Origin of the sequence: Lunatimonas lonarensis, from assembly GCF_000390185.1 — a bacterium.
GTDB classification, from domain to species: domain Bacteria; phylum Bacteroidota; class Bacteroidia; order Cytophagales; family Cyclobacteriaceae; genus Lunatimonas; species Lunatimonas lonarensis.
Window position 1 is genome coordinate 56,311 of the sequence record NZ_AQHR01000059.1, and the last position, 57,671, is coordinate 113,981.

Sequence of the window (57,671 nt, forward strand, 5' to 3'; positions counted from 1 at the left end):
ATATTTCTTTTCGTAAAGATTTTGCGTGAAGTCTAGCTTCAATTTGCGGAGTTTACTGTTGATAGATTCATCGTACTGCCGATCGCCAATCTTCAGCACGAATCCACCAATCAGTTTGCTATCCACTTTCTCCAAAAGCTCTACATTGGTCTTGCCGGATACCTCCTTTACAATCTGCTCAAATTGCTTCCTAAGCGCTGCATCCAACGGAAAAGTTGTGATGACCTCAGCGGTTTGAATGCCCTGCTGTATGTTGTACTGACGGTGAAACTCCTCCGCCATGGCGGGAATGAAGGGCTCCCTTCCTTTTTGGGAAACCAACCGGACAAAAGTTAGCGTCAGTTCAGATGCAGCCCCGCTAAGTATTTTCTCCAAAACGGCCAACTTCTTTTCGGATCCTATAACCGGACTTTTAAGCATTGCTGCGAATTCACTATTACTCACAGCCAGCTGGGACAGCCCGACCATATCCTGATGTACTTGGTCCAGTATGCCTTTTTCCACCGCCAACTCCAGCAATGATTTGGCATAACGGGAAGCCACTCTAAATTCGGACATGCCTTAATTCAGTTTAATTTCCTTTACAAATTCCTGCACCAATCGCTTCTGCTCTGGCTCGCCCGTAAGGTTTTGCCGGATAATCTTTTCTGCGACTAGAAGGGAAAGCTCGGCAACTTGGATTTTCACATCCGTCAAGGCGGCCTCTTTTTCTGTTTGTATCTGTGCTTTGGCCTCGGCTATCATTCTAGCCTCTACCTTTGAAGCAGCCTCATTTGCCTCCTCCATGATCTTTGCCGCATATTCATTGGCAGACTTGAGGATTTGATCTCGTTCGATTCTTGCCTCCTGGAGGATTTTCTCATTTTCTGCCACTAGGCTGGCCATTTCTTTTTTGGCCTGCTCCGCCGCCAAAAGTGCCGTCTCGATGGTTCCCTCCCTTTCTTCCAGAGCAGAGAGAATCGGCTTCCACGCATATTTGGCTAGGATGATAAATAGGATGGCAAAACCGATCGTTTGCCATAAAATCAAACCTAAATCAGGACTAATCAGATCCATAATGCTATATTTCTTCTTGTTTGTTCAATGCATAAAGAGGGACTGGCCTAGCGCCAGTCCCCAATTTTTTAGAAAGTAAGGTTACCGTTCAATGCAATCAGTAGACATACTACCACTGCAAATAGGGAAACCACCTCAATAAGAGCTGCAATGATCAGCATAGCTGTCTGGATCTTTCCAGCAGCCTCCGGCTGACGTGCAATTCCTTCCATGGCTTGTCCACCGATACGACCGATACCAAGACCTGCGCCTATCGCTACAATTCCGGCACCAATACCCGCACCCATGAGTGCAAAACCGGCAGTCAATAATAATGAAGTTAACATACGTGTGATTTATTTATAAATAATTGAACAAAGAAATTCCAAATCAATGGTGGTCATCGTGGCCGTGGTCCGCTACCGCAGCACCTATGTACATCGCTGAAAACAGGGTAAACACGTAGGCCTGTATCGTGGCCACAAGCAATTCGATGATATTGATAAACACCACCATCAGGGTACTTGCTACACCTACTGCATAGGATTCGAAGACAAAGATCAATCCGATAAAGCTCAGGATTACAATGTGACCCGCCGTAATGGCCACAAAGAGTCGGACGGTAAGGGCAAAGGGCTTGGTAAACAAACCGATGATCTCTACCGGAACGATGATCAACAAAAGCGGCAATGGTACGCCAGGAGTTGCGACGACGTGCTTCCAATAGGCTTTATTGCCATTAATATTAGTTACCAGAAAGGTAATGATTGCCAAGGTTACCGTTACAGCGATATTTCCAGTCAGGTTTGCCGCACCGGGAAGCAAGCCTAGTAGATTGCCTATCCAGATAAAGAAAAACAGGGTAAGCAGATATGGTGTAAACTTCTTGTATTTTGGCCCTATGTTCGGAATCGCAATTTCATCCCGAACAAAAATAACGATGGGCTCAACAAAAGAGGCAATGCCTTTCGGGGCTGCGTTTGGGTTCTTTTTATAATGTTTTGATGCAGATAGCAACAAATAAAACGCAACTAGCAAAACCAAAAACAGCATCGCTACGTTCTTAGTGATTGAAAGATCGATAAAAGACCTACTTTCGTCTACCGCTCTTAATTTGTCGTGCTCATCAATATAATACCCGTTGAACTCAACCCCAAACCGGTGGGTCTCAGGATCCAAAAAGTTAGACGAAGAATAAAACTCAAAACCTCTGTCGGAGGAATAGATGATGACGGGAAGCGGAAGCGTCAGGTGAGTGTGACCAATGGTAGCGAAGTGCCATTCGTGGGAGTCTTTGATGTGATGCATGATGAATCCAGTCTTATCTTCATCACCACCGGAAGCCGCTACGACATTCGCCGAAAACGCCAGAAAAAGTACTGACATTAAGGCAGTTAAGCTTACAAATTTGCGAACCATCAACGTCTAATATTTTGCCTATTTCAAATGAAGGCGCAAGTTAGTTATTAAGCTATAGATATCAAACAATAAGTACAACAAATAAATTGCAAAGAAATTAATCACAAACCAAAGGATATTTTCATCTCCGCCCCATAAAAGGACAAAAACAAACAGCAGACTCAAAATAAGTCTCAGAACTGTGCTACCTAAAATAATAGACACAGAATTAAATTTGTCGTTTTTCAGCAAAGTGATTGAAAGCATGCCCGTTAGAAGGGTGAGAAGTGAAAAAAATACCATCAGGGCCGCGATTTTTTGATGAACATACGGTTGTCCAAGCAATTGCCCTAGGAGTACCAAAATACCCACCAAACAAAGAGTATACAGTGCCCATTGTTTCGCGTGTCTCTTCTGCAGATCTGCCACCATGGTAATTAGGATTTGGGTAGACTTTTGAACAACTGATAGAAGGCAATAATTGTCCCCAATAGAGATCCAGACAACAACCATGTAGGAAAATTGGAGGAACTCCGTGCATCGAGTAGATAGCCAAAATAGCCGCCAAGGCCAATAAGTGTGATCATTTGAAAGGCCAAGCCTATAAACCGTGTAAAGGTGGGAGTAGGATCCTGTGGTTTTGGGCTCATGGTAATGGGTTTTATTAATCGGCCTGATTACCCATATTACATTTACCGTTCAGTTCGGCCCCGTTTTCTATGATGAGCTTTTTGGTGTAGATGTCACCCAGTATCACGGCAGTTTTCTTCAGAAAAAGTGCGCCACTGCAACGAATCTCACCTTTTACATGCCCAGCTATTTCAATTTCCTTGGCAGATAGGTTACCGTGTACTTCCGCCGAGTCCCCAACGATTATCTTATTTTGCGACTCCAAGGAACCCTCTACCGTGCCTTCCACCCGAATATTGCCGGGGGTGGCTATATTTCCGACGATAACCGTCCCGGCAGCCACCAGATTGCTGGAGGTAACCATTTCGGTAGTTCTTAGCTTTTCTTCCTTATTGCTTGCCATATCAGTCGAACGTAATGAATTCCTGGGGGTTTAGGGGATTCCCTTTGTACCAAAGTTCCAAATGAAGGTGCTGTCCTGTTGTCAGTTCTCCGGTATTTCCGATGATGGCCACAATCTCCCCCCCCCGCACGGCGTCACCAACGGACTTCAATATTACTGAATTATGTTTGTAAATAGAAATCAGCTCGTTCGAATGCTGTATGCCCACTACGTAGCCGGTTTCCAAGGTCCAAGCGGCAAAAATCACGGTTCCCTCTGCGATTGCTTTGATCGGTTCGTTTTCGGCCGCAACGATGTCAACGCCAAAGTGATTCCTGGATGGCATATAGCCGCTTACTACTACGCCTTTCAAAGGTGGAAAGAAATAAGTATCCGCAAAGGCACTGTTGCTGATGCGGCCAAAGCTATTTTCATCCAGCGGCATAGATTCAAACTCGCTTATGACGCTTAGCGTCGCATCGCTGTATTTATAGAGATCAATTTCTCCCCGATTAACTTCGAGCTGCGCCGGTTCCTGCTCCAAGGCCAAATCATCTGGAAACTCATCACCGGAGATGATTTTCTGAATGTTCTTGACATACCGGTCCTTAGCCTGTACCTCAAGGATCAGCGAATCTACAACCTCCGACAACTCGAATATCTTTGCTGTATTTTCGGATTCAATGTAGGCCGGATCAAACCACCTTGCCAATAATGACTTGGAAAGAAGAAGTGAAATCCCAAAAGAAGTTATAAGGAGAAGAAACAACAATAAAGCGATCCGTATCTTCGTAATACTGATAGACGTGATGACAGAAAAATCCTCCTCTCTTCGGATTACGAAGAGAAATTTCGTCTCTATCCAATCGTTTAGTTTCTGTTTAAGGCTCAACTTGCGTCTGTTTGAATCAACTTACCGGTGCAAAAATAGGATATTAATGGAAGTGTTTACATATTTATTTTTATTGAGGTAATTTGCAGTCAGTTAATTGGGGCCAGAACCCTCCTTCAGCGCGTGAGATTTAAAATTCAACATATAGCTTTGCTTGGTACTGTTTTGCTGGCAACCGCATGTACCTCCCAAAAAAACACGTTTGTCAACCGTTTGTATCACAATACAACGGCAAAATACAACGCTTATTTCCTGGCACTGGAAAAAATAAGGGAAGTCGAAGAGAACATCATCGCGGAATACGAGGAGGATTACTCGCAGCCATTACCTGTTTTTTACCCAATAGACAGCGCGGTGATCGAAGCCAACAACGAGAGGCTCCAACAGGCCCGAGACCTAGCCTCCAAAGCCATAGATTGGCACCGCATCAGTAAGTGGGTTGACCCTTCCTACTATCTTCTTGGTAAGATCGATTACTATCAGGGCAAATTTGATGAAGCGCAAAATACATTCAAATACCTTAACGTAAACAGCTCCCAAGACGAGGTGCGGCATCTTTCTTTGATTGGGCTACTTCGGTCATTCATCGATTTACGAAAGTTTGATGACGCCGTATACGTGATGGATTATTTGTCCAAGGAAAGTGCAGTTAGCAGTGAGAACCGCTTCCTGCTGTACCAGACCCTGGCCTACTACTACGAATCAAAAGGTGAAGTGGACATGGTCGCCCCGGCGTTGTTCCGGGCCTTGGAGTATGCTGAGGAAAGAAAAGAAATATCGCGGATCCATTTCATTCTCGGGCAACTCTACCAACAGGCCGGACTGGACGCTTTTGCTTATGAATACTACCAAAAATCCATCAGTGGCAGTCCTAGCTACGAGCGAACCTTCTTTGCTTCACTCTACTCCCAGCAGGTGGCGGAACTTAGCAAAAGCAAAGACTTAAGAAGGGTCAGGGGATATTACGATGACCTGTATAAAGACCGAAAGAACATCGAGTTTCGCGACGTGATTCTGTATGAAAAAGCCATTTTTGAGCATCGGCAGGACGAGAAGGAGGAAAGCATCCGACTTCTGACACTCGCCGCGAAAGAACCCACGGACAACCGACGTCAAAAAGGCTATATTTATGAAAAGTTGGCCGATATTTATTTAAAGGATTTCAACGATTTTCTGACCACCAAATACTACCTGGACAGTGCGCTGAAGCAGTTTAGGGAAGGAGACCGAAACTACCAGGCACTGGCAGCAAGAAAAGAGGTCTTCGATCAGTATGCCCTCAATTTTGAACTCATCCAAAAAAACGACAGCCTGATTTCACTTAGTAGGTTAACTTTCGAGGAACAGGAAGCCTATGTAGACGAGTTTTTGAGAAAGGAGGAAGAGCGTTTGCTCAGAGAGGCCGAAATACAACGAAACAAAAAGACGCCCAGTATTTTTGATAACCTGCTCGCTTCGGCCGGTGGGGGATCGGGTACTTCCTTCTATTGGAACAATCCCACAGCTATGTCCCAGGGCGCACTCGAATTCAATAGAGTCTGGGGAGGGAGACCGCTTACGGATAACTGGCGACGGAGTTCTCGTGGTTTTCAGGAAACCTCCAATGCAGAAATGCCCGAAGACCTGGGAGAAGGCGAAAACGAAAGCGAAAATCAATCAATCTCCTCCGCACAAGCTGCTTTGAACCTGCCAGATCGGGAGAGCTTGTTGGCCACCATTCCCAAAGACAAGGCAGCCGTAGATAGATTGATCGACGAAATGGAGGATGCCTATTTCAACTTGGGCAAGCTACTATTCTTTGACCTGAAAGAAGCCGAGCGATCCATTTTCTATTTGGAAATGTTGGTAAGGGATTATCCAATGACGGTCAAAAAACCGGAGGCTTATTACACCCTTTACTTAGCAAAACGTGAACTTGGCCAGAATTATACTTTATACGCTGATCTACTGAATGCGGAATTTCCGGAGTCCCAATATACCAAATCCGTAAATAATCCAGAGTCGGTATCGGGTACACAGGCGAACTTTGAATCTTCCCAAAACTATGCCGCAGCTTATAAACTATACCAGAAAAACCAATACGCCGCTTCAAAAGACCTCCTTAGATCAACTCTTGAGAATTACCCATTGACAAAAAATACCGATCGGCTATTGATGTTGGATATCATGAATACAGGTAAAATGGGCGAGATGGAAGAGTACCGAACCAAACTGGAAAATTACCTACTTAACGCCTCTGATCCTGCTTTAATAAATTTGGCAAGAAAAATGCTGGATGGAATTGGTGGTGGCAATACGATGGACGACTCTTTGGCAGAGGCAGGCCAGCAAATAGAAGAGGAGGCAGTACGGGCGGAAAACGAACCAAATGCCGAGCCTGAAGGACCTCTCGAAGAGCAAATTTATAAAGAAAACAAATCCCAGACCCATGTATTCATTCTGGCGATGGAACCACGCGTGGCGAATGAGTCCAAAAATCTAACCGCTGATTTGGAAAAATTTCACACATCCAACTTCCCCAATGACCGCCTGCGAACAGGAACGATTGCGTTGGACAGGGAAAACACCATTGTAATCATCAGTCCCTTTTCCAACGCCGAAAAAGCACTCCTTTACAGAACTCAATTTTTAAATTCTTTTAACACGGAAAACCTCCCGGAGGATTCAAAAATCAGTAGTTTTGTCATTTCGATAGAAAATTTCCAACAACTGAATCGACGCAAAGACCTCGACGAATACCGGGCTTTCTTCCGGAAGTCTTACAACGAATAAAATGGCAAATCAAAAGCGTACTACCTCAGGGTTCAATATCCAAAAGGCCATCAAATACCTCTGGCTGGCTTTTGCTGCGGGCATTATCGGTTTCGTCTTGTTCATATTGGCCGTCAATTCGAATTTCCTAGGCCTTTTTGGCAGCATGCCAGATTTCAAGTCACTGGAAAATCCCGAAAGTGAATTGGCTTCGGAATTATATTCGGTAGATGGCGTATTGCTGGGTAAGTATTTTAGGGAAAACCGAAGCCCGGTCACCTACAACGAACTCAGCCGAAACCTAATCAATGCGCTGATTGCCACGGAAGATGTGCGTTTTGATAAGCACTCCGGGATTGACGCACGTGGAATGATCCGGGTTTTGTTCAAGAGCCTGATCTTACAACAGAAAGGTGCAGGCGGGGGTAGTACCCTTAGCCAACAAACCGCAAAAAACCTGTTCAAAACCCGTACAAAAGACATGCAGGGTGCCCTTAGCCGCATACCGGGGTTAAACATGCTCATTATAAAGTGTAAGGAGTGGATCGTGGCCACCCAACTGGAAAGATCCTATACTAAGGATGAAATCCTCACCATGTACCTGAACACCTCCGATTTTGGTAGCAATGCCTATGGTATCAAAACAGCTGCGAAGACTTTCTTCAACAAGGAACCAAACGACTTGGCTGTACAGGAAGCTGCTACCTTGGTCGGACTCTTCAAGGCACCCACGTATTATAGCCCAGTTTTTAACCCAGAAAACAGTCTGCGCAGAAGAAACACCGTACTTATCCAAATGGAAAAGTATAATTTCCTGACAAAAGCCGAACGGGACTCCATAAGTAAACTTCCCATTGAGCTCGAGTACAGAGTAGAAAACCACAACGAGGGACTGGCTACGTATTTCCGCGAAGTGGTAAAGGCAGATCTTCTTCGATGGTCACGGGAAAATTTGAAACCAGACGGCTCATCGTATGACTTGTTTGGAGATGGTTTGCGGATCTTTACGACCGTAGACAGCAGATTGCAGCGGTACGCAGAACAAGCAGTGGCTGCCCATATGCAGGATCTACAAAAAAAGTTCGAGCAGGAAGTGGGCAACCGCGAACCATGGATTGACAACCGTGGTAGACCGATACCGAATTTCATCGAAAATGCAGTAAAGCGCACAGAAGCCTATCGCCTGTTAAAATTGCGATACGGAGATAAGGAAGACTCCATACAAATCAAACTAAACGAGCCCAAGCGCATGCGCGTGTTCTCCTGGACCGAAGGGGAAATAGATACGCTCATGAGCACTATGGACTCACTTCGCCATTATAAGAAGTTTTTACAGACCGGATTTGTGACCATGGATCCCCATACAGGTCACATAAAGTCTTGGGTAGGAGGTATAAACCACAAGCACTTCAAGTATGACCATGTAAAGCAGGGGAAGCGACAGCCTGGCTCGACCTTCAAACCATTTGTATATGCCGCGGCGATCGAAAACGGGTATGGCCCCTGTTACTCCGTAATAGACCAACCTGTAGAGGTAAGCATTCCAAACCAACCGATCTGGCGTCCAGACAATGCGGATGGAAAATTCACTTATGAACGCATGACCATCCGAAAGGCCATGGCACAGTCGGTGAACTCCATCACTGCCTATATGATGAAAAAACTGAGCCCCCGGGTCGTGGTAGAAACCGCCCATCGAATAGGGATTACCAGTGACTTGGATGAGGTTCCGGCGTTGGCGCTTGGAACAAGTGACGTATCCATATTGGAGATGGTAGGTGCCTTCGGGACCTTCGCCAACCGAGGCGAACACATTACGCCTATCTATATAGATCGGATAGAAGATAAAAACGGAAACGTACTCCATCAGTTTATTCCCAAAAAGCGCCCGGCCATGAGCGAAGAGCACGCTTATTTGATGTTGTACATGCTCCGAGGTGGTACTGAGGAAGAAGGGGGAACCAGCCAAGGGGTCCCTTGGACATTACGCGACCAGGGAAATGAAATCGGCGGAAAAACCGGAACGACCCAAAATGCATCCGACGGCTGGTACATGGCCGTAACAAAGGATCTAGTAAGCGGCGTCTGGGTGGGAGGCGATGACCGAGCCATCCACTTTAGAAGCTGGATAAGTGGACAAGGATCGCGTACCGCAAGGCCTATTTGGACGAACTTCATGGCAAAAGTATATGAAGACACCTCCCTAGGAATAACAAAGGGGCCTTTCCCTATTCCGGATAGACCCTTAAGCATGGAGATTGACTGTTCCCGTTATGACCTGAATCGACCAGACTTCGATGATTTCCAATTTGATAGCCAAACAACCGATTTTTAACCACGGGGGAATCCCAGGGCTTGCCCGTTACTATTGGTAACAAACCTCCCGGTATGGACACACCTGCTTATCGTCCAGACGAATACAATCAGCTACCTGATCAGCCTGGCGTATACCGCTATTACAATGAATCGGGGGAACTGATTTATGTCGGCAAAGCAAAAAGCTTGAAGAAACGGGTAGCCAGCTACTTTGGTAGCAATGCCGGCATCAATCAGAAAACACGGCGGATGGTAAAGGAAATCCGACGCATCGAATTTACCCTGGTGAACTCCGAGTTCGATGCCCTGCTGCTGGAAAACAACCTGATCAAGAAGGCCCAGCCCAAGTACAATATCCTCCTCAAGGACGATAAAACCTATCCCTACCTCCTCCTTACAAAGGAAAACTTCCCACGTATCTACCCAACCCGAAAAGTAATCCCTTCCAGAGGAACCTATTTTGGTCCCTTTGCCAGTGTAAAAGCGATGAACAACGTGTTGGATCTAATCAGATCCCTGTTCACAATCCGGACGTGTAAACTGGATCTCTCACCGTATAAAATTTACGAGCAGAAATACAAGGTCTGTTTGGAATACCATATTGGAAACTGCCTTGGCCCCTGCGAAGGCCTTCAATCCGAGCCGGATTACCAGAAAGACATCGAACAGGCCAAGTATATTCTTAAAGGAAATCTGGGCATTGCGAAAACTTACTTTAAAGATCGGATGCAGGAAGCTGCCCAGAACCTCGCGTTTGAACTAGCCCAGCGTTACAAGGATAAACTGGACTTATTGGAAAAATACCAGGCAAAATCATTGGTAATAAGTCAAAGCATCGGAAGTCTGGATGTCTTTACGATCGTAGTAGATGAAAAGGTCGCGTTTGTAAACTACCTAAAAATCAAAGAGGGAGCCCTAATTCTCTCAAAGACAGTCGAACTAAGAAAACGCCTAGATGAGGAGGAATCTGTATTGTTGTTGACCGCAATTATTCGTCTCCGGGATCAATTCCAGAGCGATGCAAAAGAAATTTTGGTAAACGTCCCAATAGAGGACGAGCTGACTGATTTTCAGGTAATCGTACCCAAGATCGGAGACAAGCGAAAACTGATAGATCTATCCCTAAAAAATGCATTATACTACAAAAAGGAAAAGGCATTGCTTGCGGGAGAGGTCAGTGACAAAAAATCCCGTGTCCTGCGACAGCTCCAGAGTGATTTGTCCCTGCCTGAATTACCCGATCACATCGAATGCTTTGACAACTCAAACATTCAAGGTGCCCATCCCGTTGCGAGCATGGTCTGCTTTTTAAATGGCAAGCCTGCAAACAAAGAATACCGTCACTATCACATCAAAACCGTAGAAGGGCCTAATGATTTTGCCAGTATGGAAGAGGTGGTTGGAAGAAGGTATCAACGCATACAAGAAGAGGGGAAGCCCCTGCCAAAATTAATCGTGATAGATGGCGGAAAAGGTCAGCTATCCTCTGCCGTTTCCGCATTAAAGACCCAGGGAATCTATGGAAAGGTACCCATTATTGGCATCGCCAAACGGCTCGAAGAAATCTATCTTCCTGAAGATTCCTACCCTATCTACATTGACAAAAAATCAGAATCGTTACGCCTACTCCAACGAATCCGAGATGAAGCCCACCGTTTTGCTATTACTTTCCACCGAAATGTGCGCAGCAAACAAGCGTTTGGAACCCAACTCACAGACATACCTGGTATTGGAAAAAACACTGCGGAAAAATTGCTCAGCCACTTCAAATCTGTAAAAAAGATTAAGGCTGCTACAAAAGAAGAGCTGGAAGCTATCATTGGAAAAGACAAAACCCAAAAACTGCTTTATCAACTTAACCAGTAGCTTTATCAAAGGAAACAACATTCCTCTCGAAAGCATCGAATAAAAAAAGCGGCAGCTGAATGAACAGCTATCGCTTTTTTTAAAGACACTACTTTTACTTAGCTTGGAAATACTACCACTCCCAAAGGTCATTTTCCCATTCCAACAATTTATACTCGAACTCAAGCGATTTTAGATAGGCCAACATCCGTGCGTTTGGATCGCTGTTATCCACCATATCCGCAATCAAGGCATTATCGGGGTTGGTATATTTCCTAATGACCGAACGAAATAAACGAAGATCGAAAGCTTGGTTGTAGGGAATGTTCTTGGACGGATTTTGGAAATTTATCCACTTAGCTTCCGGATGATCCTTAAAGTGCTCGTAAAAGTCTTTGTACCTAAAATATCCGATGGTACGTTCACCTGCGTTACTATTGGTCTCCGAGGGCATTGTAAGGATAATGTACTTAATGTCAAACTTTGTTTCCGAACGGTTTCTGTCAAAAAGAAAGTCCTCCTTGAAGTCTACGTAATACAAATCTCTAACGAAGATACTATCACCTATCTCATTGATCCAAAAATTCTTCTGGAAATCGGTAATCGACATCTGCCTGGTAAAATCTTCATCTGCAAAGGGGGTGAGCTCGTTATCTTCTACCGCTTTTAGGATGTTCCGCATTATCCCTCCCAATTTAAGTCCTCCTGTACCGTAAAAAGGTAGGTTAAACTTCTCGCGTAGATCGATACGCCGCCAGATAGCTATCTGATACAGCTTGTCGTCCTCGCGAATAGGAAGGACGGAAAAGATGGTATCCATCTTCATCCCCGAATCACCCCATACGGAGGGATTTTGGGAGGTAGGGGATTGTGCCTGTACCGGCTCGCCGATCAGGAGGAGCACTAAACCCATCCCAACCATCATAAGTCCCTTAAATACTTTCATAATACTCCTTTTATGGCTTTATCCTACCAATTTAACGAATCGATTATCGCTATCGTATATTGATGGTGTAAACCTCGTTTAATTGACTACGTATTTTATTACCTTGGAAGTTGGTTCTGGTAACCTCGTTCACGATTACGATCAATTTGTCACCTGCTTGGGCTTCTGCCAACAAGCTTGTTGTAGACACATTCTCACCGGAGATCCGCACGCTTGCCCGAGGTACATCGTTTCTTACCAATCTAACCTCTCCTGCCGACACCTCAAAATTGGCATCCCTGGCCATAGTCTGGGCAAAGGTCGGTTCAGGAATCGCACGAACTTTAAGCTGCCGGGGGCCTGGAAATGGAAAGGTATTTTGAAGATCAATCGCATTATCGCCATTAAACAGCCTGACAGTAGGAGCAGGAACTGGACGTATATCGTACTCAAGCGAACCGATACGGTTTCCGCTACTCGCTACGGTTATATTTACCTTTCCACTAGAAGCTGGTATAATCGTCACATCGGCAGGTCTTGAACCCTTGATCGCCTGTCCACCAGTAACCGTAAACTCAGGCGCATAGGCATTGCCCAACGCCGGAACATCAATATTGAGCTCATTGGCACACTCTGCATATAGTTGACGAACCACCACCGAGGACACCTGAATGACCGGCTGCGCAACGAAATACTGATAATCTACAGTGAGTACGCTATCCACGCCACCTATCGGAACTACAATCTCACCCCGTAATGTACGCGCTGCTAGCCCCCTGTCATCGTAACTGCTGGCCGGCGCTACAGGAAATTCGATTTTACCAAGACCCTCCTGTACGGGAATCTCTCGGCCATCAGCTGTCATCCGTAACTGAACTCCGGAGGAAGAAGACGCTATAAACATGTCAGCCTCAAAGCGAGTACCAGCTGCTACGATATTGGAATTGGCAGCCACCTTTGCCACTAGCTTATCTGCTTCAAAGATAAACGAGCCTAATGAATTGGTCAGCAAAGCAAGTGCCTCGCTCTCTATATTCAATACTTCGTTTTGATGCTGACTAATTATTGCAATAACCGCACCAACCGGAGATTTCACGAAGTTTAGATTTACGTAATCTTTATATTTTACATCCACATCATTCTTGAAAATGTCGATGTCCTTGGCATCATTTGCGATCTTATCGAAGGTTACATCCAACCCTACACTAGCCAGAATAGCACTCACCTCAGCAGGAAATTCGTTCAGTTTATCCTGCATTTCATACCCAACCCTATTGTTATTGAATATGTTACCTGGTATATCAACGTTTTTTAACGCAGCAGTCTTAAAGTTACCCTCTGCATTCTTTGCGTTTGATTCATCAATAAGTCTATTCTTAATTTCCTCCAAGTAGGTAAAAACCTCTCGGCTTAGCGTTCGGATCTGCTGCGCAGCCTCTACCTTTGGAACGTCTTTCTCGTTGTTTCCCTGCTGTTCAACGGTCGTACGAATAATATTGATCGCAAAATCATTTTTTTGATTGAAATTCTTGGATGTTCGTTCCAAGCCGTCGTTCAAAAGAATGAATTTTTGCAGAATCTGGTTACTAACTTGTAAGGCCAAAAGAGCGGTAAGGACTAGGTACATCATACCTATCATCCGCTGTCTTGGTGTTTCTTTTCCACCTGCCATATATTTGTTGTTTTTACCCTAAAACCAAATGTAACTTACCTAAGGGGCTGTCATTAGCCTTTCATCGCCGACAGCATTCCTCCATAGATTTTGTTTAGTGAGTTTACATTTGCATTTAGTTTTGCCAACTCTGTTTTGAACGCCTGGGTTTCTTTTCCTGCTTCATTTAGGCCTTCCATTGCAGCAGTGATATTGGAATAAAACTTGTTGATTACCTTCACATGATTCTGTGAATCCTGAAGCTCCATCTCATAGATGTTGTTCAGCGCACTGAGATTCTTCGTTACGCTAATAATCTGATCCCTGTACTGCTTAGCATCTTGACTTGCAGCAGACATTTCTGAAAGCGCGGACGCAGTCTTCTCATAGGAATCGTTGATTGAGATCAACGTTTGGCTTGCCTTCCGTACATTTTGTGCATAATCGTTTGTGGCGACGGTTGCATCGGCAAGCGTACCCATTTTCTCTGCGGAAGTTGCCAAGTGCTGAATGCCCTTACCCAAGCTCTCTATGAGTTCTGGGCCTATCTTGGCATTCTCCAGCATTTGATCCAATTTTTGGGTAGAATTATCAGTCGCCTTAACGGATTTTTTTACCGGCGTAGCACCAACATTCGCATCATCTGCGAGCTCTGGATAGACCCTCGTCCAATCGACCTCCTCTGATTTTGGCTCAAAGGCGGAAAGAAAAAAGATAACGGCCTCAGTGGAAAGTCCCACGCCGATCATAAGTGAAGCGAAGGGCCAGTCCAAAATCTTAAACATGGCACCCAAGATCACAATAGAAGCTCCAATGCCATAAATCTTTGGCATGATGATTCCATAAAACTTATACGATAATGTGTTTTTGTTTACTGCTGACATAATCTGATTGATAAAAAAGGGCGATTGTTTGGTTACTAAACGTAAATAGTTGCTAAGATTATCTTCTACTTCTTCTGTTTGTCTTCATGCTCATGGAACCGGACCTGCCGATGTAGGTCATCGCTGTTCGGAACCCAATGTGGGCCGTTTTCATGTCTTGGTATTCATAGCTACGAGCACTCGTCTCCAAGTAATGCGCCACGTCTTTCCAAGATCCTCCACGAACCACTTTTCTTGGCTCGTTCTCGTCAAAAAATGTGGGGTTCATGTCCCATACCATGGAACTTGCCGCTGGATTGTAGGCATCCTCTACCCATTCGGCGACATTGCCTGCCATGTTATATAGACCAAAACCATTTGGAGCAAAGGCATCTACTGGAGCGGTGTAGGCAAAGCCATCATCAATGTAGTTACCACGTCCAGGTTTAAAGTTGGCCATTAGGCACCCTCGTCGGTTTTTAAGATAGGGGCCGCCCCATGGGTACTTGGCAATATCCTTACCCCCTTTTGCCGCGTATTCCCATTCGGCTTCAAATGGAAGCCTAAAGCGAGGCATATCAAATTCCGATCGGTCATTTGCGTTCATATGGTATGACTTCCACTCGCAAAATTTCTTGGCCTGATCCCAGCTGACCCCAACGACCGGATAGTCGTCAAACGCTGGGTGGTCAAAGTAGTACTGCATCAAGGGATCTCCATAGTGATGCGTAAAACTCTTCGTCCAAACGGTGGTATCTGGGATTAGCTCTTCAATGTTGAATTGCGGCGGGTCGGCCTGTGTGGTAGGGGTGCCTAGTGCCAAATCTCCCATGCGAACTGCTTCCAAAAACTGCCGGTATTTGTTGTTCGACACCTCGTACTTATCCATAAAAAACTCGGAGATGGTCACCTGTTTGTTCATGGACGACATACTTAGGGAAATATCTTCATCCGCCTGGCCCATCCAGAATGTACCCGCTTTTACGGGTACCATCTGGTGGGGCAGTGCTTGCTGCCAACCGGACCGCTTTGGCACCCCGGTCACTTCCCCCCGTCGGTTTAACTTCTCACTGGCTGCACCTTTACTGCCAAATAGCCCACAGCCTTGGAGAAGTGTCGCGATCACTAGCCCAACGGCAAGAGCAAAATAACGCGAGTCCATTTTTCTTAACATAAATGACATTAAATTAATTACATTCAATTCCAACCAATTACAGAATGAAAGAAATCGAAATTTAGTAGAAATTGTCAGAAAAGCACTACTTCATGCTATTTTTTGTAGTACTGATATTTTAGAACCTAAATCTCGGTGTTCTCTGTATCACTCTTTCCAATTCTTTTTTTGCCTGAGGAATATTGTAGCTCAGCATAAATTCATGTGTCGTGGGAGACTTGGCCTCAAGCCCTCCCACCACCAAATCAAAGGCATAGCCCAAGCGAAGTGAATTGTCCTTCAAAAGGCTGTATCCCATGAGGATAGATGCAGATTCATCGCCCCTGTAAGCAAGGCCTGCACTCATCCGCTTGTTGTACGTGCCTATAACGCTTACATCGTACGAAAAATTATTCAACGATATGGATTTAAGCAATATACTTGGCTCAACACTGAAAAGGGCAAAAGTGTTTATTCGGTAGCCAACTACCACATAGTGATGGTTTTCCAACTTATTTTCAAATCCCTCCCCCAGGTCAAAACTGGGCTCGTTGAAATGCCGAATACTGGCCCCCGCATAAAAATTTGACCGATCATAAATCAATCCAAACGAAATGCTATTATTTATTTGATTCTCCTTCCCATCCGAGCCGATGATCGGGTCTGGGTTTACCGCCTCTAAGCTGCCATAATCAATTGTACTGGAGAAAAAACCACCCGATGCACCGAGGCTCAACCGCCCTCTTCCCATCCGTAAATGATAGGCAAGTGCCAAGTTCACCTCCTGGTTATTGAAGGCACCAATATTATCGTTGACGACCGTAAGGCCCACACCCAAATTGGTTTTTTCAAAGGCACTGGAAACGGTGATAAGCTGAGTGGTTGGTGCTCCTCCGGCTCCTGTTGCCGTACTGTAGGATAGCCACTGACTTCGATGAAGGGCCGTTATGGAGTGTCCTGCTTCCTTGCCTGCATTTGCCGGATTGAAAAATAACCCGTTGTACATGTACTGTGTAAACTGTGCGTCTTGCTGCCCTTGTACCGCTAGGGGAGTGAGGATACAAATAACAACAATAATCCACTTTACGGGTACATTCAGGCAAACTCCGTGTATCATGTGTGAATCACATTTTGATTTCGAAAATCTATTGTACACATTTTAACTCAATTTACCTTACAAATGATTAAAAGATGTTACAATTTATTTGCCTTTTTTATGTAAAGCTCCAAAGCACCGGTCATACTAGGCGCGTTTGGTAGCGGGGCTTCGATATCCAAAATAAGGTTCTGCTCCCGCACGGCATTCGCGGTCGTTGGCCCAAAAGCGGCAATCCGCGTATTATTTTGCTCAAAATCAGGAAAATTCTGAAATAACGATTTTATCCCGGAGGGGCTAAAAAACGCGAGAATGTCATATTTGATATCCTTCAAATCGGACAAATCAGCGGGGACGGTATGGTATATGATTGCCTCCGTGAAATTGATGTTATTCTTGGTCAAGAAGTCGGGGATATCCTCCTTTCGGATATCGGAGCAGGGAAAAAGGTACTTCTCTCCCTTATGTTTCTTGAAGTAATCAAACAGATCTGAGGCTGTTTTACTGCCCACAAAAAGTTTCCTTTTTCGAATCACAATGTATTTCTGTAGGTAATGGGCGGTCTGCTCAGAGATACAGAAATATTTCATGTCTGCCGGCATTTCGATCTTCTGTTCTTGGCAGAGACTAAAAAAATGATCGATCGCGTTTCGGCTGGTAAAGATGATCGCCGTATGTTTGAGAATGTCGATCTTTTGCTTTCTGAATTCCCTCAGCGGCACCGGCTCTACCTGAATAAAGGGACGAAAATCGATTTTGATCTTGTATTTCTCGGCCAACTGAAAGTAAGGAGACCTTTCATCGGAAGGTTTTGGCTGTGAAACGAGTATGCTTCTGACGCGCTGGAGTCTGTCTTTTACGGCCTTGGTCATTTTACTTGTCCTTTTATTTAATAGGTTTACCCGATGAGTAATCTTGAAATTACCAAAAAGGGGATTAATTCCGAGGTGCAAATGTACGAAAATAAATGATAATTCTTAAACGATAGTCTTTTCCGCATGAGGGTCGCCAACAGCGCGAGAGACAGCAAATAGTACCCTGTGAAGGCCTTATTGAAAAACACCGCCAAATCCCCCATGGACGAATAGCCGTTGGCCAATACCACCAACATCACGAGCAAGATCAGCACCAAACTAATAGAAAGTACACGCAGAATGAACAGGAAGTGGGGAATCTCAAATCGGGAAATCCCAAAAATAAAGACATTCATGCGAAGCCAAATAAACTTTAAAAAAGAAGCAAACATCAAAATCAGGGTGCCTGCTATCCACAAAAAGTAATAGTGGTTCAGGTCATTGGACAACTGAATACCAAGAGGGGCGATGTCCAAATGCTTTGATATCGTCAAAAACAATAGCATCAGCAACATATTTAACATCAACAGGTAGTAAAGTAGCGCGTTGTTGAATAATTTGGTAAATGAACCTCCCTCTGTAAAATCCTCCGAAGACACCAAGTAACGGGGATTGAGAAACATGGGCAATACCAATGGATTGATGACCTTAAACAGGGCCGCTAAGAGTAAAAGTAACAGCAAGGCCGAGTAAAAAAACTCCTCAAATACATCCCGGTTTCGGGTCGAATAGGAATCCAATAGAAGAAGCTGGGACGCTGTTACTCCACGATCACTGACGATAGGACCCATCTTCTGAACGGAAACATCCTTTTTTTGAATTCCTTTTCGGTAAATGGTTAGCACCATTTCGCCCGCCTCCATCGACAGAGCTTGCTGCGCATCCTTTAACGGCAACATCAGCGTAGTATCCCGGCTTGTTTGAAACCAGAGGATGGTATCAAGGAAAAGGCTGGATCCCTGTGGTAGATGAACCATCAACGTGCTCAGAGGGAAACTGCCCAGATCCACGGCTACTTGAACCCCAACAGACGCGGAATAAAATTCACTTGGCGGTAGGTAAGAAATCCGGGAGTCGTAATTTTCCAATACTTGCGAATGGCAGTTGGAAGCAACCATGAAGATGTACAGGAAGAAAAAAACAAAGAGGGCTGTTGTTGTTCTGTTCATTTAAAATCTTCCGGTATAGCCAAAATGTACCCGTGAATAATTAAAGCCAAGGGGTTGGTCTGCTGATTTTCCGAGGGCATAGACAAACTGAAAGATCCCTCCACGGGTCTGCATGCTGAACCCTCCTCCAAATGCATAGGGAAAATCCCTCTGTCGCTCATTTAAGCCGCTCTCCATCACCGCAGCGTCTGCAAAAATCAAGAAATACGAACTAGTATCAAAATAAAATCTCGGTTCTAAATTCATGAACGCATATCGGGAAGCAAAAAAATGGTTTTCGTTAAAGCCTCGGATACTTTTAAGCCCGCCAACCCTAAAAAGATCATTTAGGAGCAGGTTGGGGTTTTCCATAAGACCTCCGCGAAAGCGAATGAGGTTACCAAAGGCCGGTCCCCAAAGCTGATAGAGGCTGTAGCCGGCTTCCGCATAGTACTGGATAGATCGCCCCAACATGTTGTGGTAGAGTTCGGGAGGCAAACCCGTATTTTGAAGGATCCGTTTATTGCCAATTCCGATTTCCAAATCTGCCCGGCTGCCCCGTTTGGGGAAAAAAGCATCATCCAATGCCTTATATTCCAAATCGACACCATAGTTGGTAAAGCGAAAATCCGCAGCCGGTGGCAATCGGGTGGCATCCCGTAAATGGAACGTGGAAAGAAGGTCTCCTGCCTGTCTCCTGCTGAAAAAACGCATATACAACACCGGATTTATGCGATAGCCAAGTTCTATCCTAAAGTCTCGGTTTAAAAAGGTTGTATCTTCTTTTAGCAGAAAAAAAGAAGCGTTTACATCTATACCCGTCCCAAATACCAACGGCTCAGAGGCATTTAGCCGGAGGTTTTGGGAGAATTGGCTTAGCCGCTGCCAGTTGATCTGATAGTTTCTTCCCTTACCGGAGACATTGTAGAGCAAGACGTCAAACTGGCCGGTAACCAGCAGCCGGTTTCCTTCGATTTCGTTTGGAAGAACCCCAATGATTCCGTCCACGCTGTTAATGCGCCGGTCATTGATGGGCAAATAGAGTGTAGCTTCCTCGTTCTGAAAACTCAAACTGGGTTCGCCTACCACCTGAAGGTAGGGTATCGTACGTAGGGATCGAAGCGAACGGTCTACTTGCCGCTGGGAGAAAGGTTCTCCAGGTTGGATACGCAGACTTCTAGCCAAAAATAAGGGACGTGTTTTGCTGTCTCCCGTGACCTTAAGTGTGTCAAAACGAATGAACGGGCCGGCATCGTAGTGAATGGCTGCTGCGAGCTTCCCTTCCAATTGGCTGATACTGTCCAATTTCACGGAGGCAAAGGGGAATCCAGAGCGCTGTGAGTGGTCTAGAATTTTCTCAAAAAGCCGAACGAGCTGGTCATAGTTGATGGGCTTCTGTTCGAAAGCCCGCGAATCATATCCCGCGCGAAAAAGTATTGATTCAGGCAAATCCCCCCGACGTAGCTCCATCCACTCAAACCGTTGCGAGGTTTGGATTTCCACTGTTTGACGGTGGGCAGATGAAAGATTAGACGAAGTTACCCGTGCCAAAAGGAACCCTTCACTCCGCAGTCGCTGCAATTGCTCCTGCACATATTGGTGTCTTGCAAGGGAGTCGGGTAGATAGACCGTTTCTTTGGAGACTTTTTCCCCGGTAATCTGAATGGATAAGGTGTCATTTGATACCGCGCTGGCGGCGGCTATTTGCACGAAGACGCCAGCCCAAATAAGCAACCATATCCGAGCTACTACCAAACGCCTCTAACCTTCATTTCCAATGTGTAAACCGCATCCATGGCCGTGATAAAAAGCGTCTTGCGATCTCCAGCCCCAAAACAGACATTGGAAGTCCAACCTGCATCGATGGGAATATGACCGATTTTTGTACCCCTGTTATTAAAGATGGTAACGCCATCCCCGGTCAAATACACATTTCCACGGTGGTCGATCGTCATCCCGTCGGAACCCATTTCGACAAACAATTGCCGATTGGTCAGGTATCCGTCTTCTTCGATGTCATAGACATAGGTTTTCTTCGCCCCTATATCGGCTACATACAGCTTCTTTCCATCCGGTGTTCCGACCAACCCGTTCGGTTTCACAAGGTTTTCATCCACACGAAACAACTGTACTCCATCCGGGCTGAGATAATAAAGGTGTTCACCATCTTGCTGCATGGCTGGATCCCGCTCCCAATAATCCCTTTTGTACAATGGGTCGGTAAAATAAATCCCTCCCCTTGGGTTGATCCATAGGTCGTTGGGACCATTGAGCTTTTTGCCTCTAAACGCCTCCACCAAGACCTGCTGATTTCCATCCCTATCAATCGACCAAAGCTCATTGTCCATATCCGCGCAGGCCAACAACTCTCCCTTCAGGTTAAAATACAGTCCGTTGGATCGGCCCGCATCTTCCATGAACGTACTCACTTCCCCTGTTGTAAAAGTCCATTTGTGGATTCTATTGTTGGGCTGATCGGTAAAGTACACATTGCCGGGTCTATCAACAGCTGGCCCCTCCGTGAATTTGAAGCCGTCTGCTACCTTTTTTACCTGTGCATTTTTTGCCACCAGGTTCCCTTTTACTTCCATTTGGGCATAGGCTACTCCGGTAAACAAAACTGAAAAAACGGTTATCCAATAGCGCATGTTAAATTTCTTTGGTTTCATACTTTCTTCCATCATAATTGCATCGCCTATCTTAGTGCACAGACGCACCACTGCCTCCATTCCGGGGCAGCTAGCTAAAGAAATATACTATAGCCCCGAAATTACTAATTTTTTTAAATCGGCAGGTTCTAAGTTCCGATTTATACCGAAACTCTTTCTAATTTGGGCGGTAAATCCTTCGCTATGGGACACTGTTCCCTATTCACTCAAAAATGTCAGGCGTCTACGTTCATATTCCCTTTTGCAAGCAGGCATGCCATTATTGCGATTTCCACTTCAGTACCCAAACGGCCTACCGAGATACGATGTTGCTGTCGATAGGTCAGGAATTGGTGCAACGACGGAATTATTTGCCAGAAGGCACCCAAGTTGAGACCATTTATTTTGGTGGAGGCACGCCGTCGATTCTTGCTGCCTCGGAAATAGAATACCTATTGGATCTGATCAGCATCCACTTTCCGTTGGCACTGAAGGAGGTTACGTTGGAGGCTAATCCGGATGACCTCTCTCTGGAAAAACTGGCTGCCTACAAAAAGATAGGGATAGACCGTCTGAGTATTGGAATACAGAGTTTTCAAGAACCGATTTTGCGCTTTTATAACCGTGCCCACACAGCAAGTGATTCCCTGAGAGTTTTGGACCTGGCAAGAAGCGCCGGGTTTTCGAAACTATCTATCGACTTGATGTATGGTTTCCCGGCTGATAATCATACGTACTGGCAAAAGGATTTGGAAATGGCCTTGACGTTGGATCCAGGCCATATAAGCAGCTACTGCCTGACCATAGAGCGGAAGACAGCGCTGGGACAATGGAAGACTTCAGGGAAGTTTAAGGAAGCCACCGAAGACTTCGTTGCGGATGAGTTTAACCTACTGTTGGATGCCATGACTGGAGCAGGATACATCCAATACGAAATATCCAATTTTGGCAAGCCAGGCCATTTTGCCCTTCACAATACAAACTACTGGAGGGGCGTTCCCTATCTTGGCATCGGACCAAGTGCGCACTCATTTGATGGGCAGCACCGGGGAAGTAATGTTGCGAATAATGCGCGGTATATGAAAGGAATTACATCCAGCACACCGGTTTTTCAAGTTGACATCCTTAGTCCCGAGGATAGGGCAAACGAATACCTACTGACCGCGCTGAGAACCATCTGGGGGGTAGACCTACCCTTCTTTCGCAGCACTTTCGGCTGGGATCTACTCATTGATAAAGAGCACGAAATCAGGTTTTTAAAGGATAATGGTTGGCTGATCCATGCAGACGATTCCCTGACACTCAGTAGGTCTGGGAAGATTTTGGCGGACAGTATCTCTGCAAAGCTCTTTATATGACCTAAAATGCAGTGATTTGCCGCCGCCCTTTCATTGATTCTTTGCAATCCTTGGAAGCACCTCGATCCAATGAGCTAGCTTTTGCCAAGCAGATCCGGTATGTACGTGCCTATGTCCGCAATCCAGTACCATCGAAATATGGTCAGAAATTCCTACCTTTGATTATGCAATGGCAACAAAAAGATAGCAGCAGAAAACGAGACACCGCACCCCTTAAGGACGTTTTTGACGAGCTACTCGAAGCATACCGGATTAAAGATCGCTACAATGAACGAAAAGTTGTAGCAGAATGGGAATCACTCATGGGTAAGACGGTTGCCAGCCGTACCAGCAGCATATCGGTTAAAAACAGGATACTCTATATTCGCCTTAGCTCCGGAGCGATCAAAAAAGAACTGATGATGCACAAATCAAAAGTGATGGACCTGATCGCCGAAAAGTACGGCGACCAGGTCATCAAGGACATCGTTTTTCTTTAGCGGGGCATCAATCGATCGAACCAAATACCCGGCGCATGATCGCTGTGGTTCTTTCCGCAGGATTCTGACGGATCTTAAGTTCTTCTTCGGCAACTAGCTTGAATAGCCCATCGATCGCCATCTCCGTGACGTAAGCGTTTAGATCGGGATTGATTTTTCGCGTGGTCGGAATTGCGTTGTAAGCATTGACCAAATCTGTGTAATGGCGGGTTGCCCCCACTTGGTTGAGGGATTCCTGCACTTTGGGTTGAAATAGCTCCGTAAGCTGGGCTGATGTAGTACGCTGCAAAAAGCGTGTTGCCGCATCCTGATCTCCTCGCAGGATCGAAAATGCGTCCTGAATGGTCAGCTGTCGTATCGCACTGATAAAAATCGGCTTTGCTTCCTTTGCCGCATTTTCCGCTCCACGGTTGATGGTCAGCAACACCCGGTCTACTTCCGATCCCAAACCAAACTGCCGCATGGTATTTTCCAAACTTCTTAATTCCGGGGGAAGCGCGATTCGGATGAGTTCATTTCTAAAAAAACCATCCTCCACGCCGGCACGATCCGCTCCTACCGAAATTCCTTTGACAAGGGCATCTTTAAGGCCATTTCCAACATCGTCGTTGCTAAGCGTAGCCTGAGAGGCTCCCTGAATAAACCTGTTCACATCAGCACCCGAGCATCCAAACATGGCGATGCTTGTAACCAAAAATAAGTAAGCGAAGAGTTTTTCCATAGTTGAAAGATTTAAAGATTCGGTAGCTTTTGATTGGCTCCTTTATGGATTTCACAACCTTATACGTATTATTGTATGCGTTTTGTTTATGTTAAAGTTCCCTCAGGTAAATATCAGCAAGCTTACGGTATTCTTGGCCATTCTTACGTGGCTGGGGCTTCTATTCGTTGATCTTGCCAGGATATTTGGCGAAATTAACGAAATGAACGTAGGAATAGGGCCTGAGTTCACATGGATTTTGGAAATTGTTTTCTTTATCCTCCTATACCTGTTTTTCAATCACTCCATTGCCAAGCATGAAAATGAGAACTTTTTGAACTTGATTTGGAGGGCATCTTCTACCGGCCTCACGGCAATGGCAGTATCCATTCTGATCGCAGTATTCTATTATTTCTTGGAAGGAACCCAACTTTATGCAGATCCACTGCTTCGAAATTTTTTCTACCATGTAAACTTTGCACTTACCAGTTTGTTTCTGGTGTCCACTTCTTTGCTCTGGAAGCACCTGATTCTCTATCAGAAGACCAAAACGGTCGTGCAACAATGGCAGGCATTTGAGGTAATCCTGCTGCTGAGTATGTTTTTTGTGTTGATCAATCAGAACACCTTCAATTACGGGTTTATTTTCGGCTTGATTTTTTTGGTGATTTACAGCGTGATTTTATCCGCCAACCTCAAGTGGATCCCCTACCTCACCTTTAAGGAAAAATGGAAATCACTCCTTTTTCTTGCCATCATCATTGTGTGTGGAGCCTACCTCCTGTACCAATTGATCGAATACGTGCTTCAAAACGAGTTTTCGGTTAATCTGACCGAAAACCTGTTTATTCTGGGGCTTTTTGCCTTTGTACTCATCTACTCTATTTTCAGCTTTTTGGTCACCTTATTTAACCTCCCCACTTCCTCTGTCTTTGAGCAAAAACTGGTCGAAGCCATCAATTTCCAAAAGCTGAGCCAATCAATCCAGCCCGGGGAAAACGAGGAAAGGGTTTTGGATATCCTCATGGACAGCTGCATGAGTGCCGCCTACGTGGACGCAGCATGGCTGGAAATCAAACCAACTCCAGAGGATGAAACCACGGTGGTACAAAAGCGATTTATCAATTCAAAGGAACAGGAGGGGCTTCGAACGCTCATCGCCTCGGCGAGACCCTTTGGGGAATTTCTGGCCGAAGGAACTGGCGATCGTATGGAATACATCCACGGTCGAATCAACCACGAATTGTATCAATCCGTGTTGATCTTTCATCTCAAGGTGAACAAGAACGTCCTTGGAAACATCTTTTTGCTCAAAGAAGTAAAAGACGGCTTCAACAAGGAGATGATCAACATTATTTCCACCTTCGTAGGACAGGCCTCCATATCGGTGGAAAACTACCGTTTGCTAAACCAGGCGATCAAAAACGAACGGTACAAGGAGGAACTGGAGATTGCACAGCGGGTGCAGCGCAGTTTGCTGCCCTCTGAACTTCACCACAATGCCACTTTTGAAATAGAAGCCTTCTCAGCTGCCGCCGATGAGGTAGGTGGAGACTATTACGAGACATTCCAATTTGACGAACACCGCTTTGCCCTCATTATAGGGGACGTCTCTGGAAAGGGCACTTCGGCTGCTTTTAACATGTCCCAGATGAAGGGCGTGTTCCATAGCCTGGTACAACTGCAATTTAGTCCCATGGAGTTTCTGGGAAAGGCAAACAATGCCCTGGGCAGGTGCTTGGAAAAAAACCACTTTATTACCACGACCTATTACCTGCTGGATACTTCCAAAAAGGAATTGGTTTTTGCAAGGGCAGGACACTGTCCTACGCTGTTTTATGATAGCGAAAAGGGAGAGAGCCGCTTTTTGGATATCAAGGGTATGGGCTTAGGTGTGGTTCGAAACGTCCATTACATGCGGTTTTTGGAAGAAGGGAATTTGCGTTATACAGGAGGCGATGTACTGGTGATGTATACGGACGGAATCGTAGAGGCTAAAAATGGTCAAAACGAGGAATTTGGCTACGATCGTCTACGCCAAGTGATCGATCGGTGCAATAGTTGCTCGGCTGGAGAAATCAAAGCTACCATCATACAAGAGATATACGGGTTCATTGGCAGTGACGTCTTGCCTGACGACGATTATTCGCTGATGGTTATTAAATTCAAAGAGTAAACATAAACTAGTGATAAGCGTATAACTCATTATGTTAGAAATAAGCGTCAAGGAAGAAAAGCAGCACCATATCATTGAGTTACGTGGTGAGGTAGATGCCAGCAACTCGGTGGAGTTGGACGAAGCCATGCAAGGGCTTTTGGAGCGGGGCAGCAAGCTGATTTTGGTGGACGGTACCGGATTGTCCTATATTTCCTCGGCGGGCTTGGGCGTATTTATGTCCTACCTGGAGGATTTTCAGGATAGGGAGGTTACCTTCGTCATATTTGGACTGAATGAAAAGGTGTTTAATGTATTCCATATACTTGGGCTGGACCAATTGATTACCATGGTGGGTAACCACCAAGACGCATTGGATATCCTATATGAAGCATGAGTTGAAGTTGGCCTGCGAAAAAAGCAGGTTGGGTGATTTGCGGGTCTTCCTTTCGGGAGTTCTTTCCTCGAAGGGCTTGTCTGAAGTAGTCCAAAACCAGTTGGTTTTGGCGGTGGAAGAGGTGTGTGCAAATCTTATCATCCATTCCCATGGCTGCAACCCCCAAGATCATATCCTGTTGACCGTGTCCGTTTCCAACGGAAAGATCATTTTTGAAATTTTTGACTCAGGTCAGGCTTTCAACATTTTGGAATACCGGGCCCCTGATATTGCCGACGTAATCAAAAAGAAACGAAAAGGTGGACTTGGGATCCTTCTGGTCCGTAAAATCATGGACAAGATAGAATTCGAATCCAAAAACAGCCAAAATGTGTGCCGCCTCGTTAAGGAGCTCAATTCCAAATAATTGTTAAATCTCCCCACTAATACGGCCATTTGCCGCCGAATCTCTTTTAAAATTTGTAACATTGCAGGATTAATTCCCGGAAGCTCTGACATGAAATTCGGTTTCAGCATTTGTTTTGCCTTGGCGTTGCTAAGTTCCTGCGCTACCAAAGTAGCCGTGGAGGAAAACCATGATCCCCTCTCCCAAACACAACGCTACCTCTTTACCATCGACGGAAATCCGACCTATGCCGATGAATTTTTGTACATACTAAATAAGAACAATCAAATCGGTGAGGAAAAAAAAGACTTTACCAGCGAAGAGTTTGAAAAGAACCTGGACCTCTTTATCAATTTCAAGCTAAAAGTGGCAGAAGCGGAACGTCTGGGCTATCATCAGACCGAAGAATTTAGAAGGGAATTTGACTCCTTCCGAGAGGATCTCAGACGACCCTACCTGCTGGAAAATGAGGTGCAGGAAGGCGAACTGCAAAAAGCATACGACCGCCTTCAGGAAATCGTCAAAGCCAGCCATATTCTATTGTCCTTTCCGACAGACGCCACCTTGGAAGATTCCATTGCCGTAATGCGAATGGCAGAAAAAATCCGAAATGAAGCGGTAAGCGGTGTTGATTTCGCAGACCTTGCCGTCGAGCATTCCCAAGACCCTTCTGTGCAGGTCAACAAAGGCAACTTGGGATATTTCACGGCCATGCAGATGGTCTATCCGTTCGAAGCAGCGGCATACGACCTAAAAATAGGCGAGGTTTCGAGTCCAGTCGCCACTGACTTTGGCTACCACATCATACGACTGGAAGATAGAAAGCCAAACCCCGGTGAGGTAAGGGTCTCCCATCTTTTGGTGCGAACGGTTCCGGGCGATGCAGCCAGCGAAGATCGTGCAGTACGTCGAATTGCTGATATCTATGCCCAGTTACGACTCGAAAGCAGCACTTGGGAAGGCGTTGTTGCCAGTTTTTCGGAAGATCAAGGTACCCGGGAAAGCGGTGGATTGCTTCCCTGGTTTGGAGTTGGAAGCATAGTACCCGAATTTGAGGCGGCAGCCTTTGGCCTGACGGAGATTGGCGAGATTTCCCCGCCGGTAAAGACCGACTACGGTTACCACATTATCCGCCTAGAAGGTACACGGCCAGTACCACCCTACGAGGAAATGGAGGCGATATTGAAATCTCGTATTCTCAGAGATAGCCGGTCTACCTTGATAGCCTCGCAGGTAATGGCCATGCAAAAGGCCAAGTATAAGGTCTCCGAAAACGAATTGCTGATCAGACAGCTCTCTGAATCCTTCGGCGACTGGTCAGGGAACGTCGACGTGCTAGAGGATACAATAAACCGACGGGATCTGTGGAAATTAGAGCTGCTTTCAATTTCTGGTGAATCCCTTCTATTGCAGGACTTTTTTGACTTTGTCAAAAGTGAACTCGAGGCGGTACAATCCCCGCGGATAAACGGATTTGAAGCATGGTACGAACGGTTTGTAACCAAGAGGCTGAAAGAGGAAGAAGAGAGGGATTTATTGGAAAACAATGCTGAATACCGCATGTTGGTTCGCGAGTTTCGGGAAGGCATCCTCCTGTTTAGTCTGATGAACGACAAAGTATGGCAAATGGGAATATTCGACTCAATTGGGCAGCACCAATACTACGAAACCCATATGGACCGTTATCAGTGGAAGGATAGAGTCCCGGCATTGGTTATTTCGTTTGTACAGAAAAACCCAGAAGAGCAGGAAAAAATCCGCCAGTTTCTTTCTGGCAAGCAATATGCTCCCGAATTGAAAAATGAGCTGGAAAAAAGGTGGTTAGAGGAGTTTCCTCTGCTGTTTACCATGGAAGATAAGCTACAGGAAATTCCGACGCATCCTTTGATCAAAGACTTAGATATATCCACCTCCTTCCATGAAGTAACCAAGGACGGCAAACAGTTTTTCGTCATGACGGGAGAATTAATCCCTGCCCAGGCCAAAAAATTTGAGGAAATAAGGGGGCTGGTCATCCAGGATTACCAAAATTTCCTGGATGAAAATCTGATCGGGGAATTGAGAAATAAATCCATTCTTCAGGTAGATGAAGAAGAAAAAAAACGCGTGTACGAAATTGCAGTCAACTAATCTATATATCATCCTTGTATTCTCGCTTTTACTTAGCTCCTGTGATCTTTTCAAAATGAAAAGTGAAGACGAGGAAGAGGAAGACCCCGTAATTGCCGCCGTTGGACGCACCTATTTACGGGCTTCGGACGTTGATTTTATAAGGGGCGATTCACAATTTGATTTGGATAGTGCCGAGTTGGTCAACCGGTATGTCCAAACCTGGATCAAAAAGCAACTTATGATCAAAGAGGCCTCCAAAAACCTTACGATCAACGAGGCCGAGTTAAATCGCAAGTTGCTGGACTATCGGTACGCTTTGATCATTTACGAGTTTGAAAAGGCGCATGTAGAGCAACAGTTGAACAAAGAGGTGCCGCTGGAGGAAATCCGGGAGTATTACGAAAAACACAAGGACAATTTCTCCTTGAAAGAGATCATTGTCAGGACGAATTTTATTAAAATAGAAAAATCTCTGCCCCAAAAACGCCAAATTGAGCGCTTGCTGAGCAGCACTAGGGAAAACGACCGTAAGGACATGAAAGAACTGGCCCAGCGATATGCCAATAATTACTTTATGGAGGATTCTACTTGGATTAGGTTTGACGACATTATTCTAAATACACCACTGGCCCAAAACGCCAATAACGTACAAATGCTGAAGTCCAACCGCACCATAAGCGTGGACGACGATAGCCATAGCTACCTATTTCACATTTTGGAATATCGGCTGCAAGACCAGGTTCCTCCGTTGGAATTTGTAAGAGAGGAAATATCCAAAATAATAGTCAACAAACGAAGAGTCGCTTTAGCGGAACAACTGCACAAAGATGTTTACAATAAAGCTTTGGAAAATAAAGAATTTACGATTTATGATTAAGTACCTAACAACCGCCTATTTAACCTTATTGATTTTATTCGGTTCCTGGACTGCACAGGCCCAAGACACCCTTGCGGTGGTCGAAACCAAACCCGCAGCCCCAAAGCCTATCCCAACCGGTCAGGTGCTGGACAAGATCATCGCAAAAGTAGACAACTATATTCTGCTGGAATCCGATCTACAACGGTCCTATCTGGAAGCCCTTTCACAGGCACAACAAGGATTCAGTACTCCAACAAAGTGCGAGGTTTTTGAATCGCTGGTGATCAACAAACTCATGGCTGCAAAGGCAGAGATTGACTCGATACTGGTAACAGATGCCGAAGTAATCATTGAAACAGATCAACGATTCAGCATGATCATGCAGCAATTTGGCGGCGACGAGGAAACGCTGATCGAAGTGTACGGAAAAACCTCCGACCAACTGAAAGCCGAACTACATGACGCGATCAAGGAACAGAAGATCGTTGGAAAGATGCAGAAAAAAATTGCAGAAGAGATAACCGTATCGCCGGCAGATGTACGCAAGTTTTTCGAGGCCATCCCGAAAGATTCCCTCCCGTTTTTTTCGGCTGAGGTGACCGTTGGTCAGATCGTCAAAAAACCAGTAGCAAATAAGGCAGAAAAGGACAAAGTGAACAACTTTCTACTCGGGCTGAAACAAAAAATTCTGGATGGCGAAGCTGACTTTGCAACACTGGCCTCGGAATATTCGGAAGACCCGGGATCTAAAGTCCAAGGGGGTGACCTGGGGTTTTTCCGGAGGGGAGAACTGGCTCCCGAATACGAAGCCATGGCCTTTGCGTTGCGTCCCGGTGAGATCGGCGACCCTGTCGAAACGATGTTCGGGTTTCACCTAATCCAACTCCTAGAGCGTAGGGGAACTACCTTCAACACCCGGCACATCCTGATCACCCCAAAACCCACTGAAGATGATATCAAAAAAGCGGAGCAGTACCTGGATAGCTTACGTCAAGTTATCTTAGATGAAAAGATCACTTTTGCCAAAGCAGCCAAAGAGTATTCGGACGACCGACAGACTTCCGATAACGGCGGATTCTTTACCGATCCCGTAAATGGTTCCAACCGCCTAACGCTGCGAACCTTGGAGGATCCTGTACTTTATTTTACGCTGGACAGTATGAAAGTAGGTACCATAACCACTCCCATGCGATTTGACGATGTAGATCCCCGAAATGGGAGATCCGAACCGGCCGTTCGTATTCTTTTCTACAAAGATCGCTTCCCCGCCCACCGGGCAAATATCAACGATGACTATGAGAAGCTGAAGGCTGCCACTAGGCGCAAAAAAGAAGAAGAGATCCTCAGCAAATGGTTTATCCTGGCCAAAGAGGAAGTATTCATCGACATCGATCCAGATTACGATAACTGTCAGGCCCTAAAGGACCGGTAGCGGCCATTACCTGATTTTTATCCTCTACAAATGGAGATTAGGGTGGGATAACCGACCGATAAGCTAGCATCAGCCTACAGGTAACCGTTCCGCTTTCTGAAATACAACCTAATTGACAAAAACACAATCCCGGGTTTCACGACAAGAAATCCCGGGATTTTTTTGCCTTTTCAGATCCTACAATCACAAAGGACACATATACCCATTTTTAGCGTGGATTGGAACCCACAAGTTTATACACCTTGCCGTCCGGTTTGGTAAAGATGTATAGTTCTCCCGTTGAATCCCGACCAAATCGAAGATCTACTCGGTTTGTTCCGCACAGTTCAACCAGCGTCTTTATCTCTCCATCCAGTCGAACCCTCCATTCGAAGATAGGTACCGTCTTCCCAAAAGCCAACTTGCCTGTTTCAATGTAAAAGAGGCGTCCTCGCACAATATCGCCAAAAAAATACTTGCCCGCCAACCCGGATACCTGGTTGCCCCAGTATTCAAATCCACCCGATATGGCATTGCCCTCGTCGTGATCATACATGGCAACCGGATAGGTAAAACCCCAGTCCGCATCGTTTTCCGGAAGCTGAAAGACCTGATTAATATCAATTTGATGATCAATGACCCAGATACCCTCACGCAAGGGCCATCCGTAATCCTCACCCGGCCTTAACATATATAGCGACTCCACCTTTCCCTGCCCAATATTGGTAGCCAGGATCTGCCCGGCTTTGGTCCAGGTGATGCGATGGGGATTCCGAAAGCCGTGTACGAAAATCTCAGGCAGCCGGTTAACATCGCCGACAAAGGGATTTGAATGCGGAATCCCATAATTTCCGTTTTTACTGTTTGATCCACGGGGATCGATGCGAAATATACTTCCCCACGCCTGCGTAGCACCTAATGAAACAAACAGATATCCGGCACCCAAGCTGCCACCATCTCCGATCCCAATATAAAGCAGGCCGTAGTCTTCATCGCCGGGTCTTGCCAGTGGGTTAAAGGTAAGCTCTTGCATGCCATGAATACCGGTTACCATGTCTATACGAAATAGTTCCCGACTCTTTCCTCGAAATGGCCGCCCGTTGGGGTTATCCGTTTGCCACTCCAATACCACCCACTGCAACGTAGACCTAATCGAATCACCGTAGCTAAAGTCTGCGGGTGCAGAACCTGGCTGTTCCGTATGGGAGGTGTATAGCAATCCGTTTTTAGAAAACTCAGGGTGGAAGGCAAAACTGCCAAGTCCGGTTGCCAAACCCGGCTTATTGATAAAACGGGGCATCTCCTTTTCCATATCCAAAAATAGCGCTGGTTTTCCCCCTCGAAGTTCATACATTTTGCCCCTCAGATCACTGATAAACAACTCCCCAGACAGAGGTTCATAATCCATCTTGGCTATACGAGTAAGCGGCATCTCCTCGCTGGACGGAGGAATCTGCGTGATCAATTCCAGGTCCACCACCAGATCAGACATGGGGATTGGCTCGGGTATCGGATTGCTTACCGAATCCTGTCGGGTAAGGGTAGCAGCCTCTTTCGCCTCAAACTGATGCATATACCCAATGATTGCGTCAATCCCTTCCTCCCCCAGGTAGGCAAATCCTGGCATGTAGGATTGGTAACGGGCAAACAAGGCTTGGCCTCGTTCATCGCCGGAATCGATTACCTGCGTAGGATTGGCTATAAATGAACGCAGCCAGTCCACGGAAACCAATCGGGTCAGCCCACCAAGCCCAGGGCCGATACCGTCCTGGTCAAAGGCGTGGCAGGTTGCGCAGTTTTGGTCAAACAGCCGCTCTCCCTCAGCCAACGTGACTTGGTCTATACGGATCAAATCCTCCACTTTTTCCCTTTTGGGAGAACAAGAAAACGGTACAATGATGAGGGTGGCCAAGGCCAGGAAAACCAGAGAAACGGTTCGAATACGCATGAAAATAGGTGGAATAGAATGAAACCAAAAGCCGTCGCGATCAAAACAACAGCTAAGGTAAAGGGATTTTTGCGTAATCAAAAACAGACGGAAAGGCGATCGACCATAAAAGACCGCTGCCGCAGGCACGAAGATCGCTCATGTAAAATTTCCGGATGTGAATGCATTCATTCAGTATATTTGCAGGTTACCCAAAATTTCTTTCTGGATGAAACACGGCTACTGCTTTTTCTTATTTCTATTTATGGTGGTTCTAGCTCCTTGGGGCAGGGCAGACCTGATCGCCCAACAGCGGAATGCGGTGAAGCTTAGCGGTCGAATCTTGGATGGGCAGGGACAGGCCGGCCTCGGATTTGCTACTGTCAGTGTGTACCTTGCAGGCGATACCGAGGGCAAACTCGTCAACGGCGGTATTTCCCAAGAAGATGGCCGCTTCAGTTTGGATCTGAACGAAGGTACTTACGACCTGTTACTGGAATTTATGGGCTACGAAGCCCGTAGGATCGAGGGTGTACAGATAACGCGGGACAGGGGAACACTCGATCTGGGAGAATTCAGGTTACAACCCAGTACAGCAAGTTTGGATGAAGTGGTCGTCACAGGGGAAAAATCCTTTATGGAGCTCAGCTTGGACAAGCGGATATTCAACGTAGGGAAAGACCTGGCAAATGCCGGCGGAACAGCCACCGATATACTGATGAACCTCCCTTCTGTAAACGTAGACCCGGAGGGAAATGTACGGCTGAGAGGAAGCGATAACGTCAGGATTCTCATCGACGGAAAACCTTCCGGCCTGGTAAGCTTCAAGGGAAGCAGCGGTCTACAGCAGCTCCCCGCCAATCTTATTGAGTCCGTAGAAGTGATCACTAATCCCTCCGCCCGCTATGAAGCTGAGGGTATGGCGGGTGTCATCAACATCGTTTTGAAAAAGGAAAACGCCCAGGGGTTCAACGCCTCGTTTGAAGGCATTACAGGTAATCCCACCAATTTGGGATTTGCTGCTAACCTAAATTACCGGCATAACAAAATCAACTGGTTTGTCAACTATGGCCTTGCCTATCGCCGGGTACCGAGGGAAGGATTTCTTCGGCAGGATGTGACGGCATTGGACTCAACGTTCTACACCGAGCAGTTCACAACCGGGACAGTAAACAGCATCAACAATAATATACGGGCTGGACTGGATTATTTTTTCAATGAAAAGAGCATCCTCACAGGGTCTTATTTGCTCAGAAGAAGCGACTCCAAGCGGATTACCGATATCCGATACGAAGACTACTTTTCCAACGGGGTCATGGAAGGATATTACCACCGAAGGCAGGACGAAGACGAAAAAGAACCCAACTCCGAATATAACGTAAGCTATCGCAGGTCATTTGACCAAGCAGGCCACCAGTTTACGGCAGCTGTCACTTACCTGGATTATTGGGAAAACTCCGATCAGGTGTATACGGAGTTTGGTTTCCAACCCAACGGCATCCCCATACCCTCCCGAAACCTCCTGCAAACCTCCATTAACGATGAGTATGAACGACAATGGTTGTTTCAATTGGACTACACAAAGCCGGTATTTCGCGAGGGCAATTTTGAGGCAGGGATTCGAAGTAGTTTCCGCGATATGGAAAATGACTTCATCGTCAGTGAACAGCAGGAATCCGGGGATTTTGAACCGCTTCCGGGATTGGACGATATCTTTCTGTACGATGAAAACATCCATGCTGCCTATGCCATCCTCGGCAACAAAAACCAGAAACTCTCCTACCAAGGCGGGATTAGGGCCGAGTATACCGATGTAAAAACGACACTGGTACGTGCCAATTCAGTGAACCCGAGGCAATACGGCAACCTTTTTCCAAGTGCACACATCACCTACAACTTAAGCTCGGATGATGCCATGCAGGTGAGTTATAGCCGTAGAATCCGGCGCCCCTTCTACAATGACCTCAGTCCATTTATGACATTTTCCGACGCCAGAAACTTCTTTAGTGGCAATCCAGACCTGGATCCGGAGTTTACCGATGCCTACGAGCTGGGCCATATCAAATACATGGATCGTGGATCTATTTTTTCCACAGTATATTTTAGAAACACCAAAGATAAAATCGAACGGATACGGACAGTGGATGAGGAAGGCAATGCCATGACCCTTCCCGAAAACCTGCTTTCCGAGCGTTCCTATGGGGCGGAATTTACCAGTGATTACAATCCCACAGACTGGTGGAAAATTGACCTTAACCTTAACCTGTTCTATGCCCAAATAGACGGCAGCAATATAATGGAGGATTATAAGCGGGATACCTATAGTTGGTTTGCTCGCTTTACCTCTCGGTTTAGCCTGCCAAACACGCTGGATATACAAGTTCGGACAAACTACGAAGGTAGGCAGCGAGTGGCCCAAGGAATTCGGAAGGCGCTTTATTACGCGGATATTTCCGCCAGTAGGGATGTCTTCAACGGACGGGGAACTTTGATTCTAAATGTGATGGACATCGCCAATACAAGGCGTACCCGTATGATATTCGAGGGACCCGGATTTATTACCGAAAGCGACGTACTGCCCAGAAGAAGGCAAATCAACCTCTCCCTAAATTACCGTATCCGGCAAAGCAAGACGGCCAAGAAATCGGATATTCTGGGAACCGAATAACGTTCGTAACACCCCATTAAGCTTTCCCGACGCAATTCACTCGTAGATAAACCTACGAGTGTATGAAACCGATACAACAAAACTGGAAATTTACCCAAACACTTCCCGTTTTGGTTTGTTTGTGCTCTAGTTATGAAGCACAAAAAATCGATCTGCTGGTTTAGAAATGACCTGAGGCTACACGACAATATAACGTTGACAAAGGCACTCCAGCATTCAGATGAAGTTATTCCGGTCTTTTGCGTGGATCCGCGTTCCTACCAAATAACTCCCTTTAATTTGGAAAAAACCGGGCCCTTTAGGGCCAAGTTCATCCGTGAATCGCTTGTTGATCTAAAAAACAACCTTCAAACAAAGGGAGCTGATTTGGTCGTATTAACCGGCTACCCAGAAAAAACACTGGTGGCATTCGCGGAAGAGCATCAGGCAACGGCGATTTATTTCTCTCAGGAGGCAACCGACGAAGAACGGCAGGTAGAAACATCCCTTGAAAAAAACGCCAAAACCAAGGGGATCAACATCCATAGTTACTCGCAGGCCACCCTTTTTCATGCAGATGACCTTCCGTTCCCCATTCCCCGAGTCCCAGAGGTATTTACAACCTTCCGAAAAGCTTGCGAAAAGGAATCGGAGATCAGGCATTTGCTTCCCCCACCGGTTTCTATCCCTTTCCCAACCAACTTGATATCAACGGGAGAGATCCCGACATTGGAAGAACTGGGCCTGGAAGATCCAGTACCAACCGGAAAGGCGGCTTTTGCTTTCAAAGGAGGCGAATCGGAGGGGCTAAACCGCGTAGCCCATTACCTCTGGGAGACGGACTGCATCGCCCAATACAAACAGACCCGGAATGGGATGCTTGGAGCCGACTATTCGAGCAAATTTTCCCCTTGGCTGGCTGTGGGAGCCTTGTCTCCGAGGTGGATCCACTCCGAAATCCAGCGGTATGAAAAAGACGTGGTGAAAAATGACTCAACTTATTGGCTGGTCTTTGAATTGATATGGAGGGACTACTTTCGCTTTATTTCTAAAAAGCACGGTAATAACATTTTCAAACGCTCCGGTATTCAATCCGACGAAAGACGATGGAAACAGGACAAGGGCCTTTTCAACGCCTGGGCAGCGGGACAGACAGGGGTACCCTTTATCGATGCAAATATGCGGGAATTGAACCAAACAGGGTTTATGTCCAACCGAGGTCGGCAGTTGGTCGCCAGCTTTTTCGCCAACGACATGGGAATGGATTGGACCTGGGGTGCGGCCTATTTTGAAAGCAAACTCATCGATTACGACGTTTGCAGCAACTGGGCCAATTGGATGTATGTGGCGGGAGTGGGCAATGACCCGCGCACGGATCGCTATTTTAATCTCATCACACAGGCCAAAAACTATGATCCACAGGGAGACTACGTACGTCAGTGGCTACCCGAGCTACGTAAAATCACTGGAATTGATATCCATCGACCGGATCATATACCAAAAAGCAAACTTCTGTCTCTAGGGATCAACCTAGGTATCGACTATCCGCATAAGGTCGTTAAACCTAAAATCTGGTAGAAGGTTATCGAGCCAGTACCTGCACCTCCCGGTGCCTGAAACAGTCTACCAAGTGGTCGTTGACCAAGCCTGTGGCCTGCATATGGGCATAGAGGGTGGTGCTGCCAAGAAACTTAAAGCCCCTTTTTTTCATGTCCTTGGCCAGCTTATCGGATACATCCGTGGTAGCTGGGACCTCGGACAGGGATCTCCATTGATTTTGAATGGGTTTTCCGTCCACAAAATGCCAAATATAGTCAGAGAAAGATCCCTCCGTTTTTTGCACCTCCATGACCTTCCGGGCGTTGTTTATGGCTGCAGAAATCTTTAGCCGGTTACGGATGATCCCAGCATCCTGCAAAAGCACCTCGACCATGCTGTCCGGATAGGCAGCTACCTCCCGGTAGTCAAATCCGGCAAAGGCGTTTGCATATCCCTCGCGTTTTTTGAGTATGGTGGCCCAATTGAGTCCAGATTGGGCACTCTCCAGAACCAAAAACTCAAAATGCCTGCGATCATCGTACACAGGTACCCCCCACTCCTGATCATGGTACTGTCTATACATTTCAAAACCCGAACACCAAGGACAGCGGAATTGACTGGATTCGTGCATTTAAAAAGGGTTTATATTGGTAATTTTCTTTACAAATCTCGAACAACATGTAAAAATTTACAACCCCTATTAACGACTAAATAGGTTGATTCCCATTGCAATATTTGTTTCGATATATAGCTTTTTACGAATACTTTGAGGTGACTCCACTATGAACGGAAAATTTGATCCGGTAGAAGAAGCATAGTCGTATGCCCGCGCATATAACCTGAAAAAGGCACCATCTCTTCCAAAACCTAGACCAGCTTCATAATAGAGCCGATCCCTAATCGGAGTGTTAAAACTTAAAATATCTCCTTTAAATGTATTTGAGACAAGCTTTTCATTATTGTCTAAATATGAAAATTTTTTGCTCGCATCATTTCGATCGTATTCATGAAAAAAAACCGTCGATGATTGATTAAAGATAAATCCTGTTCCTGCGTCAGCAAAAAAAACATCTCCGATTGAAAATCGATAAAAGATCCCAGTACCCATGTATCGATGCCTCAATTCAATATCTCCGTCCTCTCTCAGCTTATACTCATCTTTCGTTGGATTTGAAACATATGAGTGGTTGATGAAGATATTTTCTCCGTTAGAGTCAAAGAGATTGCCTCGACTGCTATAGAACCATTTGCCATATACTCTGGATCTTGCAAATACTGGAGAAATTGCAATGCTTCCTCCGATATCTCCCGATACTCTTCTTCCAAGCCTTGACCAATTATCGTCTAAACTTTGTTTATAAAGCGTAAATCCACCGTCAATAACTACCGGACTGAGAACAAATGATGTACCTTTTGATTTTGTCACTGGTGGTGCAGAACTTTTTGAAAACTGGCTCCCGATAATAGCAGCACCGATTCCTAAAAGGATTCCCCCAGCTAAAATTTCACCCATAGCTGAACCCCGGCTGTTTTGCATTCTATCCTGCTCATTCCACCTTTCTAATCTTTGATTTCGAGAAAAATCCGTGTTGTTTCCAAAACCTTCATCTTGAGAAAAAAGGTATGAAGGCATAAGAAATGAACAAATAAGCATCCATATACATACGTCCTTAATTGAAAAATAGGAACCTGCTTTCATATACAAATGAAATTAAAGTTGGTAGATATATCTGCTAATGAAAGTTAGAAAAAAAAAAGAGATCTTTCAAAATTTTTTAATGAAAAAAGTATTTTTAGGCAAATCACTTTGGGTTTGGAATAAAAACCGCATTCGCCATCAAGAGCTTACCGCTTTCCCAGAAACCCCTAAACAAAGGGTTATCTACCAAGTAAACAAGGGATCCCTTTCCCAGGTTTTCTACGCCAAAAACCAGGGAACTTTCGAGCTTAGGCTTTGCTTTGTACCCAATGAATCCGGCTCTATGATGGTCTAAAGAAGGAATATAGCCCACATTGACTCCTTCCTGCCCTAGGTAGCTATATCGCTCACTACTGTTCTTCAACGTAAAATACTTATCGGTCAGTCCATAACCAAGCGGATGGGTTCCGTCTATCTGAACCTGTAGTACCGCTCCTATCACCTGTTCAGATACTTGAAGGCGCTCCCGCTCCTGAAAGGGTATCGTCAACTCCCATTCCGGCTGTTCTTCCTCATACTCCATCCTCCAGATCCGCTCCGCCTCTGTTCGGTACGTTTTCAAGCCGTAGCCTTCCTGGTCTACAAAAAGCCCAAGTGCCCCTTCCAAGGCTATCAGCCTCCCACCATTGTGCACCCAGTCGTTGAGTTGTTTATTGGCGGCTTGATCCAAGCTTCCATAATTTCCGGATGGTAGAACAATGACATCGTACATCGTCAGATCCATGGTCGGAATACGGGAGTGGTCCAATATGGAAATCGGATACTCGAGTTCTTGCTCGAAATAATGCCAAAGCTCGCCCAAGTTGAGCGAATTTACCTTTTCACCTCCTACCAATGCGATCTTGGGTGCCGATACCGTCCTCACCGCCGAGGAGCCAAAGTCCCTGCCAGCATCTACAAAGCCGGTAGTAGTTTTGCCCAGCCTGATTTCAAGCCTATTGGCAAGGTCTGTCACCCGTCGGTGAAAATCAGCGATCCGTTCATTGCCTCCTCGTGCAATGATCAAGGTTCCTGCCGGGTACGAGGTATCTCCCAAACGGAAAGTGGAGGAGGCCGTTCGGACACGTATGCCAGCCTGCAAGAGTTCTGAGAGAAACCGGGCATGCACCGTGGCGTTCCATGGGGCGAGATAGGCCAAGGTAACCGGATCCGGCTCATTGGGAACAAAGGCCTCTTTTTCAAAGGGACTATTTGGATCGAACCGGGATTTTACCGCATAGGCCTCGAGATTAAATGCATAGGGAAGAGCCCAAGTAGTAATATCATAAGTCAAGCTGTCGGTAAGCACCGTTTCGGGCTCCAGCAGTACCTGGGCAAGTACGGACTTGGGTTGATTGGTAGAAATAACGATATCTTCGGGCTGCAAAGAAAACGTTTCTTCTGAGCCATTGAGGTAATGAAAGCCCGTCAGGGAACGGCTAATTCCACCTCGTCCATACCAAATCCCGTTTCTATCCAACAAATCAAGAAAGGGTTGCACCCTCGCAGGCAAGTTGGACGCCCGAACAACAAAGGTTTGATGACTTGATTTTGGTCGGGACCGACTATTCCGAAAAAAGTTGGCGTATTCGTCTACAACTTGTTTTGCATGCTTGGAGGTAGTCTCTATGGCGGATAGGGCGGTGGTATGGTGATGGAGAATCCGTTCTGCCAGGGTGACAGTATCTCCCAAAGCATTCAGCATAGCCAATCCGGCCCTTCCCGAACCTCCCTGCTCGATGGTCATACCTATTGCCCCGGAATACATAGGATAGGTATCCCCATAGCTGGGGTAGAGTAGGTCAAAGTTTTCCTTGGTGTAGTAAAACCAGTTTTCTTGGTCAAAGTACGCAGCTGTGTTCCTTCCAAACCATTCCTGAAAGGTTACTTGAAACGGAGACAGCTGCTCATGCAGGGGCTCCGCAGCGGGCGCAAAGTAATAGGGATCGTCTATCCCCATCTCATGGAAATCCACATGCACCTGTGGCAGCCAGCGATTGTAGAGGGCCATCCGGTACCGGGATTCCTGTTGGGTTTGCCAAACCCAGTCCCTGTTGAGATCGAATAGATAGTGATTCGGCCTGCCCGACGGCCAGGGTTCCTGGTGTTCCATGGATTGGGGATCGGGCTGTAAATGGCGGTGGGCCTTTTGCATGTACCAGTTAACATAGCGCTCATGCCCGTCCGGATTAAGGCAGGGATCAATGACCACAAGGGTATTCTGCAGCCACTCAGATACCCTCGGCTGCTCCGGATCTACGAGTGCATAGAGCGTCATCATGGCCGCCTCGGAAGAAACGGCCTCGTTGCCATGTACGTTGTAGCTCAGCCAAGTGACGGGCACTTCTGTTTTTGGCTCCCCATCCAAAAGACCCGCCCTGCGGAGGTTGTCCTCCCGGATCTGCTCCGGCGAAGCAGCTTGTGTGTTGGCAGAAACAAAGGCCACCACCAAAGGCCTGTATTCCACACTCTCTCCATAATACTCCAGGCTAACTCCCTCGTTCAGCGAGGCCACGTGTTCGAAATAGGCAACTACACGATGGTGGGGGGTAAAGCGGCTCCCCAACTCATAGCCCAAAAATGCGTCAGGACTTTTCGTTTGAGCTTTTGCATGGCAAAAAAATGCCAAAAAAATAGAAGCCAAATAGGTAGATCTCATTTAAACGCTGGTTTAGTTCGTAGGAAGATTTTCTGCCGGCCCTTGGTAGCATACCTATCCAAAAAAGCCTAATCTGGGTAACTTACATGTTTCTGATAGCTTCTTTTCGGGGAATCGCGATGCTCCACATCCCTCTCAATTCACCCGCCTTGTACCCCGTAGCTTTGTCATGCGGATACTTCTCGCTTATCTTGGCCAGGGTGCTTTCTTCGATCTCGGAACCAGGATCTCCATGGCAGCTGAGGCAGATCCCACCCGGTATTACGATAGCTTTGGTATAAAGTAACACTTCTCCATTATCCAGCTTTTGGATGTTGGGCTGATTTTCCATCCCTTGCGCTAGGTTATAGGCGTAGGCCTCCAACAGGTTCTTTTCCATGTCATTGGGAGCGTTGGCCGGGTTACGGTTTTTCAGCGAGACCCTTTTCACCGCCACGCGATGCTTTTCGGCTACTTCCTTTGTAATGGGTAGGGCTTCGGCATGACAAAAATCCACCGCTCCGGCCAACCCTCTATCGGCTATCACTTTTTGAAGCGTTTCCACCAGGGATTTCTGGGCCTCTGCACTGATTTGATCGCCCCATTTCATTGCGAATTCGACCAATTCAGCCTCATTGACCTTTTTGATTTCGGTGGACTTTTGGATCTCCCGAAAAGTCTCCCGATCCACGGACTTTTCCGAGCCGCATGAGATCAACAGTGCAAAGAAGAAAATGTAGAAGATAACCTGAGGTTTCATAATAGCTCTTTATGATTGATTACCCGAAAATAGCAAATTTCCCCACGCCTTGATCCCCTCCACCCAACAATTCGCCGCGGTTCTGACAATACTCTCGAAAAAGAAACATCCAATCCACATTATTTCTTAATTTTGCGCTCCAAAAAGACTGTTTATGCTTGACAAATTAGAAGCCATCAAAGATAGGTTTGAGGAGGTGGGCCAACTGATTATCCAGCCGGATGCCATGTCCGATATGGGTAAGTACACCAAGCTCACCAAGGAGTACAAAGACCTTGAAAAGGTGGTGGAAGTTTATAGGGAATACAAACTGGTTCTTGAAAACTTACAAAGTACCAGGGCCATACTCGATAAGGAAAAAGATCCTGACTTCCGGGAGATGGCCAAGCAGGAGTTGGACGAGCTGAGGGAAAAGCAGGAAACCATGGAATCAGATTTACGCGCCATGTTGATCCCCAAGGATCCCAACGACAGTAAAGACTGTATATTGGAAATCCGCTCCGGTACCGGAGGTGACGAAGCGGCCATTTTTGCGGGCGATCTATTCCGCATGTACCAACGCTTCTGCGAAAAGCAGAACTGGAACCTCACGGTGCTGGACTTGACCTTTGGCACCGCCGGCGGATACAAAGAGATTATCAGTACCGTATCAGGTGCCGATGTGTATGGCATGTTGAAATACGAATCAGGAGTGCACCGGGTGCAGCGGGTACCTGCTACCGAAACCCAGGGCAGGGTTCACACTTCCGCTGCAACCGTAGCAGTACTGCCCGAAATGGAGGAAGTGGACGTACAATTGGATATGAACGATATCCGCAAAGACACCTATTGTTCCTCCGGCCCAGGAGGTCAATCGGTAAACACCACGTATTCCGCGGTACGTCTTACCCACACGCCCACTGGCATAGTAGTCACCTGCCAGGACCAGAAGTCCCAGATCAAAAACTTTGAAAAAGCACTCAAAGTACTTCGAAGCCGTATATACGAAATAGAATTGGCCAAACACAACGAGGCAGTAGGTGCGCAGCGAAAATCCATGGTAGGAAGCGGAGACCGTTCGGACAAGATCAGAACCTACAATTACCCCCAAAGTCGCGTTACCGACCACCGCATCAACAAGACCGTTTATAACCTGCCTGATGTGATGGAGGGTAACATTGAAGAATTTATTCAGGCGCTGCGTTTTGCGGAAAACGCCGAGAAAATGAAATCCGGTGGTATGGATGACTAAACCATTCGGTTTCCGGCAATCTTCTGTTACCCTACTTGAATCGTTTCCGCATCCCTTTGCTAATTTTATCCCATTCGCATGATTTCAGTTGACAATATTTCCGTTTTGCATGGTGGCAGGGCACTCTTCAGCGATGTGTCTTTCTCCATCAACGAAAACGACAAAATAGCCCTTATGGGCAAAAATGGTGCAGGCAAATCAACGATGCTAAAGATTATCGCCGGCCAGACAAAGCCTTCCAAGGGAGGAGTATCCGCTCCAAAAGATGCAGTAATTGCCTACCTGCCGCAGCACCTGCTTACCTCCGACGACTGTTCCGTAGCAGAGGAAACCGCCAAAGCTTTCGCCTATTACCTTGGTATGAAAGAGGAGATAGATCGGCTGAACGATGAACTGGGTGTCCGAACGGATTATGACTCGGAAGATTACTACAAGATCATCGAAAAAGTATCCGAACTAAGTGAGAAGTTTTACGCCATCGAGGAGATCAACTACGAGGCAGAGGTAGAAAAAGTCCTTATGGGGTTGGGGTTTATGCGCTCCGATCTGACCCGACCCACTTCCGAGTTCTCGGGAGGCTGGCGGATGCGGATTGAACTGGCCAAAATTCTCTTGCAAAAGCCAGATCTGATCCTGCTGGACGAGCCCACCAACCACCTGGACATAGAATCCATCCAATGGCTGGAGGATTTTCTGACCGAAAAAGCCAAAGCCGTTGTGGTCATTTCCCACGACCGTGCCTTTGTGGACAATATTACCAACCGTACCATCGAGGTGACGATGGGTAGGATCTACGATTATCGGGCCAAGTACAGCCACTACCTCGAACTCCGCAAAGAGCGTAGGGAACAGCAACAAAAACACTACGAGGAGCAACAGAAGATGATTGCCGAAACCCAGCAATTTATCGAGCGTTTTAAAGGGACCTATTCCAAGACCCTTCAGGTACAATCCCGTGTGAAGATGCTGGAAAAACTGGAGATTGTGGAGGTGGATGAGGTTGATAATTCGGCACTGAGATTGCGCTTTCCGCCGTCTCCCCGCTCTGGAAAATATCCAGTGGTTGTGGAGGACATGTCAAAGGCTTATGGAGATCATATCGTTTTCAAGAATGCGTCTATGACCATTGAAAGGGGACAGAAAGTCGCATTTGTCGGAAAAAACGGGGAAGGAAAATCGACCATGGTAAAGGCTATTATGGGCGAAATAGACTTTGACGGAAAATGTGAGCTTGCCCAGAACACGCAGATCGGTTATTTCGCGCAAAACCAAGCCTCATTGCTGGACGAAAGCCAGACCATTTTTGATACCATCGATCAGATTGCGGTAGGGGAAATCAGAACAAAAATCAAGGACATGTTGGGTGCCTTTATGTTTGGCGGGGAAGAGTCGGCCAAGAAGGTCAAAGTATTGTCCGGAGGAGAAAAAACCCGCCTTGCCATGATGAAGCTGCTGTTGGAACCGGTAAATCTGCTTATTCTGGATGAACCTACCAACCATTTGGATATGAAAACAAAAGACATCATCAAAGACGCCCTGAAGGCCTTTGATGGTACGCTGATCGTCGTTTCCCACGACAGGGACTTCCTGGACGGCTTGGTAACAAAGGTGTTTGAATTTGGCAACAAGCGGGTTCGTGAGCACTTTGAGGACATCAACGGTTTTCTTCGGAACAAGAAGTTGGAAAACCTTCGGGAAGTAGAGCGAAAACAATAAAGGCAGACAACTGTTAGAAGATCAACAATGAATGCCCTTAATCTGGTACGAGGGTTCAGGCATTTAATAGTAACCAAGGAGAAAAACGTATGGAAGAAGTTCTAAAAAATTGGGAGCGGGCAAAAGCGTATACAAAGGAGTATCTTGACGCGATGCCGGAAGACAGTTATCTTTTGAAGCCTACGCCGCTGTGCCGTTCCTTTGCCGATCAGATGCTTCACTTGGCAGACGGCAATTTTTCCTTTGCCGCGCTGGCAGCTGACGTATCCTGCCCAGTGGCGTTTGGTGAGTGCGAACAGGGCAAAGATAAATCAAAGGCCAACGTCACCAAATGGGTCATGGAAAGCTACGATTTTGTGATCGAACAACTCAACGGATTGAGCGATGACGATTTTACGGCTGTTACCACGCTATTTGGCAGGTATAAAATGAGCAGGAGGGCGGTATTTGATTCCCTATATGAACACCAAACCCATCACCGCGGCCAAGCGACCGTTTACCTTCGCTTGGCGGGAATCGTACCACCCGGTCAAAAGTTATTTTAAAAGTATATTTTCCTCCCTGCCTGGAAGGAAAGAGTCCACCATTCCTGTAAAACCACAGATGCCCCCTTTGGGATCCCAACCTGTGAAAATCATACGAATATTGGGCTCGGAATGTACTAGTCGGAGCTTTCTTAACCTAGTTGAAAGAGCTTTTGGTTGCAGAGGTGCAGAATATTCCCCGATGACGAAAAACTCCTTGGAAGCAAATAACTTGTAGTCGTACCTTTTGACCGAATCTAACCAAAGCTCAACTTCCAAATGTTCTCTTTAGTAAACACCGATGCCCTTAGGCAGGTAGTACCCTTTTTGTTATTTTTATTTTTGGCTATTCCGGGCTATTCCCAACAGAACAGGCAGCTTTCGGGAAAAGTCATAGACACCGATACCCAGGAGGGATTGGAATATGCTTCGGTGGCGGTATATTCTCCCTCAGATTCAAGTTTGGTCGCCGGAGGAGTTACTGATAGTATGGGTTCTTTCTCCCTAGAAGTAAACCCCGGTACCTATTTTGTTCGCCTGCGATTCATCGGCTATAAAGAGCGGGTATTGAATGGTGTTCAGGTAGGTCAAGCTGGGGCTTCCCTTGGCACCCTTTCGTTGGATTTGGGGGAAGAATCCCTCGGAGAAGTGGTCGTAGCCGCTGATAAGCTCGCCGTAAGACATCAGATCGACCGGCAAGTATATGGAACCTCCGACTTTCAAGCAGCTGTGGGTGGGACAGCTACCGATCTGCTGAGAAACCTTCCGGCGATGTCGGTGAATGCCGAAGGAGAGATTTCCTTTCGGGGGACATCCGGCTTCGTGATCCTGATAGATGGCAAGCCAATACAGGCTGATGCAGCCGGCCTTTTGAACCAGTTGCCGGCAAATGCCATCGAAGACATAGAAGTGATTACCTCTCCTTCTGCCCGTTTTGACCCGGAAGGCAAGGCAGGAATCATCAACATTGTCACCAAAAAAGGCGCTACCGATGGGACCTATCTACTCGTCAATGTGCTCGGCGGGGCGCCTAGCCTTGATCTGCATGGTAACGAGCGGTCTCCGCAACGGTATGGTGGGGACTTTACCCTAAGCATGAAAAAAAACAAATGGGATATTTCGGTAGGCGCGGATTACAACAGGAACGACGTGGCCGGCTACAGGGACGGACAGGTAGAGACCTACCTAGATAATACCGTCACCTCGTTCCCATCTGTCGGAGAGAGAAGTTACCGAAAGGAGAATTACTCCGGCAGGGCGTTAGTGGGCTACACCATCAACCCCCAACATGCCATCAATGCTTCTGCCTATGGAGGAACGCGGGTGGAAACCCGCTACGCAGATATTTCGTACTCACAGACCCGTACCCGGGTAGGAGAAGAGACACCCTTTGATGCCCTCAATTATTTTAATATGAACGAACGGGAGCGCCGCAGCCAGTTTTTTGTGGGAAGCTTGGATTATACCGCTGTGTTTGCCAACAAATCATCCCTGAGCGTCTCCGGTCTTTACGAGTATACCAACCTGACCGGTCCGACACGTAACCTCAACCTAAATCCCCTAAATTACGCGGATACGCTGGACTACTTGGCGATGGACGAACTGAATCCGCTGAATGGAACGCGAATCAACGTAGATTATACGTTGCCACTCAGCGCATCATCCGCGTTAAGCACGGGCTATCAATACCGTCACCTTAGGCATGTCGGTGAGTTTGCCTTTCGGCAGAAGATTTTGGGAACCGGAGAGTTTGAGGAAATGCCGGAATTTGGCAGTGATATAGATTTGTTTCGTACCATCCATGCGGTATACGGCGAATACCAGTATAGGTCCGAAGACCTTTCAGTCACAGCGGGTCTAAGGGTAGAGGATACCGACAGGCGATTGGATGATTATGGGCAGCAGCAAAGCTACGACCTCCAGTTGCTCAATCTATTTCCCAGTCTCAGTATCAACTACGACACAGAAAAGGGCATTACCTGGAAAGGAAGCTACAGCCGTAGAATCGAGCGCACCACCACTTCTATGATGAATCCTTTCCTATCCCGAAGGCACTCCGAGGTATTGGAGGTGGGCGATCCCGAACTGCTGCCCGAATTGGTCGACGCCGTGGAGGTAGGTCTGGTGAAGAACTTCGAACGCCACTCGGTGTTTGCCAATGCCTATTACCGGCGGGTGCGGGATGCCATCAACCGGGTAAATACGGTCTACAACGACTCCATTTTGCTTCGCGTCTATACGAATGCCGGCGTATCCCAAGTATACGGTGCGGAGGCCGGAGCAGATTTAGAACCTACCGATAACTGGAAAGTATACGTAGGTGGTACGCTGTATTATTTTGATCTTCAGGGAGCGGCAGTCGGTCAGCAGGTACGCCGAAACAGTTGGAACTATTCTTTCAACGTGAATAGCAGCTGGAATTTGGGCAAGGATTGGAACTTGGTCTTTAACCTGAATTACCTTTCCCGCATCATTACGGTACAAGGCGAAGACAGCCGGTTTTTCTCTCCCAACACAACCCTCAAAAAATCCTTGCTGGGCAAACGCCTGGATCTCGCTTTGCAATGGCGCAATATGGGCATGGGCGTTTTGGATTCTAACCGACAGCGTATCAGCGGAAGTGGGGAGGGGTTTTTCACATCTACCCACTACATATACGAACGAGACGTTATTTTACTTACTGCGTCGTACCGAATCAATCAGTTAAGCAAAAAGCTTAACTTTACAAAGAGTGAGTTTGGGGATAGGGAGTTTTGATTTCTGGGGAATCTTTTGGTCTGATATTCCACACTACAACATACCTCTGTAGTAGATTCATCGCTGTTCAGGTCTGCGTATAACCTTTCAGACTTTGGAACTTTTAAGACATCTGTATTTAGCACAGTTGCTTCCTCATTCATGCACTGTAGATGCCCTTCAGCCAAAAAGAACAGATCCAAAAATTCGTTGGTATTACCAATGAATGGATTCCACTAGCCTCCAGTACCATACTTTGCCGCCCATGCCAACTGCCCCGCATGATATGCCGTGTGAGTGATGATCCTTCCCAGTGCCTCTGCTTTGGTCTTTTCTCCGAACTCCTGTGTTTTTATGACACGGTTCCAATCGCTTTGATTTTCCAGCGCTTTTTCCAGCTGAATACCTGCTTCCTCCACAATAGCCATCAGAGATTCCAGCTCGGTCCATTCACCGGTGTCCCTTTGCGCTTTCAAGGTCTTGGCATCAACTTTTACCTCCACATTTCCAAACACATTTTTGGCAAAAAGCAACTCGACTTCTGCGATGTGCCGTATCAGGAACCCTACTGAATTTGGAGAATTACCCAGCTTTTTAGGTAAGTCTTCCGGTTTAATGAATTTCAGTTGATTGGTCATTCGGGTACGTCCTTCTTTCCAGAGTTCGATCAATGCTTTCATATGATTATAATTGTTTTTTAGCGGTCACAACTTGTCTCGGTTTATCGCACTGCCCGCCTTTCCGGTAGGCACGCTCGATTTCATTTGGTATTAGTAAATACGATAGCCTATCCATTAACTGATCAATTAAGCCGGTGACCCTTTTTTTCCGGGATAGATCAAATCTGCCTACCCATCGGCGACCTGAGGTGTGCATACAATCGGACCCTGACGGTAATATACCACATTTATTTCGTGTCCACAATTTTTTCTAATTGATTAAATCTTTTGAAAACAACCATATTCATCGTAATATTGCGATAATATAATAGACCAATTCGGATTCAGCTAAAAGGAACCGGATCATGGCGAGGAAAAAACAAAACGGGACCATAAACTGACTAAATGAATCGTCCATCTAATTTCTAACCGTCCCCAAAATGGGTGTAACCAAATCTAACCTGTTTACAGAAAAACAAAACGAACTGGCAAAAGTCGCCAAGGTCTTTGCCCATCCTGCCCGTATCGCTATTCTCGAATACTTGATAAAGGCTAATTCATGCATTAACGGAGATCTGGTACAGGAACTTGGGTTGGCGCAGGCTACCATCTCCCAACACCTCCGCGAACTCAAGGAAATAGGCTTGATAAAAGGCAGTATAGAAGGCGTTTCTTTGAATTATTGTATTGATGCTGTCCGTTGGGCAGAGGTACAAAATCTATTTCAGGAATTATTTGACGGCTTTCCAAAAATATCCGGCTGTTGCTAGGACTTAGGGACACAACGTTTGAAAAAAAATAGATCTATAAAAATGAAAACATCCGAGTTTATCAAAATCCTTCGCGAGAACCCAGATAAGGCACTCTTATTTGAATATCAACCTAATCAATTTGTGAGAACTGACTACCATATCACGGAAATCAAAAATGTCACCTTTGACACGGTGGATTGTGGGGGGATTCGCAACGAATGGTCTGAAGTACATGTGCAATTATGGGAAAACCAAATCCCGGAACCTAATCACTTGTTGGATACAACCAAAGCACTTACCATTTTTGAGGTCGTCAATAAGGTAAGACAAACCTACCCAGAAGCTGAAATACGGTTTGAATATGGTAATTCACTATTCCCGACCGCCGTTCTTCCCGTGCACCAAATCAAAGACACCGGCAATACACTGATTGTTCAGCTGGTTCCCGACCAAACAACCTGCAAAGCAAAAGATCGCGCTACCACAGCCGAGGAGAAAGCTGCGGCATGTTGTGGGCCAGTTTCCAAAAAACCAAAAATCAGCCTATCCATGGCCTCACTCCAAGCTACCAATAGTTGTGAACCGGGTTCGGGCTGTTGTTGAACTAACCATACGACACGAAATAGCAAACACAAGGGACTAATAGCAAAGAAATTGGCAATCCCGATAATTTGGATACCATCTCAACTTATAGAACTATGAGCCTATACCCACCCCTACAAGCGTACATCGAGCGAGCACAGGCACTGCCGATTGGGGAAGAACGCAAAAGGATCCTTCAAGTGCTGATTGACTATGTACAGCAAAAAATCGATCAAGGCCAGGACATCAACCTGAATTTTATCTGCACGCACAATTCCCGAAGAAGCCAATTTTCCCAGCTATGGGGGAAGGTAGCAGCTACGTACCACGGCATAGATATGAACTCCTTTTCAGGAGGGGTGGAGGTAACTGCCTTCAATGAGCGGGCTGTGGCCTCCATCCGAAGATTTGGGTTCAAAGTCACGAAAAAAGGGGAAGCCAATCCAACCTATTTTGTATTCTTTTCCGATGATGAAGATCCAATTGTCACATTCAGCAAAGTATTTGATGATGCAGCGAATGCGCCTACCGCTTTTGCCGCAGTGATGACCTGTTCCCATGCAGATGAAAACTGCCCCTTCATTCCGGGGGCTGAGGCCAGGATTCCAGTCCGGTACGAAGACCCGAAAGCTTATGACGATACGGAACTGGAAGAAGAGAAATACGATGAACGATCACTGCAGATTGCTTCGGAAATGCTTTACGTTTTTTCACGTATTAAGAAGAAATAACAGAACATGGCAACTAGCAAAAAAATCGCCTTTTTCGAAAAATACCTCAGCGTATGGGTTGCACTTTGTATAGTTGTAGGGATTCTTATAGGACATGTAGCCGGAGATGATATAACCGCACTTTCTGATTTGGAAATCTACAATGTCAACCTCCCGATAGCGATCCTTATTTGGCTGATGATCTACCCCATGATGTTGCAGATTGACTTTGGCAGTATCAGGGGAGTTGGCAGGGCTCCAAAAGGTTTGATTTGGACATTGATCATAAACTGGCTGATCAAGCCGTTCACGATGGCATTTTTCGCTTGGGTTTTCTTTGACCAATTGTACTCCGCCTACATAGAGCCCGATTTGGCCGGAGAATACATTGCGGGGGCTATCCTCTTAGGGGTTGCCCCTTGTACCGCAATGGTGTTCGTATGGTCCTATCTGACGGATGGTGATCCCAATTATACCTTGGTTCAAGTATCGGTCAACGATCTGATCATTTTGGTGGCCTTTGTTCCCTTGGTTGGCTTGCTTTTGGGCATCACCAATGTAAGCGTACCTTATGAAACCTTGGTGGCCTCGGTCGTGATATTTGTGGTGATTCCACTACTGGCGGGTGTGATTACCAATAAGGCGTTGATTGCCAGAAAAGGAGAAACTTGGTTTAAAAACCAATTCTTACCGCAATTCAAACCGGTGAGCGTAGTGGCATTACTGCTTACATTGATTCTGCTTTTTGCATTCCAAGGCCCCAATATCCTGAATAACCCCCTGATCATCCTACTGATAGCTATTCCGCTAATCATTCAAACCTACTTTATTTTCTTTTTGGCTTGGTTTGGGGGTAGAAAACTTAAGCTTAACCATGCGGTCTGCGCACCTGCTTCCATGATTGGCGCAAGCAATTTCTTTGAGTTGGCGGTGGCAGTAGCTATTGCCTTATTTGGTCTTGAAAGTCCTGCTGCTTTGGTGACCGTGGTTGGGGTTTTGGTGGAGGTTCCCGTAATGTTGCACTTGGTGAGGATAGCGAACAAGTGGAAGTACTAGGAGCAACGCATCAATCATACGGCTAAACCGCGCTAGACGCATGCAAACGAAGCCACCACCTACCTTCTTCCGGATAACCTCCGGTCAATGGACGCATATCCGCCCCCTCGGAATATCAGGAATAGACTGCCCAACAGCATGCTCCAATCGGTTCTGCTGCCGTGCATCATTTCCCAAAATCCCTGTTCCTGAAGTACCACCGATTTTGTGGTCGCGATCGCCACCACCATGATTACCAGGGTAGGCAGGGCTGCCAGGCGGGTAAACAATCCAAGCAGGATTAGCAGCCCAGAAAGAATTTCAAACGTCCCCACAAAACTCCCCAGAAACTCCGGGTTTGGCAGGCCGATCTTCGCAAACCGCCCCGAACCACGGACCGCCGGAAAAAGAAACTTCTGTATACCTTCGGAAAGAAAAACCGCCCCTACCATCAAACGAATCAAAATGGTGGTCTTTGAATTATCAGTTCGTAAAAGGAAATCAAGCATAGGCGAGTTTTTGGGGTAAATATACAAATCTGAACCATACATAGCCAGGTTGGATCAACTAGCGACCAGGTCTCACCTTTCGAATAAAGTCTTTGATGGGTGTTGGTTGTAGCTTCTTTGCCTTTTTCCGCTTCGCTTTGGCCTTTTGCCGCTTCCTTTTATTCTGTTCAGACCCCGTAACCATCACAGAACGTACCGATAAACCCACCTGACCTTGATACCAAGGATCTCGACCGGTGAGGTTTAGGTTAGGCTTGTAATCCAGAGATACTGTCATACGTAGCAAAGTCATTTCCACTCCCGCCAATCCATCAATACCAAAGGTAGGATTGCCATAGGTATGTATGATTTGCATGGATTCGGGTATTTTTTGACGGCTTTCCTCTACGCCCATGGAAAGCCCTCCCCCATAGTAGTAGTTGAACCTTTTGGAAACCATCGGTCGATGCCGGGCAAGGAGAAGATGGGCTGTCGTATTGGATGCAAAGTCAGACTGAAGAATTCCCTCGGCGGTCAGGCCTTTGGCCAATCGGTGTTTGGCGGAAACACCCACCGTGCGGAAGGAATTATTATTGCCCAGGCGTATGCCCACTGCCGTGCCATAACTCTGCGCCTTTACGGGAGTCCCGCACCCAAAAAACAACAAAAGTAAAAACGGCAACCCAAGCACAATCCTTACCATATGTCTATAATTGTCTTTTTTCCCAGCGGTAACATGTGTACCAGCGGCAGTCCTGATCCAGCATAGAACCCAGCACCTGACTGCCGTCCGGCAAATGGTTGACAGGGATCAGGCATACAGGTTAACATCCTACCTTTGCCCAAGAAAAGCCGGCTTTTACCTTTAACTAAAACCATACCAAAAACCGAAAATCACGGAATTTGGTGGCTTATCTCTGGATATCCGGTACCTAGACAACTAATTTGTTTAAATAGCCGTTAATTTTTTAACTTTATAACACCAATTAAACCAAAACCGATATGAACTACCTTGTCGCAATTATGTTAGCAATGTTTACTTTTTCCGTCAACGCTCAAAGCATCGAAGGGGCCTGGAAGCTTACCCATCAAAACGGCAAGCCGGTAGCTGACCGGGAGTACATCAAAATTTACCAGGATGGTTACTTTGCCTACGGTGCGAAAGAAGTAGGCACGAACAAATTCCTACATGCAGGTGGCGGGCTTTTTACCATCGATGGCAGCAATTATACCGAACAGTTGGATTTTTTCACGGCTGATCCCGACCAAGTGGGAACCAAAAACCAATATAAGATTGACTTTACCAACGATAAAGTGGTGATTTCCGGTAAGGTAAAGGGCAAGGATTTGATAGAAATTTGGGAACGGGCAGGTGATCGACGCGATGACCTTACGCAAAATTGGGTGATCACCGGTCGAAAAGTAGATGGCAACGTAAGTACAATGACTCCCGGGGCACGGAGAACCGTAAAAATACTTTCGGGAGGTCGGTTTCAGTGGATTGCGTTCAATTCAGAGACAAAGGAATTTAGCGGTACAGGTGGGGGAACCTACGAGGCCAAAGATGGCAAATATACAGAGCACATTACCTTTTTTTCGCGGGATGACAGCCGCGTGGGTGCATCGCTAAGCTTCGACTATGAGGTAAAGGATGGCCAATGGCACCACAGTGGATTGAGTTCTACCGGCAATCCTATCTACGAAATCTGGTCTGCCTACCGTGAAGCGTATCTAAATAAAAAATAGGTACTCCGACCGCCATTCGTTGGCTGTTTTCCCTTAATTTCGGCCAAAAAAAGTCACCATGATCGCAGAAAAAGATAAAGTAGTATCCATTACCTATGAATTACACGTAGACGATGGAGAAAACGGCAAGGAGTTTTTTGAGCGGGTAGATGAAGCCCAACCCTATGCGTTCTTGTTTGGAGCGGGGAATATCCTGTCAAAAATGGAGGAAGCCATTGCCGGTAGGTCGGTGGGCGATACCTTCGAGGTGGCTATAGATTTTGAAAATGGCTACGGAGACTACGATGAAAGCCGGAAAATGATCATTCCCAAGTCAGCCTTTAAAGAGAATGGCCAGAAACAGCGCCATCTGATGAAAGTAGGCAATGTGGTATCCATGCAGGATGATCAGGGCAACCCCCTGCGAGGGGAAATTCTCAGAATCGATTACCGGGGGGTTTTGATGGATTTTAATCCACCGTTGGCAGGCTACGATCTATACTTCTCCGGAAAAATCGTGGGCATTCGGGACGCCGATCCATCCGAATTGGAGCACGGACACGCACATGAACCGGGAGGACATGTTCACTGATCCGGTTAGTAAATGCCTTGAAATGCAAGGTCCCGTGGGGAAATAATCTCCACGGGACTTATTTTTTGCCTAGACGTTGAAACGCTTTTAACGTGAGACCTCTCCTACTGCATACTAGGTGCAATCATTATTTTTGCCTTACCGCATAATCCACCGCCCTAGCTGCCAAGGCCATATAAGTCAGGGAGGGGTTTTGAGTACTGGTAGAGGTCATACAGGCACCGTCAGTCACGTATACGTTTTGGCAGGCATGCAATTGGTTCCATTTATTCAGCAGCGAAGTTTTGGGATCATGGCCCATACGCACGCCACCCATCTCATGAATATCCAGGCCCGGGGCACGTTTATCATCCCGTGTGCGTATGTTCTTAAAACCCGCGGCATCAAACATCTCGGATACCTGCTCCAGGTAATCCTTGATCATAGCTTCATCATTCTGGTCATAATCTACGGACACATGCAACAGCGGAATGCCCCACTCATCCTTTCTATCAGGATCCAACGTTACGTAGCTTTCCTCCTTTGGGATGGTTTCGCCCATCATATGCGAACCAACGCGCCAAGGGCCCCACTGTGGGTTGAGCAGGTTTTTTTCAAGGTTTTCGCCTATATCGGATTGGTCGGAAAGAATTGCCCTGCTTCCGCTAAACCCGGCTGCATAGCCCCTCAGGAAATCTGTTTCCTGACGGAGGACGTTTCTGAATCTAGGAATATAACCCCCATTGGGACGTTTGCCCTGGGTGGTAAACTCCTGCAATCCATCGTATTCGGCAGACACGCCCGCCCGGTAATTATGAAAGGCTATGTATTTGCCCAATAACCCGTTGTCATTACCCAAGCCATTTGGAAAGCGGCGCGAGATCGAATTGAGCAGCACCAAGTTTGTGTTCAGGGCACTGGCATTAAGAAAGATCAAATCAGCGTAGTATTCCGTAGTCTCCTTGGTTAGGGCGTCGATGACCACGACTCCTTTGGCACGTCCCTTCGCCTCGTCATAGAGGATAGAGTGGACTACTGCGTTGTTTTGCAGGGTAAGGTTACCGGTTTTCATGGCCCAGGGCAGCGTAGACGAGTTACTGCTAAAATATCCTCCAAAAGGACAGCCACGCTGGCACAATACCCTGTGTTGACAGAGGGCCCTTCCCTGCTGTGCATAATACTCGGCATTGCCGGTGATATGGGCACAACGCCCTATAATAACGTCCCTGCCAGGATAATTTTTTGATACTACTCCCTTGAAATAGTTTTCCACGGCCGATAGCTCCATGGCCGGCAGAAACTCCCCATCCGGAAGATGCGGGAGACCATCCCGATTTCCCGATACGCCAATGAACTTTTCCACATGGCTGTACCAAGGAGCCAAATCCTTATACCGAATTGGCCAATCGACCGCAAATCCATCCCGTGCGGGCCCTTCGAAATCGAATTCACTCCAACGCTGCACTTGCCTGGCCCAAAGCAGGGATTTTCCGCCTGTCTGATATCCACGGATCCAATCAAACGGCTTATCCTGCACGTAAGGATGTTCGGTGTCCTTTACAAAGAAGTGTTCGGTGTCCTCCCGGAAGGCATAGCAACGGCTCACGACTGGGTTCTCCTTTTGAATACTGGCAGGTATGGTGCCCCGATGTTCAAACTCCCAAGGCTTTAGATTCGTTGTGGGATAATCCTTTAGGTGCTCTACCGACTTGCCCCGCTCCAGGACAAGCGTTTTCAGACCCTTTTCGGTAAGCTCCTTGGCGGCCCAGCCTCCACTCATACCTGAGCCAATGACGATGGCGTCGTAGGAATTTTCCTTTGTGTGCTTGATATTAAGATTAGCCATTGGTGTTTATTCGTTCTATTTCCGCTATGTTCACCGAACCCCTGTACCCCCCGGGTATCATGTTGTAGGGCATAATTTCAGTCATGTAGTAGGAAGAAGTTAGGTAGCCCTGTAGACCGAAGCGCTTGGCGGTGGCCAAAAATTCCCGGATAGCATCCGGGGCTGTTGGCATTCCATCCTTACTGATTGCCCGCCTAAAGGCTTCGGCACCTTCCTTGGCATCCATCTCACCAAATGATTTACCGAAGGCTTTCTTACTGTAGCTTTCCACTTCCCTGAGTCCTTTTGTAAAAACGCGCTGCTCCTCTTCCGTGAGGCAATCGTTTGCCATTACCAACACAAAATCCTGCAAATCCAGCTCTTCTGCCTTTTTCAAATGGACTCCCGGAAAGACGATATTCAAGATAGCACGTAGGGCATTGCGATCCGATTCGTTGATTTGTAGGTTCTGGTACGCTTCAAGG

General features: G+C 46.5%; 51 protein-coding genes (2 of these 51 only partly in view). 23 read left to right on the top strand and 28 right to left on the bottom strand.

Translation table 11 applies throughout. From position 1 onward, the window contains the following. The 8 genes from atpH to ADIS_RS09870 form a co-directional block, all read right to left on the bottom strand. Positions 1-558, bottom strand: the 5' portion of a protein-coding gene (gene atpH, locus ADIS_RS09835) for an ATP synthase F1 subunit delta (protein WP_010854325.1). Its footprint begins 3 nt before the window's first position; only the first 558 of its 561 coding nucleotides appear in the window; it begins with the start codon at positions 556-558; its stop codon lies off the left edge, out of view. A gap of 3 nt (positions 559-561) precedes the next feature. Continuing rightward, complete coding sequence (gene atpF / locus ADIS_RS09840) at positions 562-1,056, bottom strand: F0F1 ATP synthase subunit B (protein WP_010854326.1); 495 nt, start codon at positions 1,054-1,056, stop codon at positions 562-564. Positions 1,057-1,124: 68 nt separating this feature from the next. Continuing rightward, a complete protein-coding gene (atpE, locus tag ADIS_RS09845) occupies positions 1,125-1,382 on the bottom strand; it encodes an ATP synthase F0 subunit C (RefSeq protein ID WP_010854327.1) in 258 nt (85 codons plus the stop codon). A gap of 43 nt (positions 1,383-1,425) precedes the next feature. Then, complete coding sequence (atpB, locus tag ADIS_RS09850; protein ID WP_035805469.1) at positions 1,426-2,454, bottom strand: F0F1 ATP synthase subunit A; 1,029 nt, start codon at positions 2,452-2,454, stop codon at positions 1,426-1,428. Positions 2,455-2,472: 18 nt separating this feature from the next. Further along, on the bottom strand, positions 2,473-2,865 hold the full coding sequence (locus ADIS_RS09855; protein ID WP_051113300.1) for a hypothetical protein: 393 nt from the start codon (positions 2,863-2,865) through the stop codon (positions 2,473-2,475). A gap of 5 nt (positions 2,866-2,870) precedes the next feature. Beyond that, entirely contained in the window at positions 2,871-3,083 is a 213-nt protein-coding gene (locus ADIS_RS09860; protein ID WP_010854329.1) for an AtpZ/AtpI family protein, read from the bottom strand. Positions 3,084-3,097: 14 nt separating this feature from the next. Further along, on the bottom strand, positions 3,098-3,466 hold the full coding sequence (locus ADIS_RS09865; RefSeq protein ID WP_010854330.1) for a bactofilin family protein: 369 nt from the start codon (positions 3,464-3,466) through the stop codon (positions 3,098-3,100). Position 3,467: 1 nt separating this feature from the next. Then, the gene (locus tag ADIS_RS09870) at positions 3,468-4,337 is read right to left on the bottom strand and encodes a M23 family metallopeptidase (protein ID WP_010854331.1); all 870 of its coding nucleotides are present in this window, start codon (positions 4,335-4,337) and stop codon (positions 3,468-3,470) included. A gap of 123 nt (positions 4,338-4,460) precedes the next feature. Here ADIS_RS09870 and porW point away from each other — a divergent pair, with 123 nt between their 5' ends. Genes porW through uvrC form a run of 3 tightly spaced genes read left to right on the top strand, consistent with a single transcriptional unit; the run spans position 4,461 to position 11,270 of the window. Then, entirely contained in the window at positions 4,461-7,109 is a 2,649-nt protein-coding gene (porW, locus tag ADIS_RS09875; protein WP_238325421.1) for a type IX secretion system periplasmic lipoprotein PorW/SprE, read from the top strand. Position 7,110: 1 nt separating this feature from the next. Then, the gene (locus tag ADIS_RS09880; protein WP_010854333.1) at positions 7,111-9,423 is read left to right on the top strand and encodes a penicillin-binding protein 1A; all 2,313 of its coding nucleotides are present in this window, start codon (positions 7,111-7,113) and stop codon (positions 9,421-9,423) included. A gap of 53 nt (positions 9,424-9,476) precedes the next feature. Beyond that, the gene (gene uvrC / locus ADIS_RS09885) at positions 9,477-11,270 is read left to right on the top strand and encodes an excinuclease ABC subunit UvrC (RefSeq protein WP_010854334.1); all 1,794 of its coding nucleotides are present in this window, start codon (positions 9,477-9,479) and stop codon (positions 11,268-11,270) included. A gap of 112 nt (positions 11,271-11,382) precedes the next feature. Here the strand turns inward: uvrC and porN are convergent, their stop codons facing one another. The 9 genes from porN to ADIS_RS09930 form a co-directional block, all read right to left on the bottom strand. Continuing rightward, the gene (gene porN / locus ADIS_RS09890; RefSeq protein WP_010854335.1) at positions 11,383-12,195 is read right to left on the bottom strand and encodes a type IX secretion system ring subunit PorN/GldN; all 813 of its coding nucleotides are present in this window, start codon (positions 12,193-12,195) and stop codon (positions 11,383-11,385) included. Between the two features lie 49 nt (positions 12,196-12,244). Continuing rightward, positions 12,245-13,846, bottom strand: coding sequence for a type IX secretion system motor protein PorM/GldM (porM, locus tag ADIS_RS09895; protein ID WP_010854336.1), 1,602 nt, complete (start codon positions 13,844-13,846; stop codon positions 12,245-12,247). Positions 13,847-13,899: 53 nt separating this feature from the next. After that, positions 13,900-14,709 carry a type IX secretion system motor protein PorL/GldL gene (gene porL / locus ADIS_RS09900; RefSeq protein ID WP_010854337.1) on the bottom strand — a complete coding sequence of 270 codons (810 nt, stop codon included), beginning with the start codon at positions 14,707-14,709 and terminating at the stop codon, positions 13,900-13,902. A gap of 58 nt (positions 14,710-14,767) precedes the next feature. Beyond that, the gene (gene porK / locus ADIS_RS09905) at positions 14,768-15,862 is read right to left on the bottom strand and encodes a T9SS ring complex lipoprotein PorK/GldK (RefSeq protein WP_035805471.1); all 1,095 of its coding nucleotides are present in this window, start codon (positions 15,860-15,862) and stop codon (positions 14,768-14,770) included. A gap of 118 nt (positions 15,863-15,980) precedes the next feature. Further along, positions 15,981-16,958 carry a PorP/SprF family type IX secretion system membrane protein gene (locus tag ADIS_RS09910; protein WP_035805473.1) on the bottom strand — a complete coding sequence of 326 codons (978 nt, stop codon included), beginning with the start codon at positions 16,956-16,958 and terminating at the stop codon, positions 15,981-15,983. 77 nt (positions 16,959-17,035) lie between these two features. Further along, positions 17,036-17,809 carry a uroporphyrinogen-III synthase gene (locus tag ADIS_RS09915; protein ID WP_010854340.1) on the bottom strand — a complete coding sequence of 258 codons (774 nt, stop codon included), beginning with the start codon at positions 17,807-17,809 and terminating at the stop codon, positions 17,036-17,038. Between the two features lie 26 nt (positions 17,810-17,835). Continuing rightward, the gene (locus ADIS_RS09920) at positions 17,836-18,960 is read right to left on the bottom strand and encodes a DUF4271 domain-containing protein (RefSeq protein WP_010854341.1); all 1,125 of its coding nucleotides are present in this window, start codon (positions 18,958-18,960) and stop codon (positions 17,836-17,838) included. After that, positions 18,961-20,694 carry a BamA/TamA family outer membrane protein gene (locus ADIS_RS09925; RefSeq protein ID WP_155907355.1) on the bottom strand — a complete coding sequence of 578 codons (1,734 nt, stop codon included), beginning with the start codon at positions 20,692-20,694 and terminating at the stop codon, positions 18,961-18,963. Then, complete coding sequence (locus tag ADIS_RS09930) at positions 20,688-21,587, bottom strand: SMP-30/gluconolactonase/LRE family protein (protein WP_051113301.1); 900 nt, start codon at positions 21,585-21,587, stop codon at positions 20,688-20,690. Before ADIS_RS09930 ends, ADIS_RS09925 begins: the two co-directional genes overlap by 7 nt. 233 nt (positions 21,588-21,820) lie before the next feature. Here ADIS_RS09930 and hemW point away from each other — a divergent pair, with 233 nt between their 5' ends. Then, positions 21,821-22,945 (top strand): radical SAM family heme chaperone HemW, encoded by a 1,125-nt coding sequence (gene hemW / locus ADIS_RS09935; protein WP_035805475.1) that lies wholly within the window; start codon positions 21,821-21,823, stop codon positions 22,943-22,945. 50 nt (positions 22,946-22,995) lie between these two features. Next, the gene (locus ADIS_RS09940) at positions 22,996-23,424 is read left to right on the top strand and encodes a DUF721 domain-containing protein (protein WP_238325422.1); all 429 of its coding nucleotides are present in this window, start codon (positions 22,996-22,998) and stop codon (positions 23,422-23,424) included. A gap of 7 nt (positions 23,425-23,431) precedes the next feature. On the opposite strand, the gene ADIS_RS09945 is transcribed toward ADIS_RS09940, so the two are convergent. Continuing rightward, the gene (locus tag ADIS_RS09945; protein ID WP_010854346.1) at positions 23,432-24,145 is read right to left on the bottom strand and encodes a DUF4197 domain-containing protein; all 714 of its coding nucleotides are present in this window, start codon (positions 24,143-24,145) and stop codon (positions 23,432-23,434) included. A gap of 88 nt (positions 24,146-24,233) precedes the next feature. Between ADIS_RS09945 and ADIS_RS09950 the strand changes: the two genes are divergently transcribed. From ADIS_RS09950 to ADIS_RS09975, 6 genes are all read left to right on the top strand, one after another. Continuing rightward, complete coding sequence (locus tag ADIS_RS09950) at positions 24,234-26,300, top strand: GAF domain-containing SpoIIE family protein phosphatase (RefSeq protein ID WP_010854347.1); 2,067 nt, start codon at positions 24,234-24,236, stop codon at positions 26,298-26,300. Between the two features lie 31 nt (positions 26,301-26,331). Continuing rightward, the gene (locus ADIS_RS09955) at positions 26,332-26,676 is read left to right on the top strand and encodes an STAS domain-containing protein (RefSeq protein WP_010854348.1); all 345 of its coding nucleotides are present in this window, start codon (positions 26,332-26,334) and stop codon (positions 26,674-26,676) included. Continuing rightward, positions 26,666-27,082: an ATP-binding protein gene (locus tag ADIS_RS09960; protein WP_010854349.1), complete on the top strand. Its 417-nt coding sequence runs from the start codon at positions 26,666-26,668 to the stop codon at positions 27,080-27,082. The genes ADIS_RS09955 and ADIS_RS09960 overlap by 11 nt, the downstream gene beginning before the upstream one ends. 90 nt (positions 27,083-27,172) lie before the next feature. Further along, complete coding sequence (locus ADIS_RS09965) at positions 27,173-29,191, top strand: peptidylprolyl isomerase (protein ID WP_010854350.1); 2,019 nt, start codon at positions 27,173-27,175, stop codon at positions 29,189-29,191. Then, positions 29,148-30,050 (top strand): peptidyl-prolyl cis-trans isomerase, encoded by a 903-nt coding sequence (locus tag ADIS_RS09970; RefSeq protein ID WP_035805478.1) that lies wholly within the window; start codon positions 29,148-29,150, stop codon positions 30,048-30,050. Before ADIS_RS09965 ends, ADIS_RS09970 begins: the two co-directional genes overlap by 44 nt. Further along, positions 30,043-31,464, top strand: coding sequence for a peptidylprolyl isomerase (locus tag ADIS_RS09975; RefSeq protein WP_010854352.1), 1,422 nt, complete (start codon positions 30,043-30,045; stop codon positions 31,462-31,464). Before ADIS_RS09970 ends, ADIS_RS09975 begins: the two co-directional genes overlap by 8 nt. Before the next feature lie 208 nt (positions 31,465-31,672). On the opposite strand, the gene ADIS_RS09980 is transcribed toward ADIS_RS09975, so the two are convergent. Continuing rightward, entirely contained in the window at positions 31,673-33,391 is a 1,719-nt protein-coding gene (locus ADIS_RS09980) for a PQQ-dependent sugar dehydrogenase (protein ID WP_010854353.1), read from the bottom strand. A 208-nt stretch (positions 33,392-33,599) separates the two neighbouring features. Here ADIS_RS09980 and ADIS_RS09985 point away from each other — a divergent pair, with 208 nt between their 5' ends. Next, positions 33,600-36,038: an outer membrane beta-barrel family protein gene (locus tag ADIS_RS09985; protein WP_010854354.1), complete on the top strand. Its 2,439-nt coding sequence runs from the start codon at positions 33,600-33,602 to the stop codon at positions 36,036-36,038. A 132-nt stretch (positions 36,039-36,170) separates the two neighbouring features. Next, positions 36,171-37,595, top strand: a complete 1,425-nt coding sequence (locus tag ADIS_RS09990) for a DASH family cryptochrome (protein ID WP_010854355.1) — start codon at positions 36,171-36,173, stop codon at positions 37,593-37,595. A gap of 4 nt (positions 37,596-37,599) precedes the next feature. Here ADIS_RS09990 and ADIS_RS09995 read toward each other — a convergent pair whose 3' ends face one another. The 4 genes from ADIS_RS09995 to ADIS_RS10010 all read right to left on the bottom strand — a co-directional run bounded on the left by ADIS_RS09995 (position 37,600) and on the right by ADIS_RS10010 (position 42,632). Continuing rightward, positions 37,600-38,187, bottom strand: coding sequence for a DNA-3-methyladenine glycosylase I (locus ADIS_RS09995; RefSeq protein WP_010854356.1), 588 nt, complete (start codon positions 38,185-38,187; stop codon positions 37,600-37,602). A gap of 69 nt (positions 38,188-38,256) precedes the next feature. Then, positions 38,257-39,255 (bottom strand): hypothetical protein, encoded by a 999-nt coding sequence (locus tag ADIS_RS10000; RefSeq protein WP_010854357.1) that lies wholly within the window; start codon positions 39,253-39,255, stop codon positions 38,257-38,259. Between the two features lie 103 nt (positions 39,256-39,358). After that, complete coding sequence (locus tag ADIS_RS10005; RefSeq protein ID WP_010854358.1) at positions 39,359-41,893, bottom strand: M14 family metallopeptidase; 2,535 nt, start codon at positions 41,891-41,893, stop codon at positions 39,359-39,361. An 82-nt stretch (positions 41,894-41,975) separates the two neighbouring features. Next, the gene (locus ADIS_RS10010; RefSeq protein WP_010854359.1) at positions 41,976-42,632 is read right to left on the bottom strand and encodes a Tll0287-like domain-containing protein; all 657 of its coding nucleotides are present in this window, start codon (positions 42,630-42,632) and stop codon (positions 41,976-41,978) included. A gap of 154 nt (positions 42,633-42,786) precedes the next feature. Here ADIS_RS10010 and prfA point away from each other — a divergent pair, with 154 nt between their 5' ends. The 4 genes from prfA (at position 42,787) to ADIS_RS10035 (ending at position 48,860) form a co-directional block, all read left to right on the top strand. Next, on the top strand, positions 42,787-43,863 hold the full coding sequence (gene prfA, locus ADIS_RS10015) for a peptide chain release factor 1 (RefSeq protein WP_010854360.1): 1,077 nt from the start codon (positions 42,787-42,789) through the stop codon (positions 43,861-43,863). A 78-nt stretch (positions 43,864-43,941) separates the two neighbouring features. Then, complete coding sequence (locus tag ADIS_RS10020; RefSeq protein WP_010854361.1) at positions 43,942-45,579, top strand: ABC-F family ATP-binding cassette domain-containing protein; 1,638 nt, start codon at positions 43,942-43,944, stop codon at positions 45,577-45,579. Between the two features lie 89 nt (positions 45,580-45,668). After that, positions 45,669-46,124: a DinB family protein gene (locus ADIS_RS10025; RefSeq protein WP_010854362.1), complete on the top strand. Its 456-nt coding sequence runs from the start codon at positions 45,669-45,671 to the stop codon at positions 46,122-46,124. A gap of 258 nt (positions 46,125-46,382) precedes the next feature. Then, positions 46,383-48,860, top strand: coding sequence for a TonB-dependent receptor domain-containing protein (locus tag ADIS_RS10035; RefSeq protein ID WP_010854364.1), 2,478 nt, complete (start codon positions 46,383-46,385; stop codon positions 48,858-48,860). A gap of 215 nt (positions 48,861-49,075) precedes the next feature. On the opposite strand, the gene ADIS_RS10040 is transcribed toward ADIS_RS10035, so the two are convergent. After that, complete coding sequence (locus ADIS_RS10040; protein WP_010854365.1) at positions 49,076-49,519, bottom strand: DinB family protein; 444 nt, start codon at positions 49,517-49,519, stop codon at positions 49,076-49,078. A 419-nt stretch (positions 49,520-49,938) separates the two neighbouring features. Here ADIS_RS10040 and ADIS_RS10045 point away from each other — a divergent pair, with 419 nt between their 5' ends. The 4 genes from ADIS_RS10045 to arsB all read left to right on the top strand — a co-directional run bounded on the left by ADIS_RS10045 (position 49,939) and on the right by arsB (position 52,598). Continuing rightward, a complete protein-coding gene (locus ADIS_RS10045) occupies positions 49,939-50,268 on the top strand; it encodes an ArsR/SmtB family transcription factor (protein WP_010854366.1) in 330 nt (109 codons plus the stop codon). A 42-nt stretch (positions 50,269-50,310) separates the two neighbouring features. After that, complete coding sequence (locus tag ADIS_RS10050; RefSeq protein WP_010854367.1) at positions 50,311-50,853, top strand: DUF6428 family protein; 543 nt, start codon at positions 50,311-50,313, stop codon at positions 50,851-50,853. Between the two features lie 95 nt (positions 50,854-50,948). Further along, the gene (locus tag ADIS_RS10055; protein ID WP_010854368.1) at positions 50,949-51,563 is read left to right on the top strand and encodes a low molecular weight phosphatase family protein; all 615 of its coding nucleotides are present in this window, start codon (positions 50,949-50,951) and stop codon (positions 51,561-51,563) included. 6 nt (positions 51,564-51,569) lie between these two features. Beyond that, positions 51,570-52,598 carry an ACR3 family arsenite efflux transporter gene (arsB, locus tag ADIS_RS10060; protein WP_010854369.1) on the top strand — a complete coding sequence of 343 codons (1,029 nt, stop codon included), beginning with the start codon at positions 51,570-51,572 and terminating at the stop codon, positions 52,596-52,598. A gap of 59 nt (positions 52,599-52,657) precedes the next feature. On the opposite strand, the gene ADIS_RS10065 is transcribed toward arsB, so the two are convergent. Together ADIS_RS10065 and ADIS_RS10070 are read right to left on the bottom strand one after the other, a co-directional pair. After that, positions 52,658-53,086, bottom strand: a complete 429-nt coding sequence (locus ADIS_RS10065) for a DoxX family protein (protein WP_035805482.1) — start codon at positions 53,084-53,086, stop codon at positions 52,658-52,660. 58 nt (positions 53,087-53,144) lie between these two features. After that, positions 53,145-53,768 (bottom strand): hypothetical protein, encoded by a 624-nt coding sequence (locus ADIS_RS10070; RefSeq protein ID WP_010854371.1) that lies wholly within the window; start codon positions 53,766-53,768, stop codon positions 53,145-53,147. Between the two features lie 299 nt (positions 53,769-54,067). Between ADIS_RS10070 and ADIS_RS10075 the strand changes: the two genes are divergently transcribed. Beyond that, positions 54,068-54,811, top strand: a complete 744-nt coding sequence (locus tag ADIS_RS10075) for a hypothetical protein (RefSeq protein ID WP_010854372.1) — start codon at positions 54,068-54,070, stop codon at positions 54,809-54,811. A 58-nt stretch (positions 54,812-54,869) separates the two neighbouring features. Continuing rightward, positions 54,870-55,382 (top strand): FKBP-type peptidyl-prolyl cis-trans isomerase, encoded by a 513-nt coding sequence (locus ADIS_RS10080; protein ID WP_010854373.1) that lies wholly within the window; start codon positions 54,870-54,872, stop codon positions 55,380-55,382. Positions 55,383-55,509: 127 nt separating this feature from the next. Here ADIS_RS10080 and ADIS_RS10085 read toward each other — a convergent pair whose 3' ends face one another. Next, a complete protein-coding gene (locus ADIS_RS10085) occupies positions 55,510-57,207 on the bottom strand; it encodes a GMC oxidoreductase (protein ID WP_010854374.1) in 1,698 nt (565 codons plus the stop codon). Next, positions 57,200-57,671, bottom strand: the 3' portion of a protein-coding gene (locus ADIS_RS10090; RefSeq protein WP_010854375.1) for a gluconate 2-dehydrogenase subunit 3 family protein. 89 nt of this gene lie beyond the right edge of the window; 472 of the gene's 561 nt are visible here — the last part of the coding sequence; the start codon falls outside the window, past its right edge; its stop codon occupies positions 57,200-57,202. Before ADIS_RS10090 ends, ADIS_RS10085 begins: the two co-directional genes overlap by 8 nt.

Excerpts from the sequence above, each read along its gene's own strand:
- atpF (WP_010854326.1), bottom strand. The coding sequence starts at position 1,056 with ATGGATCTGATTAGTCCTGATTTAGGTTTGATTTTATGGCAAACGATC.
- atpE (WP_010854327.1), bottom strand. The coding sequence starts at position 1,382 with ATGTTAACTTCATTATTATTGACTGCCGGTTTTGCACTCATGGGTGCG.
- atpB (WP_035805469.1), bottom strand. The coding sequence starts at position 2,454 with ATGGTTCGCAAATTTGTAAGCTTAACTGCCTTAATGTCAGTACTTTTT.
- ADIS_RS09855 (WP_051113300.1), bottom strand. The coding sequence starts at position 2,865 with ATGGTGGCAGATCTGCAGAAGAGACACGCGAAACAATGGGCACTGTAT.
- ADIS_RS09860 (WP_010854329.1), bottom strand. The coding sequence starts at position 3,083 with ATGAGCCCAAAACCACAGGATCCTACTCCCACCTTTACACGGTTTATA.
- ADIS_RS09865 (WP_010854330.1), bottom strand. The coding sequence starts at position 3,466 with ATGGCAAGCAATAAGGAAGAAAAGCTAAGAACTACCGAAATGGTTACC.
- ADIS_RS09880 (WP_010854333.1), top strand. The coding sequence starts at position 7,111 with ATGGCAAATCAAAAGCGTACTACCTCAGGGTTCAATATCCAAAAGGCC.
- uvrC (WP_010854334.1), top strand. The coding sequence starts at position 9,477 with ATGGACACACCTGCTTATCGTCCAGACGAATACAATCAGCTACCTGAT.
- porN (WP_010854335.1), bottom strand. The coding sequence starts at position 12,195 with ATGAAAGTATTTAAGGGACTTATGATGGTTGGGATGGGTTTAGTGCTC.
- porM (WP_010854336.1), bottom strand. The coding sequence starts at position 13,846 with ATGGCAGGTGGAAAAGAAACACCAAGACAGCGGATGATAGGTATGATG.
- porL (WP_010854337.1), bottom strand. The coding sequence starts at position 14,709 with ATGTCAGCAGTAAACAAAAACACATTATCGTATAAGTTTTATGGAATC.
- porK (WP_035805471.1), bottom strand. The coding sequence starts at position 15,862 with ATGTTAAGAAAAATGGACTCGCGTTATTTTGCTCTTGCCGTTGGGCTA.
- ADIS_RS09910 (WP_035805473.1), bottom strand. The coding sequence starts at position 16,958 with ATGATACACGGAGTTTGCCTGAATGTACCCGTAAAGTGGATTATTGTT.
- ADIS_RS09915 (WP_010854340.1), bottom strand. The coding sequence starts at position 17,809 with ATGACCAAGGCCGTAAAAGACAGACTCCAGCGCGTCAGAAGCATACTC.
- ADIS_RS09920 (WP_010854341.1), bottom strand. The coding sequence starts at position 18,960 with ATGAACAGAACAACAACAGCCCTCTTTGTTTTTTTCTTCCTGTACATC.
- ADIS_RS09930 (WP_051113301.1), bottom strand. The coding sequence starts at position 21,587 with ATGCGCTATTGGATAACCGTTTTTTCAGTTTTGTTTACCGGAGTAGCC.
- hemW (WP_035805475.1), top strand. The coding sequence starts at position 21,821 with ATGTCAGGCGTCTACGTTCATATTCCCTTTTGCAAGCAGGCATGCCAT.
- ADIS_RS09945 (WP_010854346.1), bottom strand. The coding sequence starts at position 24,145 with ATGGAAAAACTCTTCGCTTACTTATTTTTGGTTACAAGCATCGCCATG.
- ADIS_RS09950 (WP_010854347.1), top strand. The coding sequence starts at position 24,234 with ATGTTAAAGTTCCCTCAGGTAAATATCAGCAAGCTTACGGTATTCTTG.
- ADIS_RS09955 (WP_010854348.1), top strand. The coding sequence starts at position 26,332 with ATGTTAGAAATAAGCGTCAAGGAAGAAAAGCAGCACCATATCATTGAG.
- ADIS_RS09960 (WP_010854349.1), top strand. The coding sequence starts at position 26,666 with ATGAAGCATGAGTTGAAGTTGGCCTGCGAAAAAAGCAGGTTGGGTGAT.
- ADIS_RS09965 (WP_010854350.1), top strand. The coding sequence starts at position 27,173 with ATGAAATTCGGTTTCAGCATTTGTTTTGCCTTGGCGTTGCTAAGTTCC.
- ADIS_RS09970 (WP_035805478.1), top strand. The coding sequence starts at position 29,148 with ATGAAGAAGAAAAAAAACGCGTGTACGAAATTGCAGTCAACTAATCTA.
- ADIS_RS09975 (WP_010854352.1), top strand. The coding sequence starts at position 30,043 with ATGATTAAGTACCTAACAACCGCCTATTTAACCTTATTGATTTTATTC.
- ADIS_RS09980 (WP_010854353.1), bottom strand. The coding sequence starts at position 33,391 with ATGCGTATTCGAACCGTTTCTCTGGTTTTCCTGGCCTTGGCCACCCTC.
- ADIS_RS09985 (WP_010854354.1), top strand. The coding sequence starts at position 33,600 with ATGAAACACGGCTACTGCTTTTTCTTATTTCTATTTATGGTGGTTCTA.
- ADIS_RS09990 (WP_010854355.1), top strand. The coding sequence starts at position 36,171 with ATGAAGCACAAAAAATCGATCTGCTGGTTTAGAAATGACCTGAGGCTA.
- ADIS_RS09995 (WP_010854356.1), bottom strand. The coding sequence starts at position 38,187 with ATGCACGAATCCAGTCAATTCCGCTGTCCTTGGTGTTCGGGTTTTGAA.
- ADIS_RS10000 (WP_010854357.1), bottom strand. The coding sequence starts at position 39,255 with ATGAAAGCAGGTTCCTATTTTTCAATTAAGGACGTATGTATATGGATG.
- ADIS_RS10005 (WP_010854358.1), bottom strand. The coding sequence starts at position 41,893 with ATGAGATCTACCTATTTGGCTTCTATTTTTTTGGCATTTTTTTGCCAT.
- ADIS_RS10010 (WP_010854359.1), bottom strand. The coding sequence starts at position 42,632 with ATGAAACCTCAGGTTATCTTCTACATTTTCTTCTTTGCACTGTTGATC.
- prfA (WP_010854360.1), top strand. The coding sequence starts at position 42,787 with ATGCTTGACAAATTAGAAGCCATCAAAGATAGGTTTGAGGAGGTGGGC.
- ADIS_RS10020 (WP_010854361.1), top strand. The coding sequence starts at position 43,942 with ATGATTTCAGTTGACAATATTTCCGTTTTGCATGGTGGCAGGGCACTC.
- ADIS_RS10025 (WP_010854362.1), top strand. The coding sequence starts at position 45,669 with ATGGAAGAAGTTCTAAAAAATTGGGAGCGGGCAAAAGCGTATACAAAG.
- ADIS_RS10035 (WP_010854364.1), top strand. The coding sequence starts at position 46,383 with ATGTTCTCTTTAGTAAACACCGATGCCCTTAGGCAGGTAGTACCCTTT.
- ADIS_RS10040 (WP_010854365.1), bottom strand. The coding sequence starts at position 49,519 with ATGAAAGCATTGATCGAACTCTGGAAAGAAGGACGTACCCGAATGACC.
- ADIS_RS10045 (WP_010854366.1), top strand. The coding sequence starts at position 49,939 with ATGGGTGTAACCAAATCTAACCTGTTTACAGAAAAACAAAACGAACTG.
- ADIS_RS10050 (WP_010854367.1), top strand. The coding sequence starts at position 50,311 with ATGAAAACATCCGAGTTTATCAAAATCCTTCGCGAGAACCCAGATAAG.
- ADIS_RS10055 (WP_010854368.1), top strand. The coding sequence starts at position 50,949 with ATGAGCCTATACCCACCCCTACAAGCGTACATCGAGCGAGCACAGGCA.
- arsB (WP_010854369.1), top strand. The coding sequence starts at position 51,570 with ATGGCAACTAGCAAAAAAATCGCCTTTTTCGAAAAATACCTCAGCGTA.
- ADIS_RS10065 (WP_035805482.1), bottom strand. The coding sequence starts at position 53,086 with ATGCTTGATTTCCTTTTACGAACTGATAATTCAAAGACCACCATTTTG.
- ADIS_RS10070 (WP_010854371.1), bottom strand. The coding sequence starts at position 53,768 with ATGGTAAGGATTGTGCTTGGGTTGCCGTTTTTACTTTTGTTGTTTTTT.
- ADIS_RS10075 (WP_010854372.1), top strand. The coding sequence starts at position 54,068 with ATGAACTACCTTGTCGCAATTATGTTAGCAATGTTTACTTTTTCCGTC.
- ADIS_RS10080 (WP_010854373.1), top strand. The coding sequence starts at position 54,870 with ATGATCGCAGAAAAAGATAAAGTAGTATCCATTACCTATGAATTACAC.
- ADIS_RS10085 (WP_010854374.1), bottom strand. The coding sequence starts at position 57,207 with ATGGCTAATCTTAATATCAAGCACACAAAGGAAAATTCCTACGACGCC.